The sequence below is a fragment of the Flavobacterium sp. genome, from assembly GCF_017985075.1.
Lineage (GTDB): Bacteria > Bacteroidota > Bacteroidia > Flavobacteriales > Flavobacteriaceae > Flavobacterium.
Map to the genome: position 1 here is coordinate 1 of NZ_JAGNYF010000012.1, position 48,252 is coordinate 48,252.

Here is a 48,252-nt window from a genome sequence, read left to right on the forward strand (position 1 = left end):
TTTTTTAAAACTATGAATCGTGCCGTATTAGACGGAATGTTAGGTTTTACTGGAGGTGTTATGGTTGCGGCAAGTTATTGGAGTTTGCTAGCACCAGCTATAGAAATGAGTGAAGGCGAAGGTTTTACAAAAGTAATTCCAGCCGCTTCTGGGTTTTTAATGGGTGCGTTGTTTTTATTTGCTTTAGATAAAACCTTACCACATTTGCATATTAATTTTAAAGAAACAGAAGGGATAAAATCGCCTTGGCAGCGAACTACTTTATTAGTGTTGGCTATTACACTACACAATATTCCAGAAGGTTTGGCAGTTGGAGTTTTGTTTGGCGGCGTAGCAGCTGGAATTCCAGAAGCATCTATTGCTGGAGCCGTTACGTTAGCAATAGGTATTGGAATTCAAAATTTTCCTGAAGGAATTGCCGTTTCTATGCCTTTAAGAAGAATGGGGATGAGTCGTAGAAAAAGTTTTATGTATGGACAATCGTCTGCTATTGTAGAACCTATTGCCGGAGTTATAGGGGCGTTTGCCGTAACATTTTTCACGCCAATTTTGCCTTATGCTTTAGCCTTTGCAGCTGGAGCGATGATTTTCGTAGTTGTAGAAGAAGTTATTCCAGAAACCCAACAAGATAAAAATACAGATATTGCCACCTTAGGATTTATTGCAGGATTTATTGTAATGATGAGTTTAGACGTAGCTTTGGGATAATAATATAAATATAAATATTAAAATCACTTACAATCGCAATTGTCTCCGCAACCTTTTTTATTTGCTTTTTTCTTCCAAAAGAATTTTTTAAATAAAAAACCAATGGCTAAAGCCAAACAGATATATGTTAAAATTTCTTGCAAATTCATAAATTCCAATTTTATTAATTTCTTAAATCGGTGTTTTCAAAAACTATTTCAAGCTTTGATAAGCAATTAGTGCAACCAAATAAGCAAATCCGCTCATAAAAACCAGTTGAATAATAGGCCATTTCCACGAGTTGGTTTCTTTTTTTACAATAGCAAGTGTACTTACACATTGCATCGCAAAAGCATAAAATAACAGTAATGAAATTCCTGTGGCAAAATTAAATATCTTATTTCCTTTAGCATCAATATCTTCCGCCATTTTCATTTTTATAGTAGCTTCTTCTTCGCTCTGATTTCCTACACTATATATGGTGGCAAGTGTTCCAACAAATACTTCTCTGGCTGCAAAAGAACTTACAACTGCGATTCCAATTTTCCAATCGTAACCTAATGGTTTTATCGCTGGCTCAATGGTTTTTCCCATAATCCCAATGTAGGAATTTTCTAATTTATAAGCAGAAACATTATTTTCAATTACGGATGGATTTATTTTTTGTTCATTAGAATATATCTGTTTTTCAACGATTTCTTGCGCGTTATTAAAACTTTCTCCAGGTCCGTGTGAGCCTAAAAACCATAAAATTACTGATAAAGCTAAAATTATTTTTCCAGCTCCAGTTACAAATGCTTTTGTTTTTTCCAGAACATTCAAGGCAACATTTTTTAATAGTGGTACCTTATAACTTGGCATTTCTACTATAAAATACGATTTGCATTTTAATTTCAAAGCTTTGTTTAACAAATATGCCGACCCAATTGCTACCATAAAAGCCAATAAATACAAGCCCATTAAAGTTAAACCTTGTAAACTAAAACCTAAAAACCGTTTTTCTGGAATGATTAATGAAATTAAGATGGCGTAAACCGGTAAGCGTGCAGAACAAGTAATAAAAGGCGTAATTAAAATTGTAATTAAACGTTCTTTCCAATTTTCAATATTTCGAGCACTCATTATGGCAGGAATAGCACAAGCCGTTCCGGAAATTAAAGGGACAATACTTTTTCCGGACAAGCCGAATTTTCGCATAATTTTATCCATCAAAAACACCACACGACTCATATAGCCGCTTTCTTCCAAAACAGAAATAAACAGGAACAAAAAGGCAATTTGTGGAATAAAAATAATAATACCTCCAATTCCAGGAATGATTCCGTCAGAAAGTAAATCCGTGAATTTTCCTTGAGGAAGACTTTCTTTAGTTAAAGCACTAAATTTTGAAAAAGTAGTATCTATAAAATCCATTGGAATGCTACTCCAATCAAAAATAGATTGAAAAATAAGTAATAATATTCCAAAGAAAATTAAATATCCAAAGACTTTGTGAGTTAATATATTGTCTAATTTACTTTGAAAATCGGTCGCTTTAGATTTGTCAATTTTTTGGGTAATCTTCAGCGTATCATTAATAAATTGATATCTTTTTATGGTTTCTTTTTGTTGCAGTTTTTTTAAATCAGAATGCGAACGTGTAAAATTATTTTCAATAGCATTTCGTTCTAAATTCAAGAAATTAACATCTTGTGTAATTACCAACCATAATTTGTAAAGCAACTGATTTGGAAATGCTTTTTTAAGACGATTAAAATATTCTATATCAATAGAACTCGCATTTAAACAAGCTTCTGTAGAAAGATTTTTGTAATTTAAAATTAATTCTTTTATATACTCAATTCCAATATTTTTTCTGGAACTGATTAAGGCAATTTTGGTTTTTAATTCTGTTTCTAATGTTGGAATATCTAATTCAATTCCTTTTTGTTTCATACGGTCACTCATATTTATTACAAGTAACGTGGGAATTTCAAGGTCTTTTATTTGTGTAAAAAGTAATAAATTTCGTTTTAAATTTTCTACTTCTGTAACCACAACAGCTACATCTGGAAAATCTTCATCATTTTTATTTAATAGTAATTCAATTACTACGTTTTCATCAATAGAATTGGCATTTAAACTATACGTTCCAGGTAAATCTATAATTTTAGCTTTCGTAATTTGATTGAGTTTACAAATGCCGGTTTTTTTATCCACAGTAATTCCAGGATAATTTCCCACTTGCTGATTTAATCCTGTTAACTGATTAAAAACAGAAGTTTTACCCACATTTGGATTCCCTATTAACGCAACTTTTATGGTATTAGAATACATTTATTGAATAGATTCTTGTAAAATATAGATTTCTTGAGCAGTTTTTTTTCTAATTGCCACTTTTGAGTCGTTTATATTAAAAAATAACGGATCACCCATTGGCGCCACCTGAATTAATTCAATAGTATTACCAGGTAAACATCCCATTTCAATAAGTTTCAATGGAATTTCATCGATATTAATATCTGAAATTTGAGCCATTTGTCCCTTTTTCAATACAGTAGCATTACTATTTTTCACAAACTTATTTAGATTGAATTAAAATACAAAGATAACATATTCCGAAAACAAAAACCTAACAAATATCATGTTTTACCATTGAACAAATATTTGTACCTTAGTAACCGTAATTAAAATAAACAAATGAGCAGAACCTTAGTCATTGGCGACATACACGGCGGATTAAAAGCAGTAATTCAAGTGCTACAAAAAGCAGCAATAAAAGCAGATGATACGTTAATTTTTTTAGGAGATTACGTAGATGGTTGGAGCGAATCGCCAGGCGTTTTAGATTTTTTAATTGCCTTATCGGAACAACAAAAATGTATTTTTATAAAAGGAAATCATGATGAATTGCTTTTGGATTGGTTAGAAAATCGACATGAGAATATAAAAGAAGAACTATGGTTTAAGCATGGCGGCAAAGCCACTGTTGATGCTTATTTAAATATTTCAACTGAAATGAAACAAAAACACATTACCTTTTTAAAATCATTACGAAATTATTATTTAGATACTGAAAACAGGTTGTTCATTCATGCAGGTTTTACTAATATGAATGGCGTTTCACAAGAATTTTTTCCTAAATTAATGTATTGGGACAGAACACTTTGGGAAGTGGCTTTGTGTTTAGATGAAACTATGGATAAAAATTCGCCTTTATATCCGAAAAGATTAAAAATTTATTCTGAAATATTTATAGGTCATACACCCGTTTCTAAAACTGAAAAAGTTGCGCCGCTTTGTAAAAACTCTGTTTGGAATTTAGATACTGGAGCTGCTTTTTTAGGCGTGTTAACCATAATGGATTGTGCCTCTAAAACGTACTGGCAAAGTGAGTTGGTTTCAGAATTATATCCAAACGAAATAGGAAGAAATTAATTCTTATATTTGCCCAAAATTAGGAATAAATAACAGCCATAAAAACAGAAATAATGAGTGTAATTGAAAGAAAATTAAAAGACAGAAGCGAGTCAAAATGTGAAATTAGTGGTGCTGAATTGGATTTAGTGGTGTATACTTTACCACCTTATACAGAAGAAAGTTTAGCACATTCGGTTTTATTGACCAAACAATTAAAAGATCAAGTGGAAAACCCAGATACTATGAATCCAAATGATTGGAGGGGCTTATCTGATAGTATGTGGAACGAAAATTTACCGGTTCAAATTTTATCTTGGAGAATGTTAGCACGTTTAAAAAATATCGATACTTTAGAAATGATGTATTTAGACGAAGAAGCATTAGAATGGGCAAAAGCTACAGGAGAAGGCGAAGAGGAAGACGAAAATAAAATTGTTCATAAAGACAGCAACGGTGCTATTTTAAAAGATGGCGATTCAGTAGTTTTAATTAAAGATTTAGATGTAAAAGGCGCTACGTTTACAGCAAAACGAGGCGCAGCAGTTCACAATATTAAAGTCGTTTGGGATGATGCTAACTTAATTGAAGGTAGAGTAGAAAACCAACATATTTATATTTTAACACAATACGTGAAGAAAACGAAGTAATTAGCCAATTTGCCAATTAGGCAATATGATACTACAAAACCTGCAAAAACATTGCAGGTTTTTTTATTTTAAGAATATTTAGTAGATTTGAAAAACAAAAAAGTTAAACAAAACTTCCATAGCTATCCAAATATGGGTGTATAAATGAAGTTTTATGTCGCATATATACAAGTTAGTGGCAATTTTGTCCGAACAGACCGCAAACAAACACAGAAAATGAAAAAACAAATTTTATTCTTACTATTTACTTTTTTGACTTTGACAACTTTTGCTCAAACCAAAAAAAATATTATTGAAGAAACTTTTGATAATATTAAAAACAAGTCAAAAGTTGATAAAAGTGACTCAACTTGCTTAAAACTTATGCAGAAAATGTATGATGAAGCTCTACAAAATGAAATCTCTGAATTAAGTAATAGCACAATAGACGAGATTAAAAATTTTGAAAATAGTAGAAAATCTAAAAATACATATTTATTTTCAGCTTTAATGTTTTACCAAGAAGTAATTACAAAATCTGCTGAGGAAAAAAAAATAAAGCCTGAACTACAAAGAGATTTAATAAATTATTTGGAAAAAGAATTCCTATATGTATATAATAAAGTACCAACAATTGTTTATGTTTACAAAGTTGAGACTTTAAACTTATTTAAAGATAAAACTGAATTAAAAAAGTATATTGACGAAGGACTGAAAAATTATCCAAATTCAATTCCATTGAAATATTACAGCTATAAGTATTTGAATGAGCAGACCTATAAAGAAGATTTAATGAAACTAAATAAAAAACATTGGTTAATTAATATTGAAGAATAAAAACTGCCACTAAAAAGAAGTTTGGCAAAATGGCGTTTTTTGTAGTAAATACACGTTTACATTTCTCAAGAAATTTTATCTTTGATAGAAACCCTTACCTAATAAAACCAAAAAACCCCTGTAAAAATTTTACAGGGGTTTTTCTTTATCTTAAAAAGCGACTAATCACTAATTACTTTTCACGAATCACTTCAATTCTACAAATCAAACTTAATACCTTGCGCTAATGGCAATTGATCCGAATAGTTTACGGTATTGGTTTGTCGTCTCATATACACTTTCCAAGCATCTGAACCTGATTCTCTTCCGCCACCCGTTTCTTTTTCACCACCAAAAGCACCACCAATTTCTGCACCAGAAGTTCCGATGTTTACATTTGCAATTCCACAGTCGGAACCCGCGAAAGATAAAAATTTCTCAGCTTCTTTCATACTGTTTGTCATAATGGCTGAAGATAATCCTTGTGCTACACCATTTTGTTTTTCGATCGCATTTTCCACTTCGCCTTCGTATTTCATTAGATATAAAATAGGAGCAAACGTTTCGTGTTGTACAATTTCAAAATGATTTTCAGCTTCAATGATAGCTGGTTTTACATAACATCCAGATTCGTATCCTTCACCTGATAAAACACCACCTTCTACTAATACTTTTCCGCCTTCAGCTTTAGCTTTTTCAATTGCTGCTAAATACGTGTTCACCGCATCTGTATCAATAAGCGGTCCTATATGATTTTTCTGATCTAACGGATTTCCAATCGTTAATTGCCCGTAAGCACCCACAATGGCATCTCTTACTTTATCGTATACACTTTCGTGAATGATTAATCTTCTTGTTGAGGTACATCTTTGTCCAGCTGTTCCAACGGCTCCAAAAACGGCTCCTGGAACAACAACTTTTAAATCGGCAGTTGGAGTAATAATAATGGCATTGTTTCCACCTAATTCCAATAAAGATTTACCGAAACGTTGTGCCACAGTAGTACCAACAATTCTTCCCATTCTGGTAGAACCCGTAGCAGAAATTAATGGAATTCTTACGTCTGTAGTCATCATTTCGCCAACTTTGTAATCACCGTTAATGATACAAGAAATTCCTTCTGGTAACTGATTTGCTTTTAAAATGTCAGCAATAATATTTTGACAAGCGATTGAACATAAAGGTGCTTTTTCCGAAGCTTTCCACACACAAACGTCACCGCAAATCCAAGCCAATGCCGTATTCCAAGCCCAAACCGCTACTGGGAAGTTAAATGCAGAAATAATTCCTACTACTCCAATAGAATGCCATTGTTCTCTCATTACGTGCCCAGGACGCTCAGACGGAATGGTTTGTCCGTTTAATTGTCGAGATAAACCTACGGCGAAATCGCAAATGTCAATCATTTCTTGTACTTCACCATATCCTTCTTGTAAGGATTTCCCCATTTCATAGGAAACTAATTTTCCAAGAGGTTCTTTTAATTCTCTTAATTTATTTCCAAATTGTCTAACAATCTCACCACGTTGAGGTGCTGGCATTGCGCGAAACGATTTGAATGCAGCTGTAGCACTTTGCATTACTTTTTCGTAATCTGCAGCTGTGGTTGTTTTAACTTTTCCAATTAATTGACCATCAACTGGCGAATAACTTTCAATTATTTCTCCAGATGAAAAACTGTTAGAACCCGTTGAGGTTCCGTCATTAATTTCTTTTATTCCAAGTGCTTTTAATGCTTCAGGCATTCCAAATTGTGAGGCTATTGTTGACATTTTTAACTTTTTTAAATGATTTTGTTATAATTATGCAAATATAATAAATTGATTTTAGAATATAGAAAATAGAATAAGATGTGATTATTTTACAAATTTTGGATTGCTTTCCATAACCGTTCCGCATTTTTCACACGTTCTTTTTTCTTCTGAAGCATAAAAATCAGTAAAATGTGTAAGGAAATCATTTTCAATATTATTTAATTCAAAATATACTTCGTGAAGTTTGTGATTACACGAATCGCAAAACCAAAGCAATCCGTCTTTTACATCCAAATGATTTCGTTTTTTTTCAATTACTAAACCAATAGAATTTTCTGTTCTGCTTGGCGAATGCGGTACTTTAGCAGGTAATAAAAACATATCTCCAGCAGAAAGATGCATTGCTTTTTTTTCGCCGTTTTCTTGAATATACACGGTAATATCACCTTCTAACTGATAAAATAATTCTTCGGTTTCGTTATAATGATAATCTTTTCTGGCATTAGGTCCAGCTACAATCATAACAATATAATCGCCAGAATCTATATATAAATTTTTATTTGCAACTGGCGGAACAAGAAGATGTCTGTTTTCTTCTATCCATTTATTCAAGTTAAAAGGTTTTGCAATTGACATAAAAATAATTTTAAGTGGTAAAGTTACAAAATAAAAAAAGGTACTTTTAATGTACCTTCAATTATTTTTTTATTGGTGTCCAAAATACTTAAAACAACTCACTTTTAGTGTGTTTCTAATTCAGGTTTTGAAAAATTTTGCCACGGATTTCACGGATTTTCACGGATTAATTCGTGCTAATTTGTGTAATTTGTGTCAAAAAAATAAGTTATTCAACTTTGCGCCAAGCAAAACTAAGAACTTCAAGTCCAAGTGGTTTACTTTTTTGCTTCTTTTATCAAGTAAATATAGGATGGAAAATGATCCGAATATCCAGGTCCTAACGCGCCATTTCGTAACGCATATCCTTTATATTGACCGGTTTGTTGAATCATAAAAGGCGCATTGTACACCCCAGCTTTCCAATATCTCCAAGAAGAATAGTCTTTTCTTAATAAAGGCTCAGATATGATAATTTGATCGAAAAAATCCCAAGAATCTCTAAAAGCTAAGGTTCCAATTCCTTTATTCATTAATTTTTCGGCAGGATTGTAAAGTCCTAACGGTTGTACTTCTTTTTCATCTCCTTTTGCACCTAAAACCTGTTTCACACTTTTATTAAAAGGGCCGTCATTCAAATCGCCCATTGTGAAGATTTTCGCATTCGGATTAATAACTTGTAACGAATCGATAATTTTTTTATTTAATGCTGCTGCCGCTTCACGTAGTGGACTACTTCTTTTTTCGCCACCTCTGCGCGAAGGCCAATGGTTTACTATAAAATGCATTTCTTCACCGTCTAATAATCCTGTCATTAATATTTGATCTCGAGTGTAAATTCTTTTGGTTTTAATATCTACTACATTATCATCGGTATCTTCTATTTTTTCTTTGTCTTTTGCTTTTTTGTCGGTTTCATCTTCAGTTACGATAAGTGCATAATTTTTATAACTCGTTGGTTGAAAATGTCCTTTTTGATATAAAAATCCGGTATCAATTCCTCGTCTATCTGGCGAATCAAAATGAATTACCGAATAGCCTTTAGCTGCTAACAAGGGTTGCTTGCAAAGGTCTTCTAATACTTGTCTGTTTTCAATTTCGGCTACGCCTAAAATTACGGGAGAATTCTTTTGCTCAGCACTAGTTCCAAGTTGAGCAATTACTCGTTCTAATTTTTGAAGTTTATCTTTATAATTTTCAGGCGTATAAATAAAATCTTCATCATTTATATTTGGATCATTTATTGTATCAAATAAATTTTCTAAATTGTAAAAAGCAATTGTATTAACCAGGTAGGTCTTTTTTTCTTGAGAAAAACTTGTTGAAACACATAATAGTATCGCTAAAGCGCTGTAAATTGATTTGATGTTCATATTTCAGGTTAAGTTATAATTATATAAAGTGCAATATTTGAAACAAAGGTAAATAATTTAATTTATTGTTTTATCTTTGTTAGCTTTTTAGTTTGTTACTAAATTGCTTGTAAGGTATTAATTAATAATAAAGTATGAAAAAACTTGTATTAAGTCTTTTGTTTTTGTTTCAAGCTGTTTTTGTAATGGCTCAAAATCAATCAACTGTAAAAGGGAAAGTAGTTGATTCAAAATCGCAAAGCCCTTTGGGTAGCGTTAAAGTAATGATTCAGTCTAATGAACAATTTGTAACGACCAATAGTTTGGGAGAATTTCAAATTAGTGTTATATCAGATGGAAATCAAATTTTAGTAATTTCTGTAGATGGCTACAATACTCAAAATTTTCCAATTGAAGTAGCGGCAAATCAAACGTTAGATGTAGGTTTATTGTTTTTGGAAGAAGACATTACATCAGAGCAGCAATTAAGTTTAGTAACCATTACTGAAAATGATTTAGGAGATGACAACAGTGGTTCTGAAAGTACTGCAGGTTTATTACAATCATCAAGAGATGCCTATCAGCAAGCAGCCGCTTTCAATTGGGGTCAATCTCGTTTTAGAATGAGAGGTTTAGATAATGAATATGGAATAACTATGATTAATGGTATTTCAATGAATAAAATCTACGATGGAAGACCACAATGGAGCAACTGGGGTGGATTAAATGACGCCACAAGAAATCAAGAATTCACTTTAGGTTCTGCGCCTTCCGATTATACTTTTGGAGGTATTTTAGGAACGCAAGAAATTAATACAAGAGCCTCTTTATACAGAAAAGGAACAAGAATTTCTCAGTCAGGAACCAATACCAATTATTCTTGGCGTTCTATGATTACTCATAATTCAGGCTTAATGGAAAATGGTTGGGCATATAGTATTTCTGGTTCAAGAAGATGGGCGCAAGAAGGCTATTTTGAAGGAACTGATTATGGAGCTAATTCCTTTTTTGCAAGTGTAGAAAAAAGAATTAATAAGAAACACAGTTTGAATTTTACATCAATTTATGCTCAAAACTATAGAGGTAAAAATTCTCCAAACTCACAAGAAGTTACAGATATTGCAGGTATAAAATATAATTCGTATTGGGGGTATCAAAATGGTGAGCAAAGAAACTCAAGAGTTAAAAGACTCGCTGAGCCGATTAATATGTTAAGTCATTATTGGAAAATGTCTGATAAAACTACTTTAAATACAAATGTCTCTTATCAAACTGGTTCTATTGGAAACAGTAGATTAGATTATCAAGGTAAACCTAATCCAGATCCAACGTATTACAGAAACTTACCAAGTTATTATACTACTCAATTTGATGATAATGGGAATTATATTGGGAACAGTGCGGTAAATCAATTAGAAGCATCGCGTGCTAAGTTTCTTTCAAACAGACAATTAAATTGGAATGAGCTTTATGACATTAATAGAATGAGTACTAACGGAAATAGCTATTATATTCTATATGAAGACAGAACTGACGACAAACAACTTTCGGCTAACTCAATTTTATTTTCAGATTTATCTGATAATGTAAAATTAAATGCTGGTGTAAGTTTCAAAAAATTAACATCTAATAATTTTCAAAATTTATTAGATTTATTAGGAGGGAATTATTTTTTAGATATTGATACATTTGGTTCTGGAAGTCAACAACAAACGGATATTAATAATCCAAACAGACAAATTGTAGAAGGTGATAAATTTGGCTATAACTATAAGTTATTTGCTACTACATTTGATGCTTTTACGCAATTTAAGTTTACATATAAAAAAGTCGATTTTTATATAGCACAAAACTATTCTCGTTCAGAGTATCAAAGAGAAGGTTTGTACAAAAACGGATACTATCCAACGAATTCTTTCGGAAAAAGTAAAAAAATTGAATTTGATAATTTCGGTTTCAAAGGAGGTTTTACGTATAAAATTACTGGAAAACAATTTTTCGACTTAAATGGATTTTATGCCACTAAAGCCCCAAATATGAGAAATACATTTCCAAATGCTAGAATTAATAATAACGTATTTCCAGAATTAAAAGGCGAAACAATTGCTAGTGCAGATGCAAGTTATATCATTAAAACGCCAAAAGTGAAAGCAAGAATTACAGGACATTATTCTTATATTAAAGGTTCAACAGAAACTTCATTTTTCTTTGCAGATGCAATTGATGATGGTAATACTGATAATGGTGAAAGTTCATTTGTTGCAGAAACTATTAATGGTTTAAATAAGAAAAATCTTGGTATTGAATTCGGTTTTGAATATCAAATTTCTAAAACGATTAAAGCTACATTAGCTGGTTCTTACGGTGAATATACATATGATAGTAACCCTACAGTTCAGTTAAACATTGATAGCCAATCTAGCGCTACTAATACTTTTCCTATAAAAGATTATGGAACTGCTAATTTAAAAAACTACAAACAACCTGGTATGCCTCAAACCGCAGCATCTTTTGGCCTTGAGTATAGAGATCCAAACTTCTGGTGGATCGGAGCAAATGCTAATTATTTAGGAGATAGTTATATTGATGTGGCGCCAATTTTAAGAACTAATAATTTTTTAGTTGACCAAACGTTTGGTAATACATCTACTCCTTTTTATGAAGCCACTCAAGAAAGAGCAGATCAATTATTAAAACAAGAAAAATTTAATCCTTTTACACTAATCAATGCAACTGGAGGAAAATCTTGGAGAGTAGAGAATATAACTATTGGTTTCTTCGCTTCTGTGAACAATATTTTTGATATTACATACAAAACAGGTGGTTTTGAACAAGCTAGAAACTCGAGCTTCAGACAGTTAAATCAAGATGCTGGGCATATAGATGCTTCATCAAATCAATATGTTGCACACACACCATCTTTTGGATCTAAGTATTTTTACGGTTTCGGAAGAACTTATTTTGTTAACTTATATATTAACTTTTAATAAAAAAAGCATGAAAAAGATATTTATTTATTCGCTTTTAGCGCTTGCTAATTTTGCAACTTTTGTTAGTTGTACAGATGAAGGCGATGTAGAATACCCAAGAGTTAAAAAAACATTGTTTGTGGAAAACTTCACTGATAATACTGATGGAACAGTATTAAATTCAACAGGATGGACTAACTATGCTCAGGCTGGAACCAAAAAATTTTCAGAGGAAGTATATCAAGGTAATGGATATGCTGAATTTACTTCATATGGATCTGGTCAACCTTCAAATATTGCATGGTTAATTTCACCAGCATTTGATATGGACAAACAAGATGGTGAAAAATTAGTTTTTCAAGCTGCTCATGCTTATTTAACTAATACAGAAAACTCATTAGAATTAATGGTTTCAACAGATTATGATGGAAATATTGCCAACTTTAATCAATCAAGTTGGTTAAGTTTACCGGTAATTACTCCAACGCCAAGCAATGATTTTTATGAGTATGTAAATTCTGGCGAAGTAGATTTGTCAGGTTTTAATGGAACATTACACTTTGCATTTAAAGTTAAAGGTTCTGGATCGAACACAAGTTTAGATGCAACCTATCAAATTGATAACATTAGACTTTATTACTAAAATTATGAAAAAATTAATCACAACTTTATCGTTTTTTGCAATTATAGTTAGTTTCACTAGCTGTGTAGATGATGATACTAAAGCAGGTAATGCTGATTCTGATATTGTTACTCAAGAATTTACAGCAACAAAAACTATTCAAGATATTGTAACATTTAACAATACTCCAACACCTGTTGCTTACACTGCAGATGATATTATTGAAGCTTATGTTACTTCTTCTGATGAAACGGGAACTTTTTACAATACAATCAGTTTTCAAAATATTGGAACAAATACTTCTCAACCAATTGGGCTTAGTGTAAGTGCTAATTTTTCTTCTTATGGAAAAGGATTTACACCTGGAAGAAAAGCCTATATTAAATTAAAAGGTTTGTATACTGCTGTTGTTGACGGCTCTTTAAAAATCGGAAGCCTTTATAATGGTGAAATTGGTAGAATTTCTGAAAATGAATGGCAAAAATACCTTTTTGTATCTGCAACAAAAGTGTCAGAAGAAAATATGGTAAGAATTGTTTCATTAGCTACGGCTGCAACAAATACTAATCTTAACACTTTAATTGAAATTGATAATGTTCAATTTGCTGACGGTTCATTAGCTAGAACATATTTTGATGTAGATTCTGGAGGAAGTGCTACAAATCACAATATTGTTGATATTGCTGGTGGTACAACAAGATATTTCAGAGTTAGTCAATATGCACTTTTTGCTTACCAAAATGTTCCAGCCGGAAGGGGTAAAATTAGAGGTATAATGACAAAGTATGGCTCAGATTATCAATTTATTGTTAGACATCAAAATGATGTAAAATTAGTAAATCCTAGAAGTTATACTTTTAATAGTGCTTTAAATGAGAATTTTGAAAGTTATGCTCTTAACCAAAAAGGGTTTACAAATTATTTGAATTTTGCAACTTCTGGAACAAAAGATTGGATTGTTAAAACTGTAAATGGATCTAAATGTATTCAAATGTCTGCTTATGGTGGTTCTCTTGAAAGTAATAAGTCTTATTTTGTACTTCCTGTTGATTTTACTACAGCAAATACATTATCTTTTCAAGTTGATGCCGACTTCTATAGTACGGCATTTGGACTAAAAGTTTACAGAACAACTAATTATGTTCCTGGTAAAAAATTATCGGAAGCAACTTTATTTGATATTTCTTCAAGTTTTATTTTTCCTAGTGCAAGTACAACGACTTTTAATTCTGCAGGAACTTATAATATTCCAACTTCTATTCAAGGAAATGGTTATATAGTTTTCGAATATACTGGAAGTAATATTAGCGGTACCAATTTGAATACAACAAATTGTAATATCGATAACATCATTATCAACTAAATAAATATATAACTCATAAAAAAATGCCTTCTTAATTTTAAGAAGGCATTTTTGTTTATTAACTGATTACTAAAAACTGATCACTGAACACTATTCTAATGTGCTTCCAACCAGTTTTTGCCACTACCAATTTCCACTTCTAACGGAACAATCATTTTAAAAGCATTTTCCATTTCGTGTTTAATCATCGGTTGAATTTTTTCTAATTCGCTGTTATGCACATCAAAAACCAATTCATCATGCACTTGCAATAACATTTTTGATTGCCAGTTTTCCGATTTTAGTTTTTTATGAATGTTAATCATCGCAATTTTAATAATATCTGCAGCTGAACCTTGAATTGGTGCGTTTACGGCATTTCTTTCCGCGCCACCACGAACTATTGCATTTGCGGAATTTATGTCTTTTAAATATCGTCTTCTTCCCGAAATCGTTTCTACATAACCGTTTTCTCTCGCAAAATCTACTTGATCTGAAATAAATGATTTTAATTTTGGATAGGTTTTGTAATACGCATCAATCAACTCAGCACTTTCTTTACGTGATAAATTGGTTTGATTGCTCAATCCGAAAGCTGAAACTCCATACACAATTCCGAAGTTGACGGTTTTGGCGTGACTTCTTTGTTCTTTTGTTACTTCTTCTAAAGGAATATTAAAGACTTTAGCGGCCGTACTTTTATGAATATCTTCATTGTTTTTAAACGCAGCAATCATATTTTCTTCACCACATAAAGCCGCTATAATTCGCAATTCAATTTGAGAATAATCGGCAGAAACTAAGGTGTAATTTTCATCTCTGGCAATAAATGCTTTTCTAATTTGTCTACCTCTTTCGGTACGAATAGGAATGTTCTGTAAATTCGGATTATTAGAGCTCAAACGACCTGTCGCAGCAACGGTTTGCATATAATCGGTATGCACGCGACCTGTTTTTGAATCCACTTGATTAGGCAACGCATCGATGTAAGTACTTTGTAATTTTACCATTTGACGCCATTCTAAAATGTCTTTTACAATAGGATTGTCGTGGGCTAAATAACTTAATATTTCTTCACCAGTTGCATATTGACCCGTTTTGGTTTTTTTTTGTTTTGCTCCGCCAATTTTCATTTTGTCAAATAAAACATCACCTAATTGTTTTGGAGAGGCTAAATTGAACGTTTCGCCAGCTGTTTCGTATATTTTTTGCTCTAAAGCTTTACTTTCAGCCGTCATTTCAACGGACATTTTATTTAAAAAATCGACATCCAAATTAATTCCTTCTTTTTCCATATCGGCTAAAACGGGTACTAACGGAATTTCAATTTCATCATATAATTTTTTCGTACCTACTTTTTCTAAAATAGGTAAAAAATGATTTTTAAGTTGAATCGTAACATCGGCATCTTCTACAGCGTATTCTTTAATTTCATCTAAAGGAATATCGCGCATATTGCCTTGGTTTTTACCTTTTTTGCCAATTAATTCTGTAATAGATTTTGGCGAATATTTCAAATATGTTTCACTCAACACATCCATATTATGACGCATATCTGGATTAATCAAATAATGCGCAATCATCGTATCGAATAAATTTCCTTTGACTTCAATTCCGTATTGAGAAAGAATTTTTATATCGTATTTAATATTTTGACCCACTTTTTCGATGTTTTCATTTTCGAAAAATGGCTTGAATTTGTCAATTAAAACCTGTGCTTCATCTCTGTTTTCTGGAAAAGGCACATAAAATCCTTTTCCTTTTTCCCAAGAAAAGGCCAAACCTACTAATTCGGAATTTAAAGCATCTAAACCTGTTGTTTCCGTATCAAAACATACCGAAGTTTGATTCAATACATTTTGAATGAACATTTTTGTAGGTAAATCGCCTTGTACGTTTTGATAAAAATGTTCCGTATTTTCTAAAGTTGCATAATACGATGTGTGTGTTTCTGTAGCATCTTCACCATCAGAAAAACCAAATAAATCATATTGTTCATCTGTAGTTTTCTTAACCGGCGCTTTCTTTAAAACGGGAATCTCAGAATTTGTTACTTCAGTATTCGCTGCTGGATTGTACAATTTATCGAATTGCGTTTTCATTTGTCGGAATTCTAATTCCATAAACAACGCATCTGTTTTCTCTACATCTGGTGTAGATAATTCGTAATCTTTTTCATCAAAAGTTACTGGGCAATCTAATAAAATTGTAGCTAATTTTTTAGATAAAATTCCTTGTGCTTTGTTGGCTTCAATTTTGTCTTTTAAAGCACCTTTTAGTTTGTCTGTATTGTCTAAAAGATTCTCCATTGAACCAAATTCAGCTAATAATTTCTTTGCTGTTTTTTCTCCAACACCTGGTAATCCTGGAATATTATCTACGGCATCTCCCATCATTCCAAGATAATCTATAACTTGTAATGGATGTTCTATTTCAAATTTTGCTTGTACCTCTGGAATTCCCCAAATTTCAATGTCATTACCCATTCTGGCAGGACGATACATAAAAATATTTTCGGAAACCAATTGGGCAAAATCCTTATCTGGCGTCACCATAAAAACTTTGTAATTTTCTTTTTCAGCTTGTTTGGCAATCGTTCCAATTAGGTCATCTGCTTCAAAGCCAGCAACTTCTATAATTGGAATATGCATAGCACGCAATAAATCTTGAATATAAGGCACAGCAATTTTTATGGCTTCTGGCGTAGCATCTCGGTTGGCTTTATATTGTTCGAACATTTCCAAACGAAACGTACTGCCGCCTTTATCAAAAGCAACTGCTAAATGATCTGGTTTTTCACGTTTAATCACATCCATTAAGGCATTCATAAACCCCATAATGGCAGAAGTATCCATACCTTTAGAATTGATTCTTGGGTTTTTTATAAAAGCATAGTAGCCTCGAAAAATTAATGCGTAAGCGTCTAAAAGAAATAAGCGTTTTTGTGACATAATTAAAAAGTTAGTTTTAAACCAACTCCATTTGCATTGGCAATTATATTTGATTCAAAATTGATTCCAGTATTTTGTTTTTGTAATTTCATTTCATCATTCATTAAAATTACAGATTTTTTAATTTTCTTTTGAAACCCTATTTTTATTGGAATGGCAGTAATAAAAGATAACCCACTTAGTCCATAAGTAAAATATATTGTTCCTCTACTACTTTCATTTATAAGTTGTAATGTTCCAATACCAAGCATTGCAACACCATTTAATAGCAATATATTTCCAATAGTCTTTTTGGTTCTTCCTGCTTTGTATAAATTTATAATTTCAGGTTTATGACCAAAATAGGCTTCTATTTCAGATGAATTAATTTTTTTCCCGTTTTCAAATACGCGTCCACCATTTTTGAAAGTATATGTTTCTTGGGAAAAAGATACACTTGTAAAAAGTAGCAATACAATGATTAAATTTTTCATAAATTATAGGTTTTTAGTTTCTACAAATATAAACCTTTAATACATTTGTAAAAAATAAAAAAATATGAAAGGTTTACTACCGCTTCTAATATTATTAATTGTCGAATTTTATTCATTTCAAGCAATTAAAACGATTACCAAAAACAAATGGGTTTTATTAATTTATTTAGTGATTTCAATCGTTTTAATGCTTTTTATCGTCTATTCATTTATGAATTTCGATAGAGGTAAAGGTCAAAATAAATCAAGTTTGCTTGTTATTGGGATGACATTACTTATTTATGTTCCTAAAATATTACTTTTCTTAATTTTATTTATTGAGGATGTTTCACGTTTGGTAGAAGCTTCAATTATGAGTTTTGTTGATGAAAACAGAGAACAATTTTTTAGTCCAAGAAGACGTTTTGTGAGTCAGATTGCTTTAGGAATTGCCACTATTCCTTTTGCGTCGTTACTTTACGGAATGACGATTGGAAAATATAATTTTAAAGTACTGCGACAACAAATCTTTTTCGATGATTTACCAGAAGAATTTGACGGGATGACAATTACTCAAATTTCAGATATTCATAGCGGTAGTTTTGATGAAGATACCGATAAAATTAAATACGCGGTAGATTTAATCAACCAACAAAATTCCGATTTATTATTGTTTACAGGTGATATAGTAAATACACACGCCAAAGAAATGGATCCGTGGATTGATACGTTTAAAGGATTGTATCAACCAAAATTTGGTAAATTTTCCATTTTAGGAAACCACGATTATGGGAAGTATTTCGATTGGGATTCAGAAAAAGAAGAAATTCAAAATTTTGAAGATGTAAAAAACATTCATAAAAAATTAGATTTTACCTTGTTAATGAATGAAAATGTAAAGTTAAAAAAAGGTTCTTCTGAGATTGTGTTGGTTGGAGTAGAAAACTGGGGCGTACATTTTGGTAAAAAAGGCGATTTAAAAAAGGCTACATCAAATGTTAAACCAGAAGATTTTAAAATATTGATGAGTCACGATCCAAGTCATTGGGAAAATGAAATAAAAAATCACGATACTCATTATCATTTAACCTTATCAGGTCATACACACGGATTGCAATTTGGAATTGAAATTCCGGGTTGGTTCAAATGGAGTCCTGTACAGTATGTGTACAAACAATGGGCAGGATTGTATGAAAATGCCGGTAGATATATTTATGTAAATCGTGGTTTTGGCTTTCACGCTTATCCAGGTAGAGTAGGAATTATGCCCGAAATTACTGTAATTGAGTTAAAAAAATCCAAAAAAGAGGCGTAATCGCTTAAAAAATGTGGTTTTTTGTTTGATATATTAAAAAAATATATACATTTGTTTAATAAACAATTCGGTCTATGTCGAAATTTGGAGAACTTATAGATGCACAAGTGCCAGTATTAATTGATTTTTTTACGGAATGGCACGAACAATCTATTATTATGAATGAAACAATTCGTCACGTTGCAGCTGCTTTAGGCGACAAAGCAAAAGTGATTAAAATTGATGTAGATAAAAATAAAGAATTAGCGGAAGCACTTCGTATTAAAGGTCTACCAACTTTTATGATTTATAAAGATGGTCAAATGGTTTGGAGACAAAGTGGTGAATTTGATGCCAATACTTTAATTTCTCTTATTCAAGAACAAGCTTAGGCGATTTTTTCAAATTTAAATCCTTTACTTTTTAATGTTTCGATGGTTTTTTCTAAACTATTGAGAACATTCTCTTTTGCCTTATTGCTATCGTGAAACACAATAATACTTCCAGAAGAAACATTGTGAATTACATTTTCATAACATTTTTCTGCTGAAATACTTGCATCATAATCTTTGCTCAATACATCCCACATAATTATTTTGTAACCTAATTTTCTTAATTTATACGATTGCCAAGGTGTAATTTTTCCATAAGGCGGTCTGAAAATTTGTGAATTTTGAATGGTAAATTGTGAATTCAGTTTAATTCTACAAGCTTCTGTGTTACTTATGTATATTTTTGTAGGAGTTTTCCAACCCTTTAAATGACTATACGTGTGATTTCCTACAGAATGCTGTTTAGAAAGAATTTTCTGTACGATTTCTGGATGTTTTCTTACGTTGTCACCAATGCAAAAAAAGGTAGCTTTGATGTGATATTTGTCTAAAATTTCTAAAACCCTTTCTGTGATTTCTGGAGTAGGACCGTCATCAAAAGTTAAATAAATAGTATTTTCAGAATTCGGAATATCCCAAACCTGATTGAAAAATAAGAGCTTTATTATTTTAGGAACTTTTATCATAAAAAAAGCCATTCAAAGGAATGGCTTAAATATTAGTTTATTCAATTTCTCTTTTATATTCACCCATCATTTTATTGAAGTTGTTGAATTTCACGCGTTGAAAATTGTAAAACTCTACATCTCCATTTTCCTGAGCTAATAGCAATAGCGAACGATAAATTTCAATTTCTCTATAAATTTCCATGCGATAAAACGCTTTCTGTTTTTCGGATTGCGAATGAAAGAAAGTTAATTTTTCTTGATATTTTTTAATCAGTTGATTTAAGATTTTTCTTGCTTCTTCTTTTTTACCAATTTTATAATATCCTTCTGCAAATGGTTCTACAGTAGTATAATATTCAAAGTAATCAATTGGCATATTTTTCATAGCTATTTGAATTACTTTTTCGGCTTTATCAAATTTCTTTTCTTCAATTAATGCGGTCATTAAACGAGAAAGATTGTTTCTGTAAGATAATGCATTTTTACGCGTTTCTGGGTCGTGATAAATTTTATCGCTTCCTGCATTACCCCAAGTCCATTGGTTGATGATTTTGAAGGTTTTTTCAGTATCAATATAACCCATATCGTAAGAATTTCCTTCTTTTAGTTTGGTTCTTACAGGGACTAATTTATACACCATACCATCTAATTGAAGAAATTCTTTCATCCAAATATAATCATCTGCACCAAAACTTCCTGGAGAAAAATAGATAGGGCGTTTCCAGTTGTTGGCATTAAAAATATCTAACATTAAAATTCTGTTTTTATAAATCGCACCGCCTTTTAATTTTAAATTAATTTGTGGCACAATAGAATCGTAATATTTTTTATCTACAACTTTATTTTTTATAATGTTTTGCTTGTCAATTTTAACTTTTAAATGTTCGCTTGGATAAAAATGTACAAACTGACCATTTTTCATTTCTCTTTTTGAGCGATCGTCTTTTAAGAAATCTAAAGTTAAACCTAAGTCTAACGTGTCTGTTGTTCTTTCGTCAAATAAGCAATAATTTCTTTTGTCACCCACATATTGATCATGTGTAAACGAAATAGGCACCGCATCTGATTTATTCGATTTGATTTTCATCTCATCAATATACCAATCAGTTGCTAACAAACTTGTGTTTACAATCCTTACATCTGTTCTGTATCCTTCAATTTCTTGTAAATACCACATTGGAAAGGTGTCATTGTCGCCAATTGTAAACAATATAGCATTGGGTTCGCAAGAATCTAAATAGGCTTTTGCCATCGCTACAGCGGTGTATTTATTGCTTCTATCATGGTCATCCCAGTTTTCGGTTGCCAATAATACTGGTGAAGCTAATAAAGTAGTGGCCAATACGGCTGGAAGCGCTACTTTAGGCGACACATATTTTAAGATATATTGATAAATGGCATAAATTCCAACGCCAATCCACATAGCAAAAATATAAAACGAACCTACTAAAGCATAATCTCTTTCTCTTGGTTCGAAAGGTCTTTCGTTTAAGTAAATTTTCAACACTAAACCAGTGAATAAAAACAAGAGTAGTAAAACATAAAATGATTTCCATTCTTTTTGTGCATGATAAACCATTCCGATAATTGCTAAAATGAATGGTAAAAAGAAATATGTATTTCTACCTTTATTGTTTTTCATATCGGTAGTTAATTCACTTTGATTGTCTAAATGTAGATTATCAATAAAGCTGATTCCGCTTAACCAATTTCCTTCTAAGCTTTCATAATTTCCTTGTAAATCATTTTGTCTTCCAACGAAATTCCACATTAAATATCGGAAATACATATAGCCAAATTGGTATTCAAACATAAATTTCATATTGTCTGAAAACGATGGTTTTTCAATCGTTAAATAATCGCCATAGGTTTTTAAAAATTCTTCGTATTCGTCTAATCCAAGTTTGTTAGATGCAAATTGACTTCTAAAATCAGAAACAATTTCGGTAAATTGTCCTAATTTATCTTCATCTGTTTCGCCAGTTTCTTCATCATAAAAGGCTTCATGATTTACGCTAAACTCTAATGGTTTTGTAAATGTCATGTAGTTTTTGGCGTGTTCTTCACTCCAAAGTCTTGGTAAAAACGCATTGTGTTTAGAGTTTGGATTATGATTGGCGTTTTTATAATTATTTGTAATAATATATTTACCCGTTTTATCGTCTCTTTCGTAGTTTGGTTTATCATCAGAATACGGATTTTCTTCATCAGCTCCAGCATAAGCATTGGAAAACTGAGGACCATAAAACAACTTGGTTTCCCCGTATTGTTCTCTGTTGTAATACGCTAAAACTTCAGCAGCATCACTGGGTTTGTTCTCGTTTATGTTAATATTTGAATTTGCTCTTACTGGAAGCATTATCCATGTAGAAAATCCAATTAAAATAAATAATATACTTAATAATAGTGTATTAAACTTTACTAATTCTTTTTTCTTAGTATATGATAAACCAAAATAAAAACCAGCTACAATTAGTAAAAAGGCAATAATAGTTCCAGAATTAAAAGGCAATCCCATGGAGTTTACTGCAAAAATTTCTGTTTTCGCAAAAAACGATAACGTATAAGGCAGTAAAAATTTAAAAATAAACATCAAAATAGCTACTATCACTACATTAGCAATAATAAAATTCTTAACAGTAATATTTTTTTGTGTTTTGAAAAAATATAACATTCCAATTGATGGTAAAGCTAATAAGGCCAAGAAGTGAACCCCAAAGGAAAGCCCAATAACCAATGAAATTAAAATAACCCATTTATTTCCTCTTTCTGTTTCCAGTTCTTCTTCCCATTTTAGACCCAACCAAAATAATAAAGCAATAAACAAAGAAGCCATTGAATATACTTCAGCTTCAACTGCATTAAACCAAAAACTATCTGTAAATGTATAGGATAAGGCAGCAATTAATGATGCACCTAGTGTAAGTTTTGAAGTTTCATTATTCCATTCAGAGGTAGCGACAACAATTTTTCGTATAATTTTTGATGCCGACCAAAACATAAATAAAATGGTAAAAGCACTAGAAAATACAGAAACCATATTTACCATTAAAGCAATTTGACTTTCATTTGAAGCAAACATCGCAAAAAACGCACCTATCATTTGATATAATGGAGCTCCTGGCGGATGCCCTACTTCTAATTTGGCAGCGGTGGCAATATATTCACCACAATCCCAAAAACTCATTGTAGGTTCTACGGTTAGTGTGTAGGTTACTAATGCAACTATAAAAGCAAACCAACCTATGAAGGTGTTCCATTTGCTGTAATTAAATGAAGTCATAAATATGCTAAATTAATTTAGATTACAAAGAAACCATTTATTGAAGAGATTACCAATTAATTTTTTCTTAAAAATTATTTAAAAATTATTTGCAGAGAATAAAATATATATTACATTTGCACTCGCAATTACAAAATAATTGGTTCATGGTGTAATGGTAACACTACTGTTTTTGGTGCAGTCATTCAAGGTTCGAGTCCTTGTGAACCAACAAAAAATCCCGCTTGAAAAAGCGGGATTTTTTATTTTAATTATTTTGAAAATACTTATATTTTGAAAGCTATCACTGGTCTTTTTGCATGATTAACTAAGTCTTCAGAAATACTTCCGTTTAAAAAGTGAGAGATTCCTTTTCTTCCGTGCGTAGAAACAGCAATAACATCAGAATTTGAATCTTTTGCAAAATGTAAAATTCCTTTTTCTACGTTAATGTCATTATAAATGTGAGTAGAATAATTAGAAAAGTGAAATTCTTCAATAAAGTTTCTAACTTTTTCTTCAGCAGCTCTAGTTGTGCTGAAATTATTTGGTGTAATTACATGAAGTAAATTAATATGAGCTCCGAAATAGTTCGCAAAATCAACTACTTTTTCAAAAGGTTTTTTAATTTCATCTGAAAAATTAGAAGCGAAAGTAAGTGTATCGATTTTAAAATTATCTTCTTCTTTTTTAATCACTAATACTGGAATTTCTGAATTCCTAACCACTTTTTCTGCATTGGAACCCACAAACATTTCATGAAATCCGCTAGCTCCATGAGAACCCATAACTACTAAATCAGCTTGATGTTTTTTCCCGTTTTCTATAATTCCCTCAAAAGCCATATTAAATTGTACAATGCTTGAAACTTTAATGTCTTTTAAAAAATCGGCGTTTTCTAAATCTTCTAATTTGGCTACAGCGGCATTTTTAAAGAACATTAATTCAGGTATTTCATGCGAAGTATTCAGCGCGTCATTTCCTGAAGTTGATAATTCCAACATGTGCAATAATATTATTTCGCCATTATTTTTTTTAGCAATTTGTGCGGCTACTTTTAAAGCATTTTCGGCATGTTTTGAAAAATCGGTAGGTACTAAAATTGTTTTCATTTGTTTTAATTTAATTACTATTAATTATAGTATAAAGTTACGAATTTTTTTTTGAATTGTTTAACTTTTTTGGAAAAATGAAATATTTGGACATTTTAAAAAAAATGTTGTATATTTGCCAAGTTATTTAGTAAACAACCAAATAATGAGGCACGCATTGCGTGCCTCTTTTTATAAAGATGACATTTAAAGAAAAAGTAAAAAGCTTGCTTGACAAAGCGTTAGAAGAGAACACACAATTGTTTCTGATTGATTTAGATTTTTCAGAATCAAACAAAATTTCCGTTATCTTAGATGGTGATTCTGGTGTAAATTTACAAGATTGTATCAATGTAAATAAGTTTTTAGATAGCGGGTTAGAAGCAGAAGATGTAGAATATTCTATTGAAGTTGCCTCGGCAGGAGTGTCTTCGCCATTAAAATTGGTTAGACAATATAAAAAAAATATAGGAAGAACAGTAAAAGTAAAAACCATTTCTCAAGGCGATTTTGAGGCTACATTATCTTGTGCAGATGAACAAACAGCTACATTATCTTGGAGTGCAAGAGAACCAAAAGAAATAGGTAAAGGAAAAGTAACCGTTCAAAAAACAATCACAATTCCTTATTCAGACATAAAAGAAGCAGTAGTAATAATATCATTTTAAAAATAAAGCATACCATGGAGAATATTGCATTAATAGATTCATTTTCAGAATTTAAAGACGACAAACTAATCGACAGAGTAACCCTTATGGCTATTTTGGAAGATGTGTTTAGAAATGCGTTGAAAAAGAAATATGGTTCAGATGACAATTTCGATATTATCATAAATCCTGACAAAGGAGATATGGAAATTTGGAGAAACCGTGTAGTTGTAGCTGATGAAGATTTAGATCTTGAAAACGAAGAAATCACATTAACAGAAGCTAGAAAAATCGAACCTGATTTTGAAATTGGAGAAGAAGTATCTGAAGAAGTAAAATTAATCGATTTAGGTAGAAGAGCTATTTTAGCGTTACGCCAAAATTTGATTTCTAAAATTCATGAACACGATAATACCAATCTTTACAAACAATTTAAAGATTTAATTGGCGATATTTATACTGCCGAAGTACACCATGTACGACCAAAAATGGTAGTTTTAATGGATGACGATGGAAATGAAATTATCTTACCTAAAGAAAAACAAATTCCAAACGATTTCTTTAAAAAAGGAGAAAATGTAAGAGGTATTATTGAAAGCGTTGAGCTTAAAGGAAATAAACCTCAAATTATAATGTCAAGAACAGCACCAAGTTTCTTAGAGAAATTATTCGAACAAGAAATTCCTGAAGTTTTTGATGGTTTAATTACTATTAAAAAAGTAGTTAGAATCCCAGGAGAAAAAGCAAAAGTTGCCGTTGATTCTTATGACGATAGAATTGATCCAGTTGGAGCTTGTGTAGGTATGAAAGGATCTCGTATTCACGGAATTGTTCGTGAATTAGGGAACGAAAATATCGACGTAATAAATTACACACAAAACACTCAATTATTTATTACAAGAGCGCTTAGCCCAGCTAAAGTTTCTACAGTAAAAATTGATGAAGAAAATAAAAAAGCAGAAGTTTTCTTAAAAATTGAAGAAGTTTCAAAAGCCATTGGTAGAAACGGACAAAACATTAAATTAGCGAGTCAATTAACTGGATACGAATTAGATGTAATTCGCGAAGGAATTGTTCAAGAAGAAGACGATGTGGAATTAAGAGAATTTAGTGATGAAATTGAAGAATGGATTATTGAAGAATTCGAAAAAATTGGTTTAGATACCGCTAGAAGTATTATCGATAAAGATGTTGCTGATTTAGTAAGAAGAACGGATTTAGAAGAAGAAACCATTTTAGAAGTTATCAACATCTTACAACAAGAATTAGATAGCTAATCTACAATTAATTTAGCATCACAATCACAAAGAAAATTAAGCAAAAAACAAATATGTCTGAAGAAAGAGTAATACGAATAAGTAAAGTTTTAAAAGAATTCAACATTTCACTTGATAGAGCTGTTGACACCTTGAAAGAAAAGGGTCATACCATTGAGCATAGTCCCAATGCAAAAGTTTCTCAATTGGAATTCGACGTCTTGTGCAATATTTTTTCGGCCGATAAAGGAAATAAAGTAGCTTCGAAAGAAGTTGGCGAAGAAAAGAAAAAAGAAAAAGAAGCACTAAAACGTGAAATCGAAAAAGAACTTGAAGTAAAACGTCTTGCAGATGAAGAAAGACAAAAACAAGAAATAATAAAAGCAAAAGCAGTTGTTGCCGCACCAGTTTCTTTGGGAAAAATTGATTTAAATCCAAAAAAACAGGAAGCACCTAAAACAGATAAACCTGTTGCTGCTAAAGAAAATAATGTTGTTTCAAAAGAAGAAAAAACAGTTGTTGCAGAAAAAACTTCAGACAAACCTGCAGAAACGGTAAAAAAATCTGTTGAAAAAACAAAAGTGAAATCAGAAGAACCTTCAGTTCAACCTCAAGAATTTAATGCTGATGGTACAGCAATTGAAGTGAAGTTAGATACACAATACACGAAACTTTCAGGCGCTACTTTCACGGGTCAAACTATTGATTTATCTCAATTTAATAAACCTAAGAAAAAGAAAGAAGAATTTAAAAAACCAGGAACTCCAGGTGCTGCCGCAAATAAACCAGGAACTCCAGGCGCTCCAGGTTCAGCAGCAAATAAAAGAAAAAGAATCGTTAAACCAGGAACGCCAAATGCAGGTGGTACGGGCGGAAATACGCAAGGCGGAGGTCAAGGTGGTTTTGTAAAAAGACCATATCAAGGCGGACAAGGTGCTGGTGGCTTCAAAAAACCAGGTTTTAACAAATCAACTCCGGTTGTAAAGGTTGAGCCAACGGAAGAAGAAGTAAAAAATCAAATTAAAGAAACTTTAGAAAGATTACAAGGAAAAGGTAATAAATCTAAAGCGGCAAAATATAGAAGAGATAAAAGAGATACGCACCGTCAACGTACTGATGACGATTTAGCACAACAAGATTTAGAGAGCAAAATCCTTAAAGTAACAGAATTTGTTACGGTTGGTGAAATTGCAACTATGATGGATGTGCCAATTACAAAAGTAATCGGAACGTGTATGTCTTTAGGTATAATGGTAACCATGAACCAACGTTTAGATGCTGAAACATTAACAATTGTAGCAGATGAATTTGGTTACGAAATGCAATTTATCACAACCGACATCGAAGAAAATGCAGTAATTATTGAAGACACTGAAGAAGAATTAGAATTCAGAGCACCAATTGTTACCGTTATGGGTCACGTCGATCATGGTAAAACATCGTTATTAGATTATATTCGTAAAGCAAACGTTATTGCTGGAGAATCTGGAGGAATTACACAGCATATTGGTGCCTATGGAGTAACTTTAGATGGTGGTCAAAAAATCGCTTTCTTAGATACACCAGGTCACGAAGCCTTTACAGCGATGCGTGCTCGTGGTGCTCAAGTTACCGATATTGCAATTATTGTAGTAGCGGCCGACGACGACATAATGCCTCAAACAAAAGAAGCAATTTCTCATGCACAAGCAGCAGGAGTTCCAATGATTTTCGCAATCAATAAAGTGGATAAACCAAATGCGAATCCTGAGAAAATTAAAGAGCAATTAGCAGGTATGAATTTACTTGTAGAAGATTGGGGTGGAAAATACCAATCTCATGATATTTCTGCAAAGTTCGGACAAGGAATTCCAGAATTATTAGAAAAAGTATTATTAGAAGCTGAGGTTCTTGAACTAAAAGCAAATCCAAATAAACCAGCACAAGGAACTGTAGTAGAAGCACAATTAGACAAAGGTCGTGGTTATGTTTCTACAATATTAGTACAAGCTGGAACTTTAAAAATTGGTGACTACATGTTAGCGGGTAAAAATCATGGTAAAATTCGTGCCATGTTTGATGAAAGAGGTAACAATGTAAAAATTGCCGGACCTTCAACACCAGTATCTGTTTTAGGTTTAGACGGAGCGCCAACAGCAGGAGACAAGTTTAATGTGTATGAAGAAGAAAGAGAAGCAAAACAAATTGCAACAAAACGTGCACAATTAGCTCGTGAGCAATCGGTTCGTACACAAAAACATATTACACTTTCAGAAATTGGACGTCGTATTGCTTTAGGACAATTTAAAGAATTAAACATTATCCTTAAAGGAGATGTGGATGGATCTGTAGAAGCCCTTTCTGATTCGTTCTCTAAATTATCAACAGAAGAAATTCAAATTAACATCATTCATAAAGGAGTGGGAGCGATTACAGAATCTGACGTATTATTAGCTTCTGCTTCTGATGCGATTATTATCGGATTTAACGTTCGTCCTGCAGGAAATGCAAAAGCTTTAGCAGATAAAGAAGAAATTGATATCCGTAATTATTCAATTATTTACGCCGCTATCGACGATTTAAAAGATGCGATGGAAGGTATGCTTTCTCCAGAATTGAAAGAAGAAATTACAGGTACTGCCGAAATTAGAGAATTGTTTAAAGTATCTAAAATTGGAACAATTGCTGGATGTATGATTACAGATGGTAAAGTAATCCGTAACAACAAAATCCGATTAATTAGAGAAGGTGTGGTTATTTTCACAGGAGAATTAGTAGCTTTAAAACGTTTCAAAGACGACGTAAAAGAAGTGTCTAAAGGATACGATTGTGGTATGCAAATTAAAGGATACAATGATATTAAAGAATACGATATTATTGAAAGTTTCCACGAAATTGAAATCAAAAAGAAATTAAAATAAAATTTCTTTAAAATATAAAAACCCAATTCTCATATTAGAATTGGGTTTTTTTTTGTTCTATTATTTTTCTATCCCTTTTTTTAAACGAAAAATAAAACAATAATTAGTAGAAAATCTTTAAACATTAAACCTAAAAAAAATATAATTATTATTATTTTTAACTTATTTTTGAAGATATTAAATAAAATCTAAAATGCAATTCGATATCAAAAACACCGAATCTTCGGCTTTATATAAATTATTGACAGGAACTGTTATACCAAGACCTATCGCTTGGGTAGCCACAATCGATGAAAATGGAATTGATAATTTGGCGCCGTTTTCCTTTTTTAATGTAGTGAGTGAAGATCCGCCGCACATTATGTTTTCAACGGTTCGAACGGGTAATAAAAATAAAGACACATTAAATAATATTCTCGGCAATCAGCAATTTGTAGTCAATTTAGTTACGGAAGATGTTGTAGAACAAATGAATACTACCTCACAATCGGTTGCCGCTGATGTAAACGAATTTGAATTGGCAAACGTAACTCCAATAGAATCCATTTACATCAAACCAAAACGAGTAAAAGAAAGCTTGGTGCAATTTGAATGCGAAATGGTACATCATTATTTTATCGAAAAGCATCAAAATGGTGGCGCGTGTATTATCATTGGAAAAATTATTACAATGCATATTGACGATTCAATTTTGATGGAAAATCATAAAATAAATTTAGAAAAATACAAACCTGTCGCAAGATTAGCAGGTTCAAATTACAGCAAATTAGGAGAAATATTCTCTATTAAAAGATAATTTAATTATCAATTACCCATTGTTAATTATCCATTAAAATATGAAAATAACAGTTATAGGTGGTGGTCCAGGCGGACTTTACTTTTCGATATTAACCAAAAAAGCAATGCCGCATTGCCAAATCGATATTTATGAACGCAATAAGCCCGATGATAGTTTTGGATTCGGAGTTGTGTTTTCAGATGAAACCTTGGGCGAATTTCTAAAACGCGATATGAAATCGTATGAATTAATTAGAAGTAAATTTGCCTATTGGGATGATATTATTATAGCGAGAGATGGCGAATCCGTAACTATTGCAGGAAATGGTTTTTGCGGTTGTTCCAGAAAAACCCTTTTGCAATTATTGCAACAACGTTGTTTAGAAGAAGGTGTGAATTTGCATTTCGAACAAAATGTAGATGATTTAACACAATTTGCAGATTCCGATATTATTCTGGCAACTGATGGAATTGGAAGTGCCATTCGTACACAATATCAAAAGGAATTTGGAACAAAAATTGAATTGAAAAAGAACCGCTTCGTTTGGTTAGGCTCCACAAAACCGTTAGATGCTTTTACATATTTTTTCAGAAGTACACCTCACGGAACCATCGTGGCACATTCGTATCAATATGAAGAAGGTATGAGTACTTGGATTTTTGAATGTAGCGATGAAACCTGGAAAAAACACGGTTTTGAAGTAACCAATGAAGCCGATACGATGGCAAAAATTGCCGAAATCTTCAAAGATGAATTAGATGGCCACCCACTAATTTCAAATAAATCACACTGGCGTCAGTTTCCGCATGTAACGAATGAAAATTGGTATTATAATAACATTGTTTTATTAGGTGATGCCAAAGCTACAGCCCATTATTCTATTGGTTCAGGAACAAAATTAGCTATGGATAGCGCTATTGGATTATCCGATGCGGTGATAGCTCATCCAACTAATGTTCAAGCCGCTTTTGTTCAATACGATAAAACCCGAAGAAATACGGTTGAAATGATTCAGTATGCCGCCATTGTTTCATTAGATTGGTTTGAAAATATGGATCGTCATATGCAACATACATTTCAGCAATTTGCTTTTGGCTGCATGACACGTTCCAAAAAAGTAACGTATGAAAATTTACGCTTAAGAGATAGTTCATTTACAGATAAAGTTTTAAATGAATTTAACGATAATTGTCATTCTGAACTTGTTTCAGAATCTCCTGCCTTTACGACTTTCAAATTAAGAAATTTAGAGTTACAAAACCGTATTGTAATGTCCTCTATGGGGCAATATTTAGCAGAAAACGGATTGGTAAATGATTGGCATTTTCAGCATTATACATCAAGAGCCGTTGGTGGTTTAGGATTAATTCTGACCGAAATGACCGCTGTTTCTGATACAGGAAGAATTACTGAAGGATGCGCAGGTATTTATACTATAAACCAAGTAAACGCTTGGAAACGAATTACTGATTTTATTCACCAATATACTCAAACCAAAATCGGAATTCAATTGGGACATTCTGGAAGAAAAGGCTGTTCAAAAATTCCTTGGGAAGAACAATTTCAAGGTAATAAATGGGAGTTGCTTTCGGCTTCTGCCTTTCCTTTTAATGAGAATTCTGATTGTCCAAAAGAAATGACTTTGGAAGATATGCAATTGGTTAAAAATCAATTTGTGCAAGCCGTAAAAAATGCTAACGAAGCTGGTTTTGATATGATTGAATTACAAGCACATCACGGGTTTTTATTGGCGACTTTTTTGTCACCGTTAACTAATATTCGCACCGATGATTTTGGCGGAAGTGTTCAAAATCGTTTAAAATATCCCTTGGAAGTGTTTACTGCTATTCGTGAAGTATTTCCAAAAGAAAAGCCAATTTCTGTTCGAATATCCGCTACTGATTGGGCTGAAAACGGAATTTCAGAAACTGATGTTTTTGTTATTTCAGAAGCGTTTAAAAAAGCAGGTGCGGATATCATTAATGTATCCACAGGAAATACGGTTGCTAACCAAAAACCACAAACCGGCAGAATGTGGCAAACGCCTTTCTCAGATGCAGTTCGGAATACGGTTCATATTCCAACAATAACTGCCGGTTACATTCAAGATATTGACCAAATTAACACGATTATTTTAAACGGAAGAGCCGATTTAGTTGCTTTAGGAAGACCATTATTATTGGATGCTAATTTTGTACGAAATGCGCAAGCGTACGAACAATTTCGCGCAACAGATATTCCAAATTCCTATAAAATGGGCATTTCACATTTGTATCCATTAAAAGCTTCAGAGCGAAAACAAATGGAAGGCATGAAAAAAGCATTGAAACCGAAAAGTAATAAGAAGTAATAAATAATGAAGGATAATTTTGCTCAAATAAATTTACCTAAACTGGAATTACAACCAGAATATACCTTTTTGGATTTTCCACAATTCCAACATTCAGAAATGTTGAATTGCTTAGATAAACTATTAGATTCTCACATCAAAGAAGGTCGAGGAAATGCAGTTTGCATAAGAACCTTTGAAGAAACCTGGACGTATCAAGATTTGTTTGAAAAAGCCAATCAAATTGCACATGTTTTAGTCGAAGATTTTGGTTTACAATCTGGAAACCGTGTCTTGTTGCGTTCGGCGAATAACCCAATGATGGTAGCTTGTTGGTTTGCAGTTTTAAAAGCAGGTGGAATAGTCGTAGCCACTATGCCCTTATTGCGTTCTAAAGAAATAACCACTATAATTGATTGTGCTGAAATTTCACACGCCTTTTGCGACAGCTATTTAGCTGAAGAAATGAATTTAGTCCAATCAAATTTTCTAAAAAAAGTGAGTTTCTACAGAAATTCCGATTTAGAAAAGCTAATGGAGTCTAAACCAAAAACATTCGACAATTATCCCTCAAAATCTGATGATGTGGCACTAATTGGCTTTACTTCTGGAACTACTGGTTTACCAAAAATGACGGCGCATTATCACAAAGATATTTTAAATATTTGCGAAGCGTTTCCAAACTATTCCTTACAACCTACTGAAAATGATATATTTATTGGAAGTCCGCCAATTGGTTTTACATTTGGTTTAGGCGGATTGGTGTTGTTCCCGATGTATTTTGGAGCTTCTACTTTTTTAATTGAAAAACCAAGTCCTGATGTGTTGTTACAAGCCATTCAAGAGTATAAAATTACGATTTGTTTTACTGCTCCAACCGCTTGGCGAGTGATTACCACCAAAATTCAAGACTACGATATTTCGAGTTTACGAAAATGTGTTTCGGCAGGTGAAACGTTACCTTTGAAAGTTTGGCAAGATTGGTTTGATGCCACAGGACTAAAAATTATTGATGGAATTGGTGCTACCGAAATGTTACATATTTTTATTTCATCCAATGAAGAAAATATGAAACCAGGCGCTACTGGAAAAGCGATTTCAGGTTACGAAGCTAAAATTATTGACCAACAAGGCAACGAATTACCAAGAAATGAAGCTGGAAGATTAGCGGTTCGAGGAATTACAGGTTGTAAATATTTGAATCGAGAAGAAAAACAACGCGAATACGTTGAAAACGGCTGGAACATTACAGGTGATATTTTCCGACAAGATGAAGAAGGGTATTTTCATTTTGTGGCACGTGGCGATGATATGATTATTTCTTCAGGCTATAATATTGCAGCAATTGAAGTAGAATCCGTACTTTTAACACATGAAGCTATTTTAGAATGTGCCGTTGTGGGTTTACCCGATGAAGAACGAGGGATGTTGGTTTGTGCGCATATTGTTTTAAAAGAACAAGAAATGGCAGATGAAGCATTAAAAATTCAGATTCAAAATTGGTTTAAAATCACAGCAGCGCCGTATAAATATCCAAGAGTAATTAACTTTGTTACAAGTTTGCCAAAAACAGAAACAGGGAAAATTCAAAGATTTAAGTTAAAATAATTAGTACTAATTTTGTAATTAGTGTTTAAAATAACAGAAATATGCAATTTATAAAACAAGAAAAAGTCCGTTTTCAACATATAGATTATGCCGGAATAGTTTTCTATCCGAGATTTTTAGAAATGCTCAACGGTTTAGTTGAAGATTGGTTTGAAGAAGCCTTAGACCGACCTTTTTCAAAAATGCACGAAACCAATGGTATTCCAACAGTTGATTTAAAAATTCAATTCAAAAACGCTGCACGTTTGGGCGAAATCTTAACTAAAAAACTTTGGGTAAAAGAGTTAAAAAACTCGTCTATTCTTTGTGGATTTGAGTTTGAAAACGAAAGCAATACTATAGTTTTAGAAGGTGAAGTTACCTTAGTAAATGTAGCTTTCAACCCAGAAAGAAACGGCATCAAAGCCGAACCTTTTTCAGAAGAAATGAAAGAGAAAATTAATAAATATTTAAATTCATAAAGACTTAGCGAAACTCTGTGATAACTTAGTGAAACTTAGTGTAACAACATAAATATGGAATTCAAAAAATTCAAAGCCGCAACCGTTCAAACCTCACCCGTATTTCTAAACGTAGAAAAAACAGTGGATAAAGCCATTTCTTTTATTAAAGAAGCGGCCTCAAACCAAGCAAAACTTATTGCTTTTCCCGAAGTATTTATTTCAGGATATCCCTATTGGAATTGGATTATGACGCCTGTTCAAGGAAGCAAGTGGTACGAAGAATTATATAAAAATTCGGTCGACATTTCTGGACCTGAAATCAAGAAATTATGCTTGGCTGCTAAAGAAAATGATATGCATATCGTGATGGGGATCAACGAACGAGGCAAAAGCTATGGCGAAATTTACAATACCAATTTAATCATCGATAATAAGGGCGTTATCATCGGAAAACATAGAAAATTAGTGCCAACTTGGGCAGAAAAACTGACTTGGACTTCTGGTGATGGTTCTTCGTTGAAAGTATATGATACTGAAATAGGACCTATCGGAACTTTGGCGTGTGGCGAAAACACCAATACTTTGGCACGTTTTACACTACTTTCGCAAGGTGAATTGATACATATTGCCAATTACATTTCGTTACCCGTTGCGCCACCAGATTATGATATGGCGGAAGCGATTAAAATTCGTGCTGCTGCGCATTCTTTTGAAGGAAAATTATTTACGATTGTGTCGTGTTCCACGGTTTCTCAAGAAATCAAAGACGCATTACGTGCCGATGTGCCAAATGTAGATGAATTATTAGATAGAAAAAGTTCGGCATTCTCTGGATTTATTGGACCTAACGGAGCTGTAATCGGTACACCATTAATTGATGAAGAAGGAATAGTATATGCTGAAATTGACTTAGAAAAGTGCATTCAACCGAAACAAATGCACGATATTTTAGGACATTACAACCGATTTGATATTTTCGATTTACGAGTAAACACTGCTCCCACTCGAAATATTACATTTATTGATAATCACGAAGACTTTAATAAGAGATAAAAAATGAAAAAAATAATCATATTTTTATTTTCGTTGCTGCTATATTCTTGTGCTAAGAAAGAAAAAATACATTCTTCTGAATTTCTTTTAGCTCAAAAGGAACTTACAAAACAATTGACAAAAATTAGTAAGCAAACTGACTTTAATGGTTTTGGAGTAGCGATTGTAAATGAAAATGAAGTGTTATATCAAAATGGCTTTGGATTAGCTAATTTGGAACCCAAGCAAAAATATGACGAAAATACAGTTCAAAATATTGCATCTGTATCGAAAACATTTATTGGTATTGCCATACTTAAGGCACAAGAATTAGGAAAATTGCAATTGGATGACCCAATTAACAAATACCTTTCTTTCAAAGTCACCAATCCATATTATCCCAATATTCCAATTACCATTAGACAATTAACCACACATACATCTTCAATAAATGATAATGAAGTTTATATGAAAAAAACAATCGTATTAAACGACACTATTAATCTTAAACAAAATCTTGATATTGATATTTTACCAACAAAGTTTAATCCACCGTCTGCTAAAATATCTATAGAAGCATTTTTGCAAAACACATTGGATAATAGAGGTAAATGGTATTTTAAAAATGTATTTCTGAACAAAAAACCTGGTGAAATTTACAACTATTCTAACATTGGAGCAACGCTTGCAGCTTTAGTCTTAGAAAAAGCAACTGGGATTTCTTATGATAAATTCACAACAGAACATATATTAAAACCTCTTCAAATGAATTCGTCTGGATGGAGCTTTGATTCGGTTAATTTTTCGAAATGCACAAACACCTTTCAAGATAAAAGTACACCCTATCCATTTTATTCCTTAAATACCTATCCTGATGGAGGTATGCTAACAACTTCCAAAGATATGGGGAATTATATTAGTGAGCTTTTGAAGGGGTTTTTAGGAAAAGGTACCTTATTGAATAAAGAAAGTTATCAAGAATATTTTAGACCTCAACTTCAAGCTAAAAACTTCATAGATAGAGATACAAGTGAATATGGAGATTATAATATTGGAATTACAATGACTATGTTTCCATCGGGTAATTTTGGGCATTTTGGAGGAGATCCTGGACTTTTTTCCGTTATTCAATTTGATAAAAAGAAAAAAACAGCCAGATATTATATTATAAATACCAATCCAAGTGGACCAGAAACAAATAAATATCACAAGCAAATTAATGATGCTTTAGATATATATACAGAAAAACTAAACACATTAAGCAAATTAGAATAGTTATTACGATTTAAAATAAAAACTATGGAAGAAAATAACTTTTCAGATGACCAAATCGGTCGTGCAAGAGTACAAGATTCACCCGAATTAGTTGCCTATTATAAAGAACTTGAAGCTTTAGGCGCAGGCGCTTTATGGACAGTAGCCAATGACATCGAACCTTGGGAACCGCGTTCGTCATCTGTTCCAATGCTATGGAAATATGATGATTTACGTGATTTAGTTTTAAAATCATCCGAATTAGTTACACCAGAACAAGCAGGTCGTCGTGTGGTTTATTTGGTAAACGACAAACGTAAAGATGTATCAGCAGCTGTCGGTTGGTTGTACACTGGAATTCAAGTTACGCGTCCAGGAGAAAGTACTTCGGCTCACCGTCATAAGGCATCGGCATTGCGATTTATTATGGAAGGTGAAAAAGGCTATACCGTTGTGGATGGTAATAAAATTATGCTTGAAGTGAATGATTTTGTTATTACACCTAATTCCACTTGGCACGAACACGGCGTGGAAGAGGGCGGAAAAACCTGTATTTGGCAAGATGGTTTGGATATTCCGTTGGTCAATGCTTTGGAAGCTAATGACTATGCGGTGTATGATGGCAAGCAGCCTTTAGTAAAACCGCTGAATTATTCACCAATAATGTATGGCTGCGCTGGATTAATTCCAGCTGACAAAACTTGGGACAAGCCGTATTCACCATTATTCAAATATTCCTGGAAAAACGTGTATCCAGCACTTTTAGAAGCTCAAAAAGTCAATGAAATCAATTCATTTGATGGAATTTTTATGCAATATTCCAATTCGTTAACAGGCGGACATGTGATGCAAACTATGGGTGCGGCAATGCAATTATTACCGGCAGGTTTCAAGGGAAAAGCACACAAGCATACAGGTTCGTTCGTATATCAATGTGCGAAAGGAAAAGGTTTTTCCATCATCAACGGACAACGTTTCGATTGGAAAGAAAGAGATATTTTCTGTGTTCCGAGTTGGGCTTGGCACGAACACCACAATTTATCCGAAACCGAAGACGCTTGCCTATTTCAATTCAACGATTTACCAGTAATTGAAAGTTTAGGGCTTTTTCAATCAAGAGAATTGGAAGAAAATAATGGACATCAAATAACCCTAAAATAAAAACAAATAAAATAGAATTGAAATATGAAACATTTACTAGTCTTAGTTCTTTTATTAATTAATTCTTTAATTTTTGGTCAAGTTAATTTTAATCAAGGCAGCATAAACCTTAAAGAATATTATGAAGTTATTCCATATCAAACAGAAATAGGAAAAATAATACTTCCTGTTACTATAAATAACAAAACATATCGATTTTTGTTAGATACTGGGGCACCTAATTTATTCTCTCCAGAATTATTGAAAGAATTAAATGTTACTGAAGGTGATTCAATAAATGTAAATGATGCAAACAATCAAGATCAAAAAATGAAATTCGCCGTGGTTCCTCAACTAAAAATTGGTAACCTTAGTTTTGAAAATCAAGCAGGTTTAATTTATAATTTTGAAGAACATAATTTACTTAGTTGTTATAAAATTGATGGTTTTATAGGTAGTAATTTATTGAGAAATTCTATTATTAAGATAAATGGTGCAAATAAAACTATTATTATCACCAATAAAATAAAATCATTAAATATTGATAAAAAACCAATTAAGATGAAATTAGATTGGAATCAAAAATCACCCTATGTAGAATTAAAATTTGTAGGTAAAAATAATGAAAAAGCTTCAGATATGGTTCTTGTGGATACCGGTATGGATGGTCTTTATGATATGTCAAAAAGAGCTTATTCGATTTTTGAAAAAAGTAAAATTTTTGAAGCATTATACTCTGCTACAGGTATTGGAGATTCGGGTCTTTTTGGTGCGGGTAATAGCAATGAACAAAAATTGCTTGAAATTGAAAACGCTAACTTAAACCAACAGATCATAAATAATATAATGGTTTCAACAACCTCAGATGATAACTCAAGAATTGGATTAGATATTCTAAAATATGGAGATGTAACTTTAGATTTTTTAAATAAAAAATTCTATTTCGAATCTACCAAAATTATTGATGTAAAAGAAAAAACACCGAAGTTTTATACTTCTGTACAAAATGACAAAGTAGTTATTGGTATAGTCTGGGATGAAAAGCTAAAAACATTAATGAATACAGGCGATGAAGTTATAAGTGTTGATAAAATGGATATTACTAATATTTCTCTTTGTGATTTTTTAAGACTTAAAAAAGATTGGAAGAATAAAGATAGTTATATTTTAAAAATAAAAAATAAAGAAGGTCAAATCAGCGAAATTACTATTGAAAATTAATAACTATAAAAAGCTTTGCTACTTTGTAACTTAGCAACTTTGAAACATAAAAAATATGAAACTACTTACCTACAAAACACAAGACACAGCACCTCGTTTGGGCTTTATTCATAATAACCAAGTTGTTGATATGGAGGATTTTGGCGAAATTTCTAATTTTCCATTAGCTAACGATATGTTGGAATTAATTGATATGGGATTTGAAATTATTGCTGAAATAAGCGAACTAATTTCGGAAACACCAGAAAATTTCTTCGAAGAAATTGCTTATGAAATGAATGAAGTTACGGTTTTAGCGCCTATCGAAAAACCAAGAAAAAACATCATCGGAATTGGGTTAAATTACACCGAACACGTATCAGAAAGTGCCCGTGGATTAGATACAACTGGTAAATTACCAACAAAACCAATCATATTTTCCAAACCACCTACAACAGTAACGGCTACGAATACGGAAATTATCAAAAACACAAAATTAACTTCTCAATTGGATTGGGAATGTGAATTGGCAGTTGTGATTGCTAAAAAAGGGAAATATGTTGCTAAAGAAGATGCAATGGATTATGTTTTTGGTTACACCGTAATTAATGATATTTCAGCGCGTGATTGCCGTAGAGAAGGACAATGGATTGTATCTAAAGGTCAAGATACTTTTGCGCCTATGGGACCTTATTTAGTTACAAAAGACGAAATTGAAAATCCACATAATTTGAATTTATCGTTAAAAGTAAACGGAGTTGAAAAACAAAATTCGAATACCAAATTTATGCTTTTCAATATCAATGATTTAATTGAAGATTTGAGTATCGTGTTTACCTTAGAACCAGGCGACATAATAGCAACAGGCACACCAGCAGGCGTTGGCGCAGGTCGTGACCCACAAGAATGGATGCATAATGGTGATGTGGTAGAAGCCACAGTGGAAGGCATTGGAACAATTGTAAATACGGTTAAAGAGATATAAAGTTATTACACAGAGTTCCACAGAGAAAAGCACAGAGTAACACAAAATTTTTTGTAAATCTTTGTGAAAACTTTGCGAATCTCTGCGAAACAAAACAAATAATAATATGAAAAAATTTAGAATAGGACAAATAGTTCCATCCTCAAACGTAACGATGGAAACCGAAATACCAGCCATTTTTCGCTCACGTGAAACCATTTTACCAGAGCGTTTTACGTTTCATAGCAGTAGAATGCGTATGAAAAAAGTCACCAAAGAAGAATTGGAAGCTATGGATGCGATGAGTTTGAAATGTGCTCAAGAATTGTCAGATGCTCACGTTGATGTGATGGGTTATGCCTGTTTGGTAGCGATTATGAGTATGGGACGCGGGTATCATTGTGTGTCGGAAGTAAATTTACACCAAGAAACAATTGCTAATGATTTTCCAACACCTATTGTTACTTCAGCAGGTGCATTAATTAATGGACTGAAGGTTTTGGGTGCAAAACAAATTTCGATTATTACGCCGTATATGCGACCATTAACCGATATGGTAGTGGATTATATCGAAAATCAAGGTATCAAAGTAAAACAAAGTATTGCTTTAGAAATTCCAGATAATTTGGAAGTAGCGGCTCAAAACCCAATGAATTTATTGGAAATCTATAAACAATTAGATTTGACAGATGTAGATGTTTTAGTTGCTTCAGCTTGTGTGCAAATGCCATCGTTAGAAGCCATAGATTTAATTCAAGCCGAATGTGGAATTCCTGTTACTTCTGCAGCTGTTTGTACGACTTATGAAATGATGAAAAAAATTGGAATCGAAGCTAAATCCGCTATTGGTGGAGAATTATTGAGTGGGAAATATTAATCCAATTAACAGCATAAAAAAATGCGTTCTGAATATAAATCAGGACGCATTTTGTTTTCATATAGGATGTTTAAAAACTATATTTTGCACCACCATATATATTTCTTCCACCTGCGTTAATTCCAGAAGCAAAATTTCTATATTGCGTATCTAATAGGTTTTCTACACCTGTAAATAAAGTAAATCCTTCTATTGATTTTGTTGCCGCTTTAAAATTATACGTCTCCCAAGCTGGCATACCATTTGCTGGAGCATATACCAAATTGTCTTCACCACTTGTAGAATAATCACTTAAGTGTTTTTTTCCGTTAAACAGCATATAAGCTTCAAAATTCGCCCATTTTGGCGTATAATTAATGCCTAATTTTCCAAAATATGGAGGAATATGATCTAAAGGTCTTTTGTTTCCATCAGTAGTAACTCTTCCTAAAGTAATATTGTACGAACCATTAAATTGCACGTTTTTAGCCAAAGTTGTTTTTATATTTCCGTTCACTCCAGTTACAAAAGCTTTTCCTAAATTTTGATTGGCAATTACGTTTCTTACATCACCGCCACCAAAATCGTAGGTGTTTTGACCATTAAAAGTAAATTTATCTGTTACAATAGCATCGTATAATTGCGTGTAAAAATAGGTAGCATCAAATTGATGTTTGTTCGATTTAGATTTTAAAACGAATCCAAAATCTCCAGTAATAGTTTGTTCTGGTTTCAAATCTTTATTTGGAACAATTAAAGTTCCTGCGCCAGATTCAAATATTTTCGCTAAATCATCAATATTTGGCACTCTGAAACCAGAGCTTACATTGGTTTTAAGTATAAAGTTTTCCGATGCGTTATGCACTAATCCTATGTTTCCGCTATAGGTTAAGTTTTGTTGTTTTATTTCATTAAAAGGTAAAGTCATTATTGAATTATCAGCTATTGTGCTTTTAAGAGTAGCGTATCCAACTCTTGCACCCATTGAAAAATTAGTAACCACATATCTTTTAGAAGTATAAGAAACATAAATATCATTTCGCATCATGTTATTTTTTCCGTTTGGATATCTTGTATCTAAAGGAACTATTAAGCCCGTATTTATGTTATTTTTAAAGGCGGTTGATTTCAAATCATCATAGTAATTTTCCATACCATAATATATATTTCCTTTTTTTAATTTAGTTTCAAAATTCGCAGCTAATGAATATATATTTACATTTTCTATTCTATTTTGAAGGTTGTAATTTCCAAAATTTCTGTTTACACGGCTTTCTTCCACATTTTGATAGCCTGCATCTAATTTGAAATCTGTATTTGCGAATACATTTTCTTTTTCTAAACTGTACACCCCTAAAAGTCTTTTTTGTGGTCCGTAGTACCATTTGGCACTTTTCAAACCAGAAGACGATGGATCGGTTAATCTATCGTATCTATTAATGTTTGAAGAGGTTGAGTATTGAAAATTGGCGTTATGAGTATACCCATTTTTAGATGTATAAACTATTTTTTGCATGAAGTTGTACTGTTTAAAAGCACTTCCAATTTGTACATATTTGTTGTCATTTGAAGTTAAAATATCAACCCCATTTATGGTTTCAACATATTTCGTTCTTTCTCCGAAAAAATCGCCGTTATGATTTTTAGATTTTCCCATTTTCAAATCACCAAAATCATTGTATGAAAAAGCGGTTAAAGACGCAAAATTCTTGCCTCCATAATTAAGGTCAAAATACCCTGATTTTTCCTCGTTTACAGAAGAATATCGTGTATTAAAATTTCCAGTAAAACCATCAATTAACTTTGCGTTTTTCGTAATCATATTTACCGAACCTCCAAGAGCGTCACTTCCATATAGGGATGAGGTAGGTCCGTATTGAACTAAAGCTGTTTCTAAGAAATTTTCATCAACGGTAATCACATTTTGTAGGTGTCCAGATCTAAATATAAGGTTGTTCATTCTAACACCATCTACTAAAAGTAAAATTCGGCTGGATTCAAATCCTCTAATCACTGGACTTCCACCACCTTGTTGTGATTTCTGAACAAATAAAGCGCCAGAATTTGATAACATATCGGCAGTGCTTTGAAAGTTTTGAAATTCTATTTTTTCTTTTGAAAAGATTTCAATTTGTGAAGGTGTTTGATTTTTATCAATTGTAATTTTCTTAGAATTGATTTTTATTTCTTCAATGTTTTGTGTTTTGATACTGTCTTTAATTTCTTGACTAAAAGATAGTTGCGAAATTAATAGTAGAAAAAAGAAAAGAAATGTGTAGTTTTTTAACATATTAAATTTATTTAAAAATAACACATCAAAAATTATGCCATATAAGTTGGTTTTATTTTTTATTAGGTTCTATAATTACAGCACTTAGATATTTCTTTTTTATACTAATAAGTGCTTTTTCTGCTTCAATTTTACTTTTAAAACTCCCAACCCAAACTTTGTATGAAGGATTACTAAAAACGATGGTTCCGTCGGTTTGTAAAAATTCTTTTTTAAAAGCTAGTAATGTTTTTTTTGAGTCCTCTATATTCCCAAAAAATATTTGAATTTTAAATTTGTCATTTATAGTTATGCCGGAATTGTTTTTTCGTTTTTCAAGGAGCAATTTTTCAATTTTTTCATCTTGTTCTATACTCGTTTCATTAGTTTGTGAAAAAATATTTTGTGTTGTTAAAAGTGTGGCAACTAAGATTGAAAATGTTCTAATTTTTTTTAAAGTCTTCATAATGAATGATATTTATTGCAAATTTATTACTTAGATTTAGATTATAAGCCTTAATCTTATTTAGAATTAAAATAAATTACATTTTAAGATAAATTTAGGGTTTTTATAATTATTCTAATGTTGTATTTTTGTCAAAGTTTTTAAAAAAGTATGATGAAGCATTAGCTAAAACCATACCAAAAAATAAGTTTGATAATTAATTTTTAATATGAAAAAGTTGGGTAACCCTAAATCGTTTTCAAAAACTATCTTTTCTTTAGCACTTTCTGCATTTTTTGCAGTAGGTGTTTCTGCGCAAGAAGCTGTTGCAGCTGCTGCGCCTGCTGCAGCTGCAGCGGCACCAGCAACTGGTTCAGGTGATCCAGTAAAAGGAAAAGAATTGTTTAACACTAATTGTGCCGCTTGTCACAAATTAGATGCAAAAATGACTGGTCCTGCATTGAGAGGTGTTGGCGATAAGTATGACAAAGAATGGTTGTACAAATGGATTAAAAATAGTTCAGACTTAATTAAGTCTGGTGATGCTAAAGCAGTAAAAGTGTACGAAGAATTTGCAAAAGCAAATATGACGGCTTTTCCTCAATTATCTAATGGCGACATTGATAACATTATAGCATACACTATGGAAGTTGCTCCGGCAGCGGAAACTCCAGCTCCTAAAAAATCTGTCGATCCAGATGGTGGTGATGGTGTATCAAATAACTTAATATTAGGTGTGTTAGCATTTGTGTTAGGTATTTTGGTATTTATGTTGGTTACTGTTAAACGATTATTGAAAAATGTAATAGAGTCTAAAGGCCTTGAAGTTGCAGAAGCACCTAAAGGATTACCTTTCTGGAAAGCATTTGTAAAAAATCAGTTTTTAATGGTGGTAACGGCTATATTATTCCTTTTAATTTCTGCTTACTATATGTATGGTTATTTTATGCAAATTGGAGTAGATCAAGGATATGAGCCAATTCAACCTATTCATTATTCACATAAAATTCACGCTGGTGAAAATGGTATTGATTGTAAATACTGTCACTCATCTGCAAGAGTTTCTAAAAATGCGGGTATTCCTTCGTTAAATGTGTGTATGAATTGCCATAAAAACATTGCTGAATTCCAAGGCTCTAAAGATTCAACTTATGTAGAATATACCAAAGAATTTTACACAGGTGAAATTCAAAAATTATATGACGCAGTAGGATGGGATAAAGCCACTCAAAAATACACAGGAAAAACGAAACCAGTGAAATGGGTAAGAATTCATAATTTACCAGATTTTGTATATTTCAACCACTCACAACACGTAACCGTTGGTGGTATTGAATGTCAAAAATGTCACGGTAAAGTTGAATCATTTGAAGTAATGAAACAAGACCAACCTTTAACTATGGGATGGTGTATTAACTGTCACAGAGAGACAAATGTGAAAGTTGAAGACAATGGTTATTACAAAAAAATCCACGAACAATTATCTAAGAAATTAGGTGTTTCTAAGTTGACAGCTGCTCAAATGGGTGGTTTAGAATGTGGTAAATGTCACTATTAATAATAATATAAGAAGTTAATATCTATATACAATGGCATCAAACAAAAAATACTGGAAAAGTGTTGAAGAACTAAATGAAAATAGTTCTATTGTTGAGGCGTTACAAAGCAACGAATTTGTAGAGCAAATTCCTGTTGATGCGTTTTTAGGTGATAAAGAAAATCTTTCTAATTCATCTACTTCACGTCGTGACTTTTTAAAGTACGTTGGTTTCAGTACAGCCGCAGCATCATTAGCAGCTTGTGAAGGGCCGGTAATTAAGTCAATTCCTTATGTGGTTCAACCAGAAGAAATTATCCCAGGTGTAGCAGATTATTACGCTACAACTATAGCGGATGGGTACGATTTCGCGAATATTTTAATTAAAACTCGTGAAGGTCGTCCTATTAAAGTTGAAAACAATACAACTGAAGGAGCTGTAACAGGAGCAAACGCAAGAGTTCATGCTTCCGTTTTGTCTTTATATGATAATTTAAGATTGAAAAATCCTAAAATTGATAAAAAAGAGGCATCTTGGAATGAAGTACATGCAAAAGTGAAATCTGGTTTTGCAGAAGCAAAGGCTAAAGGTGGTCAAGTTGTTATTTTAACAAATACTACTGCAAGTCCTTCAACAGACAAATTAATCTCAGATTTAGCAACTAAATATACAAATGTTAAACATATTATATATGATGCAATTTCTGATTCTAATGCTTTAGATGCTTTTCAAGCGGTTTATGGTTTCAGAGGTTTAGCAAATTACAACTTCGCTAATGCAGATACAATAGTTTCTGTTGGAGCAGATATCTTAGGAGATTGGCAAGGTGGAGGTTTTGATGCAGGTTATGCAAAAGGACGTATTCCGAAAAACGGAAAAATGTCTAAACACATTCAAATTGAAGCAAATATGTCATTGGCAGGTGCCAATGCAGATAAAAGAATTCCTTTAACTGTTGCTAATCAAAAATTAGCTTTAGTAAAATTATACAATGCTGTTACGGGTTCAAATGTTTCTGTAAATAGTGTTGGTGCTTTAGATAAAGAAGTAGAAAAAGCAGCACAACAATTAAAAGCCGCTGGTTCAAAAGGGGTAGTGGTTACAGGTTTAGATGATTTTGATGCACAATATTTAGTGTTGGGTATCAATTTAGCTTTAAAATCTGAAGCTTTTAATCCTTCTGATGCTAAGTTAACCAGAAAAGGTGATGCAAAAGCAGTTGCTCAATTAGTAGCTGACATGAATGCTGGAAAAGTTCACACATTAATTATGAGTGGCGTAAATCCAGTATATACTTTAGCCAATTCAAAAGAATTTGTTGCAGGTTTAGGTAAAGTAAAATTATCAGTTTCATTTTCTACTAAAGAAGATGAGACAGCTGTTAAGACTACAATCGCTGCTGCTGCAAGTCATTACTTAGAATCTTGGAATGATGTTGCAATTACACGTTCAAACTATAGTATTGCTCAGCCAACAATTCGTCCATTATTCAATACGAAACAATTTCAAGAAGCATTATTAGCTTGGAATGATAATGTTACACCATATTATGATTTCTTAAAAGGTTTTGCTTCTGCTAATTTAGGTGGAAAAACTTGGAACCAAGCAGTTCATGATGGTTTTGTTGTAACTGCTGCTGGAAATGTATCTGCTCAAGCAGGTAATTTTGGAGCTTCAGCTACGAAACTTTCAGGTGCAAAATCAAATGGTTTAGACTTAGTTTTATATAGTAAAGTCGGAATGGGAGACGGGCAACAAGCCAACAACCCTTGGTTACAAGAGTTTCCAGATCCAATTACAAGAGTTTCTTGGGATAACTATGTAACTGTATCTAAAGCAGATGCTGAAAAATATAAATTAGAAAACTTTAATGTAGCAAACGGAGGTTTAAACGGAAGTTATGTTTCAATTAAAGTTGGAAATGCTACTTTAGAAAATGTACCAGTAATTATTCAACCAGGTCAAGCTGCTGGAACAATTGGTTTAGCTTTTGGTTACGGTAGAAAAGAAGCTTTAAAAGATGAAATGCAAACTGGTGTTAATGCATATACTTTATATGCAAACGGTAATGCAAATCAATCGGCTACGGTTACTTTAACAGAAGGTGAGCACGAATTTGCTTGCGTACAATTACAAAGAACTTTAATGGGTAGAGGTGATATCGTAAAAGATACTACTTTATCTATATTCAATAAAGCGAATGAAGCGGGTAATAAAGAAATTTATAATCCAACACCAGTGGTTTCATTAGATCACAAAGAAGTTGCTGCTACATCAGTAGATTTATGGGCTTCTTTTGACAGAACTACAGGTCATCATTTCAACTTATCTATCGATTTAAATTCTTGTACAGGTTGTGGAGCATGTGTAATAGCATGTCACGCTGAAAATAATGTACCAGTAGTTGGAAAATCGGAAATAAGAAGAAGTCGTGATATGCATTGGTTAAGAATCGACAGATATTATTCATCTGAAGAAACTTTTGCTGGAGATATTACTACTAAAAACAGTTCTGAAGGTTTAACAGGTACTATTTCAACTTTCCAAGAATTAGAAGATCCTTCTGCTAATCCACAAGTGGTTTTCCAACCTGTAATGTGTCAGCACTGTAACCACGCTCCATGTGAGACGGTTTGTCCAGTTGCAGCTACATCGCACTCTCGTCAAGGTCAAAACCATATGGCATATAACAGATGTGTTGGTACGCGTTACTGTGCGAATAACTGTCCGTATAAAGTACGTCGTTTCAACTGGTTCTTATATAACAAAAATGACGAGTTTGATTACCACATGAATGATGATTTAGGTCGTATGGTATTAAATCCAGATGTAAATGTACGTTCTCGTGGGGTTATGGAAAAATGTTCTATGTGTATCCAAATGACTCAAGCTACTATATTAAAAGCTAAGAAAGAAGGAAAAGAAGTTGGTAAAGACGATTTCCAAACGGCTTGTTCTGCGGCTTGTACTTCAGGAGCTATGATTTTTGGAGATGTGAATAATGAAGCATCAGATGTTGCGCAACTTTTAGAAGACGACAGAATGTATCATTTATTAGAAAGCATTGGAACAAAACCAAACGTGATGTATCATGTTAAGGTAAGAAACGATAAATAATTATTAATAGAAACAATATAAAGGATTATGTCTCATTACGAAGCACCCATTAGAAAACCTTTGGTTATTGGTGATAAATCTTATCACGATATAACTGTAGATGTAGCTCGTCCAGTAGAAGGAAGAGCTAACAAATTATGGTGGACAGTATTTTCAATAGCATTAGCTGCGTTCCTTTGGGGACTTGGTTGTATGGTATACACAATCACAACAGGTATCGGTACTTGGGGTTTAAATAAAACAA

The 48,252-nt window shown here is 32.4% G+C and carries 37 protein-coding genes, 1 tRNA gene and 1 pseudogene; 26 read left to right on the forward strand and 13 right to left on the reverse strand.

What is annotated here, in order from left to right; all coding sequences use genetic code 11:
- Positions 1–708: ZIP family metal transporter (locus KA468_RS04130; RefSeq protein ID WP_291241670.1), on the forward strand; the 708-nt coding region annotated here is incomplete at its 5' end.
- A gap of 23 nt (positions 709–731) precedes the next feature.
- Here KA468_RS04130 and KA468_RS04135 read toward each other — a convergent pair.
- Genes KA468_RS04135 through KA468_RS04145 form a run of 3 tightly spaced genes read right to left on the reverse strand, consistent with a single transcriptional unit; the run spans position 732 to position 3,243 of the window.
- Positions 732–857: a FeoB-associated Cys-rich membrane protein gene (locus tag KA468_RS04135; RefSeq protein WP_291241671.1), complete on the reverse strand. Its 126-nt coding sequence runs from the start codon at positions 855–857 to the stop codon at positions 732–734.
- A gap of 43 nt (positions 858–900) precedes the next feature.
- Entirely contained in the window at positions 901–3,003 is a 2,103-nt protein-coding gene (feoB, locus tag KA468_RS04140) for a ferrous iron transport protein B (protein ID WP_291241672.1), read from the reverse strand.
- On the reverse strand, positions 3,004–3,243 hold the full coding sequence (locus KA468_RS04145; protein WP_291241673.1) for a FeoA family protein: 240 nt from the start codon (positions 3,241–3,243) through the stop codon (positions 3,004–3,006). It abuts the gene before it with no gap.
- A 123-nt stretch (positions 3,244–3,366) separates the two neighbouring features.
- Here KA468_RS04145 and KA468_RS04150 point away from each other — a divergent pair, with 123 nt between their 5' ends.
- From KA468_RS04150 to KA468_RS04160, 3 genes are all read left to right on the forward strand, one after another.
- Positions 3,367–4,104: a metallophosphoesterase family protein gene (locus KA468_RS04150; protein WP_291241674.1), complete on the forward strand. Its 738-nt coding sequence runs from the start codon at positions 3,367–3,369 to the stop codon at positions 4,102–4,104.
- Positions 4,105–4,157: 53 nt separating this feature from the next.
- Positions 4,158–4,733 carry an alkylphosphonate utilization protein gene (locus KA468_RS04155; protein ID WP_291241675.1) on the forward strand — a complete coding sequence of 192 codons (576 nt, stop codon included), beginning with the start codon at positions 4,158–4,160 and terminating at the stop codon, positions 4,731–4,733.
- Positions 4,734–4,949: 216 nt separating this feature from the next.
- Positions 4,950–5,549, forward strand: coding sequence for a hypothetical protein (locus KA468_RS04160; RefSeq protein WP_291241676.1), 600 nt, complete (start codon positions 4,950–4,952; stop codon positions 5,547–5,549).
- Positions 5,550–5,746: 197 nt separating this feature from the next.
- On the opposite strand, the gene KA468_RS04165 is transcribed toward KA468_RS04160, so the two are convergent.
- From KA468_RS04165 to KA468_RS04175, 3 genes are all read right to left on the reverse strand, one after another.
- The gene (locus tag KA468_RS04165; RefSeq protein WP_291241677.1) at positions 5,747–7,300 is read right to left on the reverse strand and encodes an aldehyde dehydrogenase family protein; all 1,554 of its coding nucleotides are present in this window, start codon (positions 7,298–7,300) and stop codon (positions 5,747–5,749) included.
- Positions 7,301–7,384: 84 nt separating this feature from the next.
- Positions 7,385–7,918 carry a 3-hydroxyanthranilate 3,4-dioxygenase gene (locus KA468_RS04170; protein WP_291241678.1) on the reverse strand — a complete coding sequence of 178 codons (534 nt, stop codon included), beginning with the start codon at positions 7,916–7,918 and terminating at the stop codon, positions 7,385–7,387.
- 257 nt (positions 7,919–8,175) lie between these two features.
- On the reverse strand, positions 8,176–9,270 hold the full coding sequence (locus tag KA468_RS04175; RefSeq protein WP_291241679.1) for an endonuclease/exonuclease/phosphatase family protein: 1,095 nt from the start codon (positions 9,268–9,270) through the stop codon (positions 8,176–8,178).
- Between the two features lie 134 nt (positions 9,271–9,404).
- Between KA468_RS04175 and KA468_RS04180 the strand changes: the two genes are divergently transcribed.
- Genes KA468_RS04180 through KA468_RS04190 form a run of 3 tightly spaced genes read left to right on the forward strand, consistent with a single transcriptional unit; the run spans position 9,405 to position 14,203 of the window.
- Positions 9,405–12,236 (forward strand): TonB-dependent receptor, encoded by a 2,832-nt coding sequence (locus KA468_RS04180; RefSeq protein ID WP_291241680.1) that lies wholly within the window; start codon positions 9,405–9,407, stop codon positions 12,234–12,236.
- A 10-nt stretch (positions 12,237–12,246) separates the two neighbouring features.
- The gene (locus KA468_RS04185) at positions 12,247–12,861 is read left to right on the forward strand and encodes a choice-of-anchor J domain-containing protein (RefSeq protein ID WP_291241681.1); all 615 of its coding nucleotides are present in this window, start codon (positions 12,247–12,249) and stop codon (positions 12,859–12,861) included.
- Positions 12,862–12,865: 4 nt separating this feature from the next.
- Positions 12,866–14,203: a DUF5689 domain-containing protein gene (locus KA468_RS04190; protein WP_291241682.1), complete on the forward strand. Its 1,338-nt coding sequence runs from the start codon at positions 12,866–12,868 to the stop codon at positions 14,201–14,203.
- A gap of 95 nt (positions 14,204–14,298) precedes the next feature.
- Here KA468_RS04190 and polA read toward each other — a convergent pair whose 3' ends face one another.
- Positions 14,299–17,136: a DNA polymerase I gene (gene polA, locus KA468_RS04195; RefSeq protein ID WP_291241706.1), complete on the reverse strand. Its 2,838-nt coding sequence runs from the start codon at positions 17,134–17,136 to the stop codon at positions 14,299–14,301.
- Complete coding sequence (locus KA468_RS04200; protein WP_291241683.1) at positions 17,136–17,606, reverse strand: hypothetical protein; 471 nt, start codon at positions 17,604–17,606, stop codon at positions 17,136–17,138. Before KA468_RS04200 ends, polA begins: the two co-directional genes overlap by 1 nt.
- A 64-nt stretch (positions 17,607–17,670) precedes the next feature.
- On the opposite strand from KA468_RS04200, the gene KA468_RS04205 reads away from it, so the two are divergent.
- Together KA468_RS04205 and KA468_RS04210 are read left to right on the forward strand one after the other, a co-directional pair.
- On the forward strand, positions 17,671–18,900 hold the full coding sequence (locus KA468_RS04205; RefSeq protein WP_291241684.1) for a metallophosphoesterase: 1,230 nt from the start codon (positions 17,671–17,673) through the stop codon (positions 18,898–18,900).
- A 74-nt stretch (positions 18,901–18,974) separates the two neighbouring features.
- A complete protein-coding gene (locus KA468_RS04210; RefSeq protein ID WP_291241685.1) occupies positions 18,975–19,271 on the forward strand; it encodes a thioredoxin family protein in 297 nt (98 codons plus the stop codon).
- Here KA468_RS04210 and KA468_RS04215 read toward each other — a convergent pair.
- Both KA468_RS04215 and KA468_RS04220 read right to left on the reverse strand, forming a co-directional pair.
- Positions 19,268–19,897 carry a polysaccharide deacetylase family protein gene (locus tag KA468_RS04215; protein WP_291241686.1) on the reverse strand — a complete coding sequence of 210 codons (630 nt, stop codon included), beginning with the start codon at positions 19,895–19,897 and terminating at the stop codon, positions 19,268–19,270. The genes KA468_RS04210 and KA468_RS04215 overlap by 4 nt on opposite strands.
- Positions 19,898–19,934: 37 nt before the next feature.
- Entirely contained in the window at positions 19,935–23,162 is a 3,228-nt protein-coding gene (locus KA468_RS04220; RefSeq protein WP_291241687.1) for a DUF2723 domain-containing protein, read from the reverse strand.
- Positions 23,163–23,302: 140 nt separating this feature from the next.
- On the opposite strand from KA468_RS04220, the gene KA468_RS04225 reads away from it, so the two are divergent.
- Positions 23,303–23,373, forward strand: a tRNA-Gln gene (locus tag KA468_RS04225).
- A gap of 55 nt (positions 23,374–23,428) precedes the next feature.
- Here KA468_RS04225 and KA468_RS04230 read toward each other — a convergent pair.
- Positions 23,429–24,253 carry a universal stress protein gene (locus tag KA468_RS04230; protein ID WP_291241688.1) on the reverse strand — a complete coding sequence of 275 codons (825 nt, stop codon included), beginning with the start codon at positions 24,251–24,253 and terminating at the stop codon, positions 23,429–23,431.
- A 179-nt stretch (positions 24,254–24,432) separates the two neighbouring features.
- On the opposite strand from KA468_RS04230, the gene rimP reads away from it, so the two are divergent.
- The 13 genes from rimP (at position 24,433) to KA468_RS04295 (ending at position 40,660) form a co-directional block, all read left to right on the forward strand.
- Positions 24,433–24,900, forward strand: coding sequence for a ribosome assembly cofactor RimP (gene rimP / locus KA468_RS04235; protein WP_291241689.1), 468 nt, complete (start codon positions 24,433–24,435; stop codon positions 24,898–24,900).
- Between the two features lie 14 nt (positions 24,901–24,914).
- Positions 24,915–26,156: a transcription termination factor NusA gene (gene nusA, locus KA468_RS04240; RefSeq protein WP_291241690.1), complete on the forward strand. Its 1,242-nt coding sequence runs from the start codon at positions 24,915–24,917 to the stop codon at positions 26,154–26,156.
- A gap of 53 nt (positions 26,157–26,209) precedes the next feature.
- Entirely contained in the window at positions 26,210–29,035 is a 2,826-nt protein-coding gene (gene infB / locus KA468_RS04245) for a translation initiation factor IF-2 (protein WP_291241691.1), read from the forward strand.
- Between the two features lie 193 nt (positions 29,036–29,228).
- On the forward strand, positions 29,229–29,831 hold the full coding sequence (locus tag KA468_RS04250; protein ID WP_291241692.1) for a flavin reductase family protein: 603 nt from the start codon (positions 29,229–29,231) through the stop codon (positions 29,829–29,831).
- 40 nt (positions 29,832–29,871) lie between these two features.
- Positions 29,872–32,163 (forward strand): bifunctional salicylyl-CoA 5-hydroxylase/oxidoreductase, encoded by a 2,292-nt coding sequence (locus tag KA468_RS04255; RefSeq protein WP_291241693.1) that lies wholly within the window; start codon positions 29,872–29,874, stop codon positions 32,161–32,163.
- A gap of 6 nt (positions 32,164–32,169) precedes the next feature.
- Complete coding sequence (locus KA468_RS04260) at positions 32,170–33,750, forward strand: AMP-binding protein (RefSeq protein ID WP_291241694.1); 1,581 nt, start codon at positions 32,170–32,172, stop codon at positions 33,748–33,750.
- Between the two features lie 41 nt (positions 33,751–33,791).
- Positions 33,792–34,211 carry a thioesterase family protein gene (locus tag KA468_RS04265; protein WP_291241695.1) on the forward strand — a complete coding sequence of 140 codons (420 nt, stop codon included), beginning with the start codon at positions 33,792–33,794 and terminating at the stop codon, positions 34,209–34,211.
- A 54-nt stretch (positions 34,212–34,265) separates the two neighbouring features.
- Positions 34,266–35,246, forward strand: coding sequence for a carbon-nitrogen hydrolase family protein (locus KA468_RS04270; RefSeq protein WP_291241696.1), 981 nt, complete (start codon positions 34,266–34,268; stop codon positions 35,244–35,246).
- A 3-nt stretch (positions 35,247–35,249) separates the two neighbouring features.
- Positions 35,250–36,500 (forward strand): serine hydrolase, encoded by a 1,251-nt coding sequence (locus KA468_RS04275; RefSeq protein WP_291241697.1) that lies wholly within the window; start codon positions 35,250–35,252, stop codon positions 36,498–36,500.
- A gap of 24 nt (positions 36,501–36,524) precedes the next feature.
- Entirely contained in the window at positions 36,525–37,640 is a 1,116-nt protein-coding gene (locus KA468_RS04280) for a cupin domain-containing protein (RefSeq protein ID WP_291241698.1), read from the forward strand.
- 24 nt (positions 37,641–37,664) lie between these two features.
- Positions 37,665–38,840 carry a retropepsin-like aspartic protease gene (locus KA468_RS04285; protein WP_291241699.1) on the forward strand — a complete coding sequence of 392 codons (1,176 nt, stop codon included), beginning with the start codon at positions 37,665–37,667 and terminating at the stop codon, positions 38,838–38,840.
- Positions 38,841–38,895: 55 nt separating this feature from the next.
- Positions 38,896–39,804, forward strand: a complete 909-nt coding sequence (locus tag KA468_RS04290; protein ID WP_291241700.1) for a fumarylacetoacetate hydrolase family protein — start codon at positions 38,896–38,898, stop codon at positions 39,802–39,804.
- A gap of 106 nt (positions 39,805–39,910) precedes the next feature.
- A complete protein-coding gene (locus KA468_RS04295) occupies positions 39,911–40,660 on the forward strand; it encodes an Asp/Glu racemase (RefSeq protein WP_291241701.1) in 750 nt (249 codons plus the stop codon).
- 70 nt (positions 40,661–40,730) lie between these two features.
- Here the strand turns inward: KA468_RS04295 and KA468_RS04300 are convergent, their stop codons facing one another.
- Both KA468_RS04300 and KA468_RS04305 read right to left on the reverse strand, forming a co-directional pair.
- Positions 40,731–42,929, reverse strand: a complete 2,199-nt coding sequence (locus KA468_RS04300; protein WP_291241702.1) for a TonB-dependent siderophore receptor — start codon at positions 42,927–42,929, stop codon at positions 40,731–40,733.
- A 52-nt stretch (positions 42,930–42,981) separates the two neighbouring features.
- Entirely contained in the window at positions 42,982–43,374 is a 393-nt protein-coding gene (locus tag KA468_RS04305) for an SPOR domain-containing protein (protein WP_291241703.1), read from the reverse strand.
- Positions 43,375–43,582: 208 nt separating this feature from the next.
- On the opposite strand from KA468_RS04305, the gene KA468_RS04310 reads away from it, so the two are divergent.
- The 3 genes and pseudogenes from KA468_RS04310 to KA468_RS04320 form a co-directional block, all read left to right on the forward strand.
- A complete protein-coding gene (locus tag KA468_RS04310; RefSeq protein ID WP_291241704.1) occupies positions 43,583–44,911 on the forward strand; it encodes a cytochrome c3 family protein in 1,329 nt (442 codons plus the stop codon).
- A 31-nt stretch (positions 44,912–44,942) separates the two neighbouring features.
- On the forward strand, positions 44,943–48,008 hold the full coding sequence (locus KA468_RS04315) for a TAT-variant-translocated molybdopterin oxidoreductase (protein WP_291241705.1): 3,066 nt from the start codon (positions 44,943–44,945) through the stop codon (positions 48,006–48,008).
- Between the two features lie 24 nt (positions 48,009–48,032).
- Positions 48,033–48,252, forward strand: a pseudogene (locus tag KA468_RS04320) (hydrogenase); the annotation flags it as partial.

Bases quoted from the DNA above. Each gene is read 5' to 3' on its own strand.
- KA468_RS04295 (WP_291241701.1), top strand. From the start codon at position 39,911: ATGAAAAAATTTAGAATAGGACAAATAGTTCCATCCTCAAACGTAACG.
- KA468_RS04170 (WP_291241678.1), bottom strand. From the start codon at position 7,918: ATGTCAATTGCAAAACCTTTTAACTTGAATAAATGGATAGAAGAAAAC.
- KA468_RS04260 (WP_291241694.1), top strand. From the start codon at position 32,170: ATGAAGGATAATTTTGCTCAAATAAATTTACCTAAACTGGAATTACAA.
- nusA (WP_291241690.1), top strand. From the start codon at position 24,915: ATGGAGAATATTGCATTAATAGATTCATTTTCAGAATTTAAAGACGAC.
- KA468_RS04300 (WP_291241702.1), bottom strand. From the start codon at position 42,929: ATGTTAAAAAACTACACATTTCTTTTCTTTTTTCTACTATTAATTTCG.
- KA468_RS04185 (WP_291241681.1), top strand. From the start codon at position 12,247: ATGAAAAAGATATTTATTTATTCGCTTTTAGCGCTTGCTAATTTTGCA.
- KA468_RS04180 (WP_291241680.1), top strand. From the start codon at position 9,405: ATGAAAAAACTTGTATTAAGTCTTTTGTTTTTGTTTCAAGCTGTTTTT.
- KA468_RS04175 (WP_291241679.1), bottom strand. From the start codon at position 9,270: ATGAACATCAAATCAATTTACAGCGCTTTAGCGATACTATTATGTGTT.
- KA468_RS04230 (WP_291241688.1), bottom strand. From the start codon at position 24,253: ATGAAAACAATTTTAGTACCTACCGATTTTTCAAAACATGCCGAAAAT.
- KA468_RS04220 (WP_291241687.1), bottom strand. From the start codon at position 23,162: ATGACTTCATTTAATTACAGCAAATGGAACACCTTCATAGGTTGGTTT.
- KA468_RS04270 (WP_291241696.1), top strand. From the start codon at position 34,266: ATGGAATTCAAAAAATTCAAAGCCGCAACCGTTCAAACCTCACCCGTA.
- KA468_RS04305 (WP_291241703.1), bottom strand. From the start codon at position 43,374: ATGAAGACTTTAAAAAAAATTAGAACATTTTCAATCTTAGTTGCCACA.
- infB (WP_291241691.1), top strand. From the start codon at position 26,210: ATGTCTGAAGAAAGAGTAATACGAATAAGTAAAGTTTTAAAAGAATTC.
- KA468_RS04215 (WP_291241686.1), bottom strand. From the start codon at position 19,897: ATGATAAAAGTTCCTAAAATAATAAAGCTCTTATTTTTCAATCAGGTT.
- KA468_RS04290 (WP_291241700.1), top strand. From the start codon at position 38,896: ATGAAACTACTTACCTACAAAACACAAGACACAGCACCTCGTTTGGGC.
- KA468_RS04205 (WP_291241684.1), top strand. From the start codon at position 17,671: ATGAAAGGTTTACTACCGCTTCTAATATTATTAATTGTCGAATTTTAT.
- rimP (WP_291241689.1), top strand. From the start codon at position 24,433: ATGACATTTAAAGAAAAAGTAAAAAGCTTGCTTGACAAAGCGTTAGAA.
- KA468_RS04200 (WP_291241683.1), bottom strand. From the start codon at position 17,606: ATGAAAAATTTAATCATTGTATTGCTACTTTTTACAAGTGTATCTTTT.
- KA468_RS04265 (WP_291241695.1), top strand. From the start codon at position 33,792: ATGCAATTTATAAAACAAGAAAAAGTCCGTTTTCAACATATAGATTAT.
- KA468_RS04250 (WP_291241692.1), top strand. From the start codon at position 29,229: ATGCAATTCGATATCAAAAACACCGAATCTTCGGCTTTATATAAATTA.
- feoB (WP_291241672.1), bottom strand. From the start codon at position 3,003: ATGTATTCTAATACCATAAAAGTTGCGTTAATAGGGAATCCAAATGTG.
- KA468_RS04150 (WP_291241674.1), top strand. From the start codon at position 3,367: ATGAGCAGAACCTTAGTCATTGGCGACATACACGGCGGATTAAAAGCA.
- KA468_RS04275 (WP_291241697.1), top strand. From the start codon at position 35,250: ATGAAAAAAATAATCATATTTTTATTTTCGTTGCTGCTATATTCTTGT.
- KA468_RS04155 (WP_291241675.1), top strand. From the start codon at position 4,158: ATGAGTGTAATTGAAAGAAAATTAAAAGACAGAAGCGAGTCAAAATGT.
- KA468_RS04160 (WP_291241676.1), top strand. From the start codon at position 4,950: ATGAAAAAACAAATTTTATTCTTACTATTTACTTTTTTGACTTTGACA.
- KA468_RS04310 (WP_291241704.1), top strand. From the start codon at position 43,583: ATGAAAAAGTTGGGTAACCCTAAATCGTTTTCAAAAACTATCTTTTCT.
- KA468_RS04135 (WP_291241671.1), bottom strand. From the start codon at position 857: ATGAATTTGCAAGAAATTTTAACATATATCTGTTTGGCTTTAGCCATT.
- KA468_RS04210 (WP_291241685.1), top strand. From the start codon at position 18,975: ATGTCGAAATTTGGAGAACTTATAGATGCACAAGTGCCAGTATTAATT.
- KA468_RS04280 (WP_291241698.1), top strand. From the start codon at position 36,525: ATGGAAGAAAATAACTTTTCAGATGACCAAATCGGTCGTGCAAGAGTA.
- KA468_RS04165 (WP_291241677.1), bottom strand. From the start codon at position 7,300: ATGTCAACAATAGCCTCACAATTTGGAATGCCTGAAGCATTAAAAGCA.
- KA468_RS04255 (WP_291241693.1), top strand. From the start codon at position 29,872: ATGAAAATAACAGTTATAGGTGGTGGTCCAGGCGGACTTTACTTTTCG.
- KA468_RS04285 (WP_291241699.1), top strand. From the start codon at position 37,665: ATGAAACATTTACTAGTCTTAGTTCTTTTATTAATTAATTCTTTAATT.
- KA468_RS04190 (WP_291241682.1), top strand. From the start codon at position 12,866: ATGAAAAAATTAATCACAACTTTATCGTTTTTTGCAATTATAGTTAGT.
- KA468_RS04315 (WP_291241705.1), top strand. From the start codon at position 44,943: ATGGCATCAAACAAAAAATACTGGAAAAGTGTTGAAGAACTAAATGAA.